We start from the raw sequence: 57,671 nt of genomic DNA on the forward strand, positions 1-57,671 counted from the left end.
ATGTTGCTCAACATCATCCTGGCCTGGAACGAAGCCTTCTGGACCATCCGGCTGACCACCACGAACGCTGCGCCGCTGACCGCCTTCATCAGTTCGTTCTCCAGTCCGCAGGGTCTGTTCTGGGCCAAGCTTTCGGCGGCTTCGACGCTGGCGATCGCGCCGATCCTGATCATGGGCTGGTTCAGCCAGAAACAGCTCGTACGCGGCCTCACCTTCGGGGCGGTCAAATAAAGACGAATTGAACCGGCGTTGCGGGACGCAACGCCGCTTTTGGAGGAAGCGATGGGCAATATCGTTCTGAGAAACGTAACGAAGTCGTTCGGGTCGACGACGATCATACCGAACATCGACCTCGATATCGCCGACGGCGAGTTCGTGGTGTTCGTGGGACCGTCGGGCTGCGGCAAGTCGACCCTGCTCAGGCTGATCGCCGGGCTCGAGGACACCACGGCCGGCTCGATCATCATCGACGGCCGCGACGTCACCGACGAGGCGCCGGCCAAGCGCAAGCTCGCCATGGTCTTCCAGTCCTACGCGCTCTATCCGCACATGACGGTGGCCAAAAACATCGGCTTCCCGCTCAAGATGGCCGGCGAGAAGCCGGAAGTGATCGAAAAGAAGGTGGCCGACGCCGCCCGCGTCCTCAACCTCACCAACTATCTCGAACGTCGCCCCGGCCAGCTTTCCGGCGGCCAGCGCCAGCGCGTCGCCATCGGCCGCGCCATCGTGCGCCAGCCCTCCGCCTTCCTGTTCGACGAGCCACTGTCGAATCTCGACGCGGCGCTGCGCGGCACCATGCGCCTTGAGATCTCCGAACTGCACCATCAGCTGAAGACGACGATGATCTACGTCACCCACGACCAGGTCGAGGCGATGACCATGGCCGACAAGATCGTCGTCCTCAACGCCGGCAACATCGAGCAGGTCGGCTCGCCGATGGAACTCTACAAGACGCCGAAGAACCTGTTCGTCGCAGGCTTCATCGGCTCGCCCAGGATGAACCTCGTCGATGGCGCCGCCGCGGCCAAGTACAAGGCCGACAGGATCGGCGTGCGCCCCGAACATGTCGCCATTTCGACCAAACCCGGCGCCGCTGGCGCCTGGAAGGGCACGGTGGGCGTCGCCGAACATCTCGGCTCCGACACGTTCGTGCATGTCCACACCGAGGGCCAGGGCACCATCAATGTGCGCACCGATGGCGATCTCGCCGTCCACCATGGCGATACCGTCTACCTCACCCCCGACGAAACCCGCCTCCACCGCTTCGGCAAGGATGGCCTGGCGATGTGAATCGACAGACGCGTGGGTCAGGAAGGTTCAATTGCGTTGGAAGGCATGACAATGCGGCTCGCCGGCGAATCGGCTCTCATCACCGGCTCGGCGCGCGGTATAGGCAAGGCTTTCGCCAAGGCCTATCTGCTTGAAGGCGCCACCGTCGCCATAGCCGACATCAATCTGGAGGCCGCCGAGGCGACGGCCACCGAACTCGGCGACAAGGCCTATGCGGTACGGCTCGACGTCACCGACGGCGCTTCGATAGAGGCAGCGGTGAAGGCCGTCGAGCGCAAGGCCGGCGGTCTCGATATCCTCATCAACAACGCCGCCTTGTTCGATCTCGCGCCGATCGTCGAAATCGAACGGGCCAGCTATGACCGGCTGTTTGCTGTCAATGTCGCGGGCACCCTGTTCACGATGCAGGCGGCGGCTCGCTCGATGATCGCCCGGGGCAAGGGCGGCAAGATCATCAACATGGCGAGCCAGGCCGGCCGCAGGGGCGAGGGCCTGGTAGCGGTTTACTGCGCCACCAAGGCGGCGGTGATTTCGCTGACTCAATCGGCCGGCCTCGACCTGATCAAGCACCGCATCAACGTCAACGCGATCGCACCCGGCGTCGTCGACGGCGAGCACTGGGATCATGTCGATGCGCTGTTCGCCAGGCACGAGAACAGGCCGCGCGGCGAAAAGAAGAAGATCGTCGGCGACAGCGTTCCCTATGGCCGCATGGGCAGGGCCGAGGATCTGACCGGCATGGCCGTCTTCCTCGCCAGCGACGACGCCGAATACATCGTTGCCCAAACCTACAATGTCGATGGCGGCCAGTGGATGAGCTGACCATGTCCGGCGCCTTGCCGGCGGGAGAATGGAAATGACCACGAAGCTTTCGGCTGCAACATTAAAAAAACTGCCCGCCAAGGTGGCCAAGCCAAAATATGACCGCCGCGAATTGAAGGCCGGTATCCTGCATTTCGGTGTCGGCAATTTCCACCGCGCGCACCAGGCCGTCTATCTGGACGATCTGTTCAATGCCGGTCTGGGTTGGGATTGGGCGCTGGTCGGCGCCGGCGTGTTCGACGGCGAGAAGACCGGGCGCGCCAAGCTCCAGCAGCAGGACTGGCTGACCACGGTGGTGGAGCAGGATCAGGCTCACAAGAATGCACGCGTCACCGGCGTAATGATCGATTTCCTGATGCCCGGCGATTCCGCTGCGATCGTTGAACGACTGGCCGATCCGGCTATCAGGATCGTCTCGCTCACCATCACGGAGGGCGGCTACTTCATTGATCCCGCATCCGGTATCTTCAATCCCGCTCATCCGGAAATCGCTGCGGACGCCGGCAACCTATCCGCGCCGAAGACCGTGTTCGGGATGATTCTGGCCGGCATCGTCCGCCGGCGGGAAGTCGGCATCGTTCCGTTCACCGTCATGTCCTGCGACAACATTCCTCACAACGGTCATGTCACCTCCGACGCGGTCGTAGGCCTGGCGCGACTCGTGGACGAGGACCTGGCCGAATGGATCGCCGACAACGTCGCCTTTCCCAACGGCATGGTCGACCGCATCACGCCGGCGACCTCGGAGCGTGAACGCGCTCTGCTGGCGCAGGATTTCGGCGTCGAAGACAATTGGCCGGTCTTTTGCGAGCCCTTCCGCCAATGGGTGCTTGAAGACCGCTTCACCAACGGCCGCCCGCCGTTGGAGAAGGTTGGCGTCCAGTTCGTCAAGGATGTCGCGCCCTACGAACTGATGAAAATCCGCATCCTCAATGGCGGCCACGCGACCATCGCTTACCCGGCGGGATTGATGGATATCCATTTCGTCCATGAGGCGATGCAGGAGCCGCTGGTTCGCGGCTTTCTGGCAAAACTGGAGCGCGAGGAGATCATCCCGACCGTACCGCCGGTTCCCGACACCAGCCTCGACGACTACTACAAGCTGATCGACAAGCGCTTCGCCAACCCGAAGATTGGCGACACGGTCAGGCGCCTGTGCCTCGATGGCTCCAACCGTCAGCCCAAGTTCATCATCCCCACCATCGCCGATCGTCTGAAAGCCGGGCAGGGCACGGCAGGGCTTGCGCTGGCCTCTGCCTTGTGGTGCCGCTATTGCTACGGCACCACAGATTCCGGCGCCATAATTGAGCCCAACGATCCGAATTGGGACCGAATGCAGGAAACGGCGAAGGCGGCCAAGGACACCCCTGCGGCATGGCTTGCGATGGAAGACATCTATGGAAAGGTCGGCCGCTCCGAAGCCTTTGCTGCCGATTTCGCCGCTGCCCTGCGGGCGCTGTGGCAGAACGGAACGCGCGAAACGCTGTCTGCCTATCTTGGCGGAAAGGCCTGAGCGACCTGCGTGAAGCCTGAACTCGTCATTTTCGATTGCGACGGCGTGTTGGTGGATAGTGAGGGGCTGTCCATGGCCGCGCTGCTCGACATGGTGGCTCAGGCTGGCGGCGCGATCGGCGAGGAGGTCGCTTATGAGCGGTTCCTCGGCCGCAGCATGGCTTCGGTCCGCGAAATACTGATGCAGGAATTCCGGCTCGCTATCACCGAGACTCACCTCTCCGCAATGCGCGTCGATCTGATGCGCAAATTCCGCGAGGAACTGAAGCCCATTGCGGGCGTCGCAGAATTGTTGGCCGGGATCCCGATCGCATTCTGTGTTGCATCTTCAGGTACCCTCGATCGCATCCGCTACTCGCTGGAAGTGACGGGGCTGCTCGGACTGCTGGAGCCGCACCTCTTCAGCGCGACAATGGTGGCGCGCGGCAAGCCGGCGCCGGACCTCTTTCTGCATGCGGCAGCGTCTATGGAAAAATCGCCCGCCGCATGTCTTGTGATCGAGGACAGCCCCGCCGGCGTCCAGGCTGCCCAGTCCGCCGGCATGCGGGTCGCAGCCTTCGTCGGCGGTTCGCACGCGGCTGGCCCCGGGCTCAAAGCGCGGCTTGCGTCGATGCATCCTGACTTTATATTCGCCGATATGCTGAAACTGCCCGGACTGATCGCGCAAATGGGAGAGGAAGTAGAAACCTCTTGAAGAACAGCTTTGTCTGCGCGGTCGATGTCGGCACCAGCAGCGCCCGTGCAGGCATACTGGACGAGCGCGGCAGGCTGCTCGGCCGGGCGGAAAAGCCGATCCTCATGCACCGGCCGAAAGCCGATCATGCCGAACACGATTCGGAAGACATCTGGTCGGCTGTCTGTGGCGCGGTGCGGCTCGCCCGCGAAAAAGCTGCCGTCGCCGCTGAAGACATCGTCGGCATCTCCTTCGACGCCACCTGTTCATTGGTGGTGCGTGACCGCCAGGGCGATCAACTCAGTATCTCGACAGCGGGTCAGCAGCGCTGGGACACGATCGTCTGGCTCGACCACAGGGCCATTCGTGAAGCCGACGAATGCACCGCAAGCGGGCATCGCGTGCTCGACTACATCGGCGGCGTCATGTCGCCCGAAATGGTCACGCCGAAACTGATGTGGCTGAAACGGCACCTGCCGGAAACCTGGTCGGAGGCAGGATATCTGTTCGACCTGACCGATTTTCTCACCTGGCGGGCTTCAGGGTCGCTCGCCCGGTCGCAATGCACGCTGGCGGCCAAATGGACCTATCTTGCCCATGAGAAAGAGGGTTGGCAGCGCGATTTCTTCGCCGGAATTGGCATTGGTGACCTCTTCGACCATGGCAACTTGCCGGAGAGGGCCTCGCCGGTCGGTGCAAATATCGGCAATCTCACACCTGAGGCCGCCAGGGCGCTGGGCTTAACCACACACTGCCTGGTCGGGGCAGGCGTCATCGATGCATATGCCGGCGCGCTGGGTGTCCTTGGCGGGTTTGCCGGCGACATCGACAATATCGGCCGGCATCTGGCGCTGATTGCCGGCACATCTTCCTGCGTCATGGCCATGTCTGCCGACCCGCAGCCCTTTGCCGGCGTATGGGGGCCTTATTACGAGGCAGCGCTCCCCGGATGCTGGTTGTCCGAGGGTGGCCAGTCCGCCACCGGCGCGCTGCTCGACCACGTCATCCGCTGGCACGGCGCCGGCGGCGAGCCGAACGCGGCCATGCATGCGCGCATCGCCGATCGGATCGGCGAACTGCGCTCCGTCGAAGGAGAGCACCTCGCTGCCCGCCTGCATGTGCTGCCCGATTTCCACGGCAACCGCTCGCCGCTGGCCGACCCGCACGCGGTCGGCGTCATCAGCGGCCTGACGCTCGATTCGTCCTTCGACAGTCTTTGCAAGCTTTACTGGCGCACCGCCATTGCCATCGCGCTTGGCGTGCGCCACATCCTCGATGCGCTGAATGAAAACGGCTACGTCATCGATACCCTGCATGTAACCGGCGGCCACACCAAGAACCCGCTGCTGATGGAGCTTTATGCCGACGCCACCGGCTGCTCCGTCGTTGAGCAGCTCGCTGACGAGGCCGTGCTGCTGGGCGCCGGAATGATCGCCGCCACCGCTGCCGGGCTCTACCCCAATCTCACCGCAGCCTGCATCGCGATGCAGCAGGGCAGCCGGAAACGCGCTTCAAACCCCGCCGCCCGCGGCCGTTTCGACCGGGATTATCGCGTGTTTCTGGAAATGCACCGCCAGAGGCAGGCGCTCGACGCCATTATCTGATAGCGGCTCCTTGGACCGGCCTTCGCGCGCTCTGGCTCAATCTCTTCCTCATCACGCATCTTGTTTTCGGCGGTTCCTTCGTTCAAAAACGGCTCACATCCGGCATTTTTCATGCCGCCTGGAAATGCGGCTTCCGGTCGAGACCGACGTGCCGCAACCTGAAAGAATGGAACATGTCTGCCATCGAAGCCTGCGCCAAAGCGCCGGAAAGTCTCTGGCGCTCCGAAGCAAAGGCGATGCTCTCCCTCGCCTGGCCCATGGTGCTGACCAATCTCGGCCAGACGGCGATGACGGCCACCGACGTGATGATGATGGGCCGGCTGGGACCGAACGCGCTTGCCGCGGGGGCACTCGGCGCCAACCTCTACTTCATGGTGCTGATCTTCGGCATGGGGCTCGTGCTGGCCACCGCGCCGATGGTGGCGACCGAACTCGGCCGCTTCCGCCATTCTGTCCGCGACGTGCGCCGTACGGTGCGGCAGGGCCTGTGGCTTGGTGTCTTCATCACCCTTCCGATCTGGATATTCCTGTGGAACGGCGAACGCATTCTGCTTGCTATGGGACAGGAGCCCGATCTCGCCCGCGAGGCGGGCATCTACCTGCGCTGGATGCAATGGTCGGTGCTGACCTTCTATGGCTACATCATTCTGCGCTCCTTCATCTCGGCGCTGGAGCGGCCGGGCTGGGCGCTGGCCATCATCTTTGCGGCGGTCGGTCTGAACGCAGCCATCAACTGGGTTTTCATGTTCGGCAATCTCGGCGCGCCGCGCATGGGCGTGGCCGGCGCCGGCCTGGGCACGACGCTGTCGTCGCTGTTTTCTTTCGTTGGCCTGGTCGTGGTGGTGCTGCTCGACCGGCGGTTCCGGCGCTACCATCTTTTTGGCCGGTTCTGGCGCTCCGATTGGCCTCGTTTCTGGGCCTTATTGCGCCTCGGCCTGCCCATTGGCGGCATCCTCGCCTTCGAAGTCACGATCTTCAACGCGGCGGCCTTTCTCATGGGCCTGATCGGCGCGGACTCGCTGGCCGCCCATGCCATCGCCCTGCAGATCGCCTCGATCACCTTCATGGTCCCCCTGGGCTTGAACCAGGCTGCCACCGTGCGGGTGGGTCTTGCCCATGGCGCACGCAACGTCGACGGCGTCAGCCGCGCCGGCTGGACCGCTTACATTTTGGGCGTTTCCTTCATGGCGTTGATGGCTATGACGATGATCTTGTTGCCGCGCCTTCTCATCAGCGCCTTTATCGATATCGACGATCCGGACAACCAGCACGTCGTAACGCTGGCCGTATCGTTCCTTGCCTTCGCGGCGCTGTTCCAGATATTTGATGGTGCCCAGGCGGTCGCGTCCGGAATGCTGCGCGGATTGCACGACACCACCGTGCCGATGATCTACGCCGCGCTCGGTTACTGGGGTGTCGGCCTGCCGCTCGGTATAGTGCTGGCCTTCCATTTCGGCTTCGCCGGCAGCGGCATCTGGATTGGGCTTACGGCCGGGCTTGCGGTTGTTGCAGCGTTGCTTCTTGTCCGTTGGCTGGGGCGAGACCGACTGTCGCCTTTCGTCGCAATCGGGCCCTGATCGTCGGACCGCCAGCGCTGCGGCTTTCGGTGTGACGGCCTGGTATTTTCTTTGCGCAAGCGCCCTGGGATAGGCAGCGCGTTTTCCAAATCAGTGCTATGAGGCAGTCGCGTAGGCGAATGCCAGCCGGAGGGTCGGATGCCAAAAACTGATATTGCGCGCAGGGTGTACAATCACACCTGGAAGCTCGATCCGATCGTGCGCAGCCTGCTCGATACCGACTTCTACAAACTGCTGATGCTGCAGATGATCTGGGGCATGTACCCCAAGGTCGACACCACCTTTTCCCTCATTAACCGCACCACCTCCGTTAGATTGGCGGACGAGATCGATGAGGGTGAACTGCGCGATCAGCTGGACCATGCCCGCACCCTGCGCTTCAGCAAGAAGGAGATGATCTGGCTGGGCGGCAACAATTTCTACGGCCGCAAGCAGATATTCGAGCCCGAATTCCTCGCCTGGCTGGAGGGATTCCGGCTGCCGGAATATGAGCTGCGCAAGAAGGACGGCCAGTTCGAACTCACCTTCTCCGGTCCGTGGATGTATACGACGCTGTGGGAAATCCCGGCGCTCGCCATTATCAACGAGCTGCGCTCCCGCTCCGCCATGAAGGCTTTCGGGCCTTTCGCGCTGGACGTGCTCTACGCCCGCGCCAAGGCCAAGATGTGGGCGAAGACCGAGCGCCTGAAGCGCCTGCCGGACATAAAGATTTCCGACTTCGGCACGCGCCGCCGCCATTCCTTTCTGTGGCAGCGGTGGTGCGTGGAGGCGTTGAAGGAAGGTATCGGCGAGGCATTCACAGGCACGTCGAACGTGCTGCTCGCCATGGACAACGATCTGGAAGCGCTCGGCACCAATGCGCACGAACTGCCCATGGTCTTCGCCGCGCTGGCAGAATCCGAGAAGGAGCTGAAGCAGTCGCCCTACCGCGTTCTGCAGGACTGGCAGCGTTACTATGGCGGCAATCTCCTGATCGTGCTGCCGGATGCCTTCGGCACGTCAGCCTTCCTGCGTGACGCACCGGACTGGGTCGCCGACTGGACCGGCTTCAGGCCGGACAGCGCGCCGCCGATCGAAGGCGGCGAGAAGATCATCACCTGGTGGCGCGAGCGGGGCCATGATCCGAAACAGAAGCTGCTCATCTTCTCCGACGGTCTCGAGGTCGAGACGATCGAGGAAACCTACAGGCACTTCCAGGGCAAGGTGCGCATGGCCTTCGGCTGGGGCACCAATTTGACCAATGATTTCGAGGACTGCGCGCCGACGCCGACTGACAGGCTCAACGCCATATCGCTGGTCTGCAAGGTCACCGAGGCCAATGGCCGTCCGGCCGTCAAGCTTTCGGACAATCCCGAAAAGGCCACCGGCGACAAGGACGAGATCGCGCGATATTTGCGGGTTTTCGGCGAGAAGGACCGGGTAAAGCAGCTGGTCAAGGTGTGATGCCTGTAGTTGGCGGGCCACAATGACCGTCACATCCTGCGGAGGATTGGCTCGCATCCGGGTGCCAATCCTCTGTGCGCTTGCAGTATTTGCCACATCTCCCGCCCTTGCCCATGCATCCGACCGCGGCCATGTGCTGCTTCTGCCCACGGGCTATTATCTGGTGGGGGGCGCATTCGCCGTCGCCATCTCCTTTATGGCGCTGGCGCTGCTGCCGCAGGGCTGCCTCGATCGGGTTTGGGGCCGTTCGCTCCAGCTGTTTACCCTGCCGGATACGCTTCGTCCCTATATAAGCCTGGTTTCATTTGCCGGCTTTGCGGTTCTGATTGCCGCTGGCTTTTTTGGCAGCCGCGATCCGCTGTCGAATCCGTTGCCGCTGTCCGTCTGGACACTGCTTTGGGTGGGGTTTGTCCTGCTGCAGGGCGTCGCTGGCGACCTGTGGTCGTGGTTGAACCCGTGGTACGGACCGTGGCGGATTGCGTCGTGGGTGACAGGCGGCCGAACGCCTTTGCGCTTGCCGGTCTGGCTCGGCTACTGGCCGGCGTTCATCCTGTTTGCCGCCTTTGCCTGGTTCGAACTGATTTATCCGGCCCCCGACGACCCCGAACGCCTGGCATGGACTGCCGGACTCTATTGGCTTTTCACCTTCGTCGCCATGCTACTCTTCGGCTGGCCGGAATGGAGCCGGCGCGGTGAATTCCTGACGGTCTTCTTGTCGCTGATTGCCCGTTTCGCCGTGCTGCGGCGCGACGGCCCGAACCTCTCGCTTTGCTGGCCGGGCGCGAAAATTCTGCACGTCCCCCCACTGCCCTTGAGCGGCACGGCATTCGTCCTGCTGGCGCTTTCGTCGGTGTCTTTCGACGGTCTGTCGAAGACGTTCTTCTGGCTCGGCCTGTTCGGCGTGAACCCGCTGGAATATCCCGGTCGCACCGCGTTGATGGGCGTCGGCACGCTCGGTCTCGCCTTGACCTTCCTTTTGCTCGCGGGGTTATTCCAGATCGCCATATTTCTCGGCCAGCGTCTCGCGGCTCCAGATTCGGCCGGGCTTGTCGAGGTGGCCGGCCTTCTGGTCTGGTCGATCATGCCGATCGCGCTTGCCTATCATGCCGCGCATTATTTGACGTTGCTGCTGGTCGACGGCCAATATGCACTGGCCGCGATTTCAGACCCGTTCGGGCTCGGATGGGATTTGTTCGGCACGGCGCAGATGCAGATAGAAGCCGGCATCGTTGCCGGCGCCGACTCCGCCTGGTGGCTGTGGAACATCCAGGCCGGCGTCGTCATCGCCGGACACCTGCTTGCCGTCCTTGTCGCGCATGCGCTGGCCGAGCGCCTTCATCCGGTAGCCTCGCGCGCAGTTCTCAGCCAGTTGCCGCTTACGCTGCTGATGATAGCTTATACGGTCTTCGGCCTGTGGCTGCTTGCCGCGCCCGCGGCCGGCTAGGTTGAGCGACGCAATGTTTCTTGTCAGCCATCGGCTTTGATGATTTGTAGAGCCGGTGAATTGAGCTCTCCGCGACAGGGCAATTCTCCCTGACGCTAGTCAAAGTCGAGAAGAGGGACCGCCGTGACCGACAGCAAGGGCTATTTCGATCTTTCCAAGAACCGGCTGAGCCGCCGCACCGCGCTCAAGGGTTTGGCGGCTGGCGCCAGCCTGGCCGCGGCGCCCGGTTTCGTCCGCTACGCGCAGGCGCAAAGCTCGGCTCCCATCAAGATCGGTTTCCAGTCGCATCGTACCGGCATCGGCGCCGCCTACGGCCGCTGGTACGAAAAGACGACAGCGGCGGCGGTCAAGGCCATCAACGCCGCTGGCGGCATCAATGGCAGGCCGGTCGAAGTCGTCATCGAGGACGACGGCACCGACCCCGGCCGCGGCGCCGAGGTGGTGGCCAAATTCGCCAACCAGCATAAGACGGACATCGTCTTTGGCACCTTGTTCTCGCATGTCGTCATCGGCTCGGCCCCGGCGGCAGGAGAGAACAAGATTCCCTATTTCGTCGTCAGCGAAGGTCACCATGTCGCCTCGACCAAGCTGAATCGCTACGTCTTTCAGCCCGGCATCACCGACGTCAAAAGCCAGATCCAGGCGATGGCGCCATGGATCGCTTCCAATGCAGGTAAAAAAGTCTGCCAGATATTCCCGGATTTCGCTTTCGGTTACGATCATCGTGACTATCTGCCTCCGGCGCTCAAGGCGCAGGGCGGCGAGGTGATCGCCCAGATCGCCATTCCGCCAACAGAGTCCTCCTTCACCAAATACCTGCCGCAGATTCCGGCTGAAACCGAAGTCATCTATCACGTGATGGTTGGGCCGGCGGTGCTCACCTTCGTCAAGGAACTGGGCGAATTCTACGGATCGAACCGCCCGCAGCTGTTCGGCTTCATCGATTCGCTCGAAGCCGTAGACATCAACAGCCCGGGCCTGGAGTTCCTCGATGGTAGCCACTTCTGGGAAGGCTCGCCTCGTTATGCGCAGGCGGACGATTCCGAAGCGCAGAAGGCCTATCGCGCCGCCGTCGGCATCGACGACAACGGTGCCGCTGTCGGCGATCCCAAGGATGTCTCGACCGCGGCCCACATGTTCGGCTGCTGGGAGACGCTCTACGTGGTCAAGAAGGCGATGGAAGACGCCGGCTACAAAGGGCCGGAGGACCGCGCCAAGCTGGTTGAAGCCACTGAGGCGCTGACCGAATTCGCGGAAGGTCCCGAACATCCGCAGGGAAAGAAGATCTTCAACGGCAAGATTCACCAGTGCTTCGGCATCCAGAACATCTCCAAGGTCGAGGGCGGCAAGCTCAAGGTCGTCCACAAGACCAGCATCGAAGATGGGTTGTACGAACCGGAAGGGGACTACACGACGCAGGCCTTATAGGCTCCGTCTCCTTCACCGATGGCCTTCGGACCGCACCTCCTCCTTGCCTCGCTGGAAGGGCTTGTCACCGCGGCGGTGCTGGCGCTGACAGCGCTCGGCCTGTCGCTGGTGTTCGGCGTCATGCGCATCGTCAATGTAGCGCATGGCGAGTTCTTCATGTTGGGCGCAGTGCTGGCCTGGGCCATCACCACGGCGATCACCGGGCATCCCGCGCTAGGCTTTCTCGCCGCGCTGGTGATCGCGCCGCTGCTTGTCGGCGCCGTGGCTCTTGTCGCAGAACGGGTGGTGCTTCGGAGGCTGAACTACAATCCCGAAGCCACCATCGTCGCCACCATCGGCCTGCTCTACATAATTCAGCAGCTTGCCCTGACCTTCTATGGGCCGGAGGCGCGGCCGGTCGAGCCGCCGTTCAACTATCGCATCCTTCTGCCCTGGTTCGGCTATTCGGGATACAAGCTCTCGGTCGTGGCGGCTTCGGCACTGTTGCTGGTGGCGACATGGCTGGTGCTGACCCGCACGAAGATCGGCATGGTCATGCGCGCCACGCAGTACGACCGGGAAACCGCGCAGGCTTTCGGCATTCCGGTCGAGCGCGTCTATGCCGGGGTCTTCGCCCTCGGCGCCATGCTGGCGGCGGTGGCGGCTGTGCTGATCGTGCCGATCAGCCAGGCGCATTATCTGATGGGGCAGGACCCGCTGCTCCTGTCCTTCATCGTCGTCATCATCGGAGGGCTCGGCTCGCTGCGCGGCACGGTGGTCGCGGCGCTCATCATCGGCCTTTCCGACGGCATCATTTCGGTGTTCTTCTCGCCGACGCTGGCCAAGATCATCGCGACGTTCCTCGTCGCCATGGTGCTGGTGTTCCGGCCGCAGGGCCTGTTTGGAACGACGGCACGATGAAGGGAGAGGCTTCAGCCCTGAAGGCCTATGGCCTCCATGTCGCGGTCATCGGCCTTCTGTTCGCTCTGAGCTTTGTTCTTCCGCCCTATCACCACGGTCTCGTCGCCCGCATCATGGTGCTGGCGACATTCGCGATGGGCTACAATCTGCTGTTCGGCTATGTCGGGCTGCTCAGCCTCGGCCATGCCATGTTCTTCGCCGCCGGCCTCTATGGCGCGGGTCTCTCCGTTTATCATCTGGGCTGGAGCGTTCCGCTCGCCTTCGCCGGCGGCATCGGTTGTGGTGCTGTGCTGGCGCTGGTGATCGGGCTGCTCGCGCTGCGCACCAGCGGCGTCGCCTTCATGATCGTCACCATGATGTTCGCGCAGGTCTTCTACCTGACAATCCTCTATTTCGCCCGCTGGACAGGCGGCGATCAGGGACTGGTCGTTCCGCAAGGGTCGAGAGTGATGTACCTCGGTGGCGCATCCTTCGATCTCACCAACCCTGCCGTTCGCTACAGGGTGGCGCTAGCGCTATTTGCCATCGTGCTGGCGGTGGTGCTTGTGCTTGTGCGCTCAGGCTTCGGACGGGTGCTGGTCGCCATCCGCGAAAACGAGGAGCGCACGAAGATGCTGGGCTTCGACACCTTCGCCAACAAGCTGGCGGCGGTGATTGTTTCTGGCACGATATGCGCCGCTGCCGGCGCGGCCTATGCGCTGCTGTTCGGTTATGTCGGGTCGAGCTTTGCCTCGGTGCAGTATTCGATCCTGCCGCTGCTCTGGGTGTTGCTCGGAGGGGCCGCCACGGCGCTCGGCCCGCTGGTCGGCACCCTGGCCATGTACTATGTCACCGATATCGCCAGCAGCTACACCTCCGCCTGGCTGCTGATCGTCGGCGTCATGCTGATCGTCGGCGTCTTGTTCTTTCCCAAGGGCGTACTGGGAACGATCCGGCAGCGCTGGCTGAGATGGCTGCCGTGACGCCGCTTCTGACCACCAGCAAGCTGTCGCGCAATTTCGGCGGTCTGCGCGCCGTGCAGGACGTCGACTTCAGCCTGTTGCCGGGCGAAATCCGCGCCGTCATCGGCCCCAACGGCGCCGGCAAGACCACTTTCGTGAGCCTGATCTGCGGGCGCATTCCGCCATCCTCGGGCCGCATCCTGTTCGATGGCGCCGACATCACCTCCCTGCCGGCGCATCGCCGGGTGCGCATGGGCATTGCCTACACGTTCCAGATCACCAGTATCTTCGCGAATTTGAGCGCCTATGACAATGTGGCGCTTCCGGTGCAGCGGACGCTGGCCGACGGCCGCTCGAGGCGAACGGTCCATGCCAGTGTGATGGAGGCTCTCGACCGCACCGGTCTGGCCGGACGAGCGCACACGCTGGCCGGTTCGCTCTCCTACGGTCACCAGCGTCTTCTCGAAGTGGCGATGGGTCTGGCGCTGAAGCCGCGCCTGCTCATTCTGGATGAGCCGACGCAAGGGCTCGCCGATAGCGAGATCGAGAACTTCATCGGCCTCGTCCGCGATATCGCCAAGGACGGAACGGTGCTTTTGATCGAACACAATATGCCCGTGGTCATGGAACTTGCAGGGCGCATCACCGTGATGAATGCAGGGCGGGTGCTGGCGGAGGGCTCGCCCGAAGAGGTGCGTGCCGATGCCCGCGTGCAGGAAGCCTATCTCGGGGTGGCGGCGCATGTCTGACATCCTAACCATCTCCGAGCTCGATTGCTTTTATGGCGAAGTTCAGGTGCTGCACGGCCTGAACTTGACATTGGCCAAAGGCGAGGTGCTGTGCCTGCTCGGCCGCAACGGCGCCGGCAAGACGACGACGCTGAAGGCGATCATGGGACTCGTGCCGGTGGCCGCCGGGTCGATCAGGCTCGGAGATCGGGAACTGACCGGTTTGCCGGCTCATGAAATTCCGAAAACCGGCATCGCCTATGTGCCGCAGGGCAGGCGTCTCTTTGCCGAGATGACGGTGGCCGAGAACATCGAGATCGGCCTGATGACGCGCGGCAAAGGCAAGGCGGTTCGCGAGGCCGTGCTGGACCTCTTCCCGGTGCTGCGCGAACGGCTGAAGCAACGTTCGGGCACGCTGTCTGGCGGCGAGCAGCAGCAGTTGGCAATGGCGCGGGCGCTTTGTGTCGAACCGCAGGTGCTGCTTCTGGATGAGCCGACGGAAGGACTGATGCCGTCGATGATCCAGAAGATACGCGAGACGGTGGCGCAACTGCGCGGCCGTGGCGTTTCCACCATTCTGGTCGAGCAGCGCGTCGATGCTGTCCTATCGGTCGCCGACCGCGTCGCCTTCATCGAGAACGGTCGCAACCGTGAGACAATGCCGGTCGAGGCCCTGCGCGCCGACCCTTCCGCTGTCCGCCGTTACGTCGGAGTCGGCTGATCTCAGCGGAAGAAAAGCAGGCTCGCCAGTATGAAGATCGGGATCAGCACCGCTCCCGACCAAAGCATGTAGCCGAAGAATCCCGGCATCTTCACCCCTTGATGGCGGGCGATGGCATAGACCATGAAGTTCGGGGCGTTGCCGACATAGGTGTTGGCCCCCATGAACACTGCGCCGGCCGAAATAGCCGCCAGCGTCGAGGCGAGGTCCGTCATCAACTTTTGGGCGTCGCCGCCAGCAAGCTCGAAGAACACCAGATAGGTCGGCGCATTGTCGAGAAAGGAAGACAGAGCGCCGGTCAGCCAGAAATAGGCGAGATCGTTCGGCTGGCCGTCGGCCCCGGTGACCAGCGCCACGAGCGGAGCTAGCGCTCCCGACGGTCCGGCGCGCAGGATGGCGATCACCGGCACGATGCAGATGAAGATGCCGGCGAACAATTTTGCCACCTCGGCGATCGGCCCCCAGGTGAAGCCGTTGGCGGCGCGGTATTCCTTGCGCGATATCGCCAGCGAAACCAGCGCCAGAGCGAGGATGACGATGTCGCGCGCGAGGTTCTGTATCTCGATCTCCACGCCCATGATGGAGAAGGCGGCGCCGGGTTTCCATGCGGCCGACATCAGGATCGCGGCGATGACGCCGGCCAGCAAAACAATGTTCGGCAGGCCGCGGATTCGAATCTTGGAATCCGGCGTCGGGTCCTTGATCTTCGGCGCGCCTTCCTCCCGCCCGTGGAAGTAGAAATCCATCGCCAGGAAGACGGCCAGCACCAGTCCGCCGACGAACAGCGTGTCCGGCAGGATGTGGATTGTGGTCCAGAAGAACTCGACGCCGCGCAGGAAGCCGACGAACAGCGGCGGATCGCCAAGCGGGGTCAGCGAGCCGCCAATGTTGGAGACGAGGAAGATGAAGAAGATGACGACATGGGCGTTGAAAGGCCGGTTGTCGTTGGCGCGAATGATGGGGCGGATCATGATCATCGACGCTCCGGTGGTACCGACCACGGAGGCGAGCATCGCGCCGATCAGCAGCAGCCCGGCATTCATCAACGGCGTGCCGTGAATGTTGCCCGCCACAAGTATGCCGCCGGAAATGGTGAACAGGGCAAACAGCAGGATGATGAAGGACATGTACTCGAGCAGAACCGCGTGCAGCACGGATTCGGTTGCCGCACTTGCCCCATAGGCCCAGGCCATCGGGGCGATTGCCAGCAAAGCCCAGCCCATGGTGATCTTTCCGTAGTGATGCTCCCAGACATGCGGGAAAAGCAGCGGCCCGGTAGCGATCGACAGCAGCAGACCGGCAAACGGAACTGCCCACCACAGCGACATCACGTCGCCGGGAAGAGCGTGGCTCTCCGCTGCAAAAGCCGTGACGGAAAAAAGCGTGGCAAAGGCCAGAGTGGCCAGCCCGGCCGCCAGCGTTAAAAATCGCACGTCGCCCAATCCCCGGTTACAATCCTCGACCCCGTTGAAAAACCTTGGATCGAATAATCCCTGGGGCGTTTGACAGGCAAAATCACGCCAGCGCAACCCCCGCTTCCCGGATTCGCGCCAGCATCGCGTCGAGCGAGCCGTTCAGGTCGATGGCGCGGCAGGCGTCGAGTTTGACGGTGACGCGAAAGCCTTGGCGGATCGCGTCGAGGGCCGAATAGGCGACGCAGAAATCGGTTGCCAGCCCGACCAGCGTGACTGCCGATATGCCACGTTCGCGTAAATAACCTGTCAGCCCCGTCGGCGTCTTGTGGTCATTCTCGAAAAATGCCGAATAGCTGTCGATGTTGGGCCGAAAACCCTTGCGCAGGACCAGTTCCGCCTTCCCCCAGGCAAGCCCGGAATGGAACCGCGACCCTGTGCTGCCCTGGATGCAATGATCCGGCCACAGGGTTTGCGGACCATAGTCCATCTCGATTGCCTCGAACGGTTTCCTGCCGGGATGGCTGGAAGCGAAGCTGGAGTGACCGGCAGGGTGCCAATCCTGCGTCATGACGACATGATCGGCATGACGGATCAGATCGTTGACGAGCGGAACGATCTCGTCGCCGCCGGCAACCGCCAGCGCCCCGCCGGGGCAAAAATCGTTCTGCATGTCGATGACGATCAAAGCTTCGTTGGACAAGAAAGCCTCCTCGCGAACGGAAGGCAGAAACTCGGCCAGATGGCCGCTTGCGTCAACCGCGAACCGTCCGTCGCCGCCTGCGAAACTCGGCTTTGACAATATGACGCGGCTTGATATCATTTGCATACGAATGAATTGGCCGGCACACCGGCTGGTCTTGGGGAAGGCCGCTCCTCGCGAAGTTTATGTCTGCGGTGAAATGGAAGGCAGGCGTGACTCGTTACGCAAAGCCCACCGAACTTGAACAGGCGCTCGCCCTGCTTGGCGAAGGATCCTGGCGAATACTTGCCGGCGGCACGGATTTCTATCCGGCCTTGGGCAACCGGCCATTGCGGGAAAATGTGCTCGACATAAACGGCCTCTCGGCGCTGCGCGGCATCGCCGAGAGGGACAACCATTGGTCTATCGGTTCGCGCACCGCCTGGACCGATCTCATCGGGCATGAGTTGCCGCCGGCCTTTGATGCCCTGAAGCAGGCCGCGCGTGAGGTCGGTTCGCAACAGATCCAGAATGTCGCGTCCATTGCCGGCAATCTCTGCAACGCTTCTCCGGCCGCCGACGGTGCTCCGGCGCTGATGGTGCTGGGCAGCGAGGTCGAACTGCGTTCTGCGGCGTCGACGCGATACCTCCCGCTCGAAGCCTTTATTCTCGGCAACCGGCGCACCGCCTTGCAGCCCAACGAGATGGTAACGGCCATTCGCGTTCCGAAGGCCGCCGCCACCGGCCGCTCGGCCTTCGTCAAGCTTGGCGCACGGCGCTACCTGGTGATTTCGATCGCCATGGCCGCCGCCCGGTTCGTCATCGAGAACGGAATAGTTGCGGAGGCTTCGATTGCCGTCGGTTCCTGCTCGGCGGTTGCTGTCCGCTTGGCGGGGCTGGAATCCCTGTTGCTGGGGAAATCGGTCAGGGAATTGCCGGACATCGTGCGCGATGCATCGATTGATGAACTCTCGCCCATCGATGATGTGCGTGGCACCGCCCTCTATAGGCGAGACGCAGCGCGGGAAATCGTCAGCCGCGCCATGCTCTCCGCCACCGGACTTGATTCCGCTGAAATAGCGGCCGGGATGGTTGCATGAGCATCGACGGCGTTGACATCGAGTTCGCGGTGAACGGAACGGCAGTTTCGGTCCGAACCCTGCCTGTTCGCCGCCTTTCGGCGCTGCTGCGCGATGATTTGCGGATGACGGGAACGAAGGTGGGCTGCGATGCCGGCGATTGCGGCGCCTGTACCGTGCTGGTCGAAGGGGCGCCAGTCTGCGCCTGCCTGGTGCCGGCTGCATCCGTGGCCGGGTGCTCCGTTACCACAGTAGAAGGGCTTGCCGCCTGCAATCTGTCGGCGCTGCAGGCATCCTTTCTAAAGCACGGCGCGGCCCAGTGCGGCATTTGCACGCCAGGCCTTCTCGTCGCGGCAACAGCCTTGCTGGAACGGAATGCCTCTCCAACCGAGGCGGAGGTGCAGGACGCGCTGGGCGGGATACTGTGCCGCTGCACCGGCTACCGCAAGATCGTCGCGGCAGTGATGGACGTCTCGTCGAATGCGCTCGGATTGGATCGCCGATGGCCGAGGGTGGGGCAGGCTGTGGGAGCGTCGCCGGTCCGGCTGGATGGTGTGCCGAAAGTGACGGGGGCTGAAAAGTTCGGCGCCGATTCCTTCCCGACGGACGCTTTGGCTGTGGCTGTGATCCGGTCGCCTTATTTCCATGCGGATTTCAGCTTTGGCGATCTTGCTGGATGGGCTGAGGGCCGGCCGGGCATCGTCGCTATCTTCACGGCGGCCGACATTTCCGGGCGCAATTGTTTCGGCGTCATCACGCCCTTTGCCGATCAGCCGGCGCTGGCCGAGGAAACGGCTAGGTTCCGCGGCGAGGCGGTGGCGCTGGTCGCGGGCGAGCGGGAAGCGATGCTCGCTCTCGACCTCACGGATTTTCCCGTGGAATGGCGCGAGCGGCCCAACATGCTGGAAGCGGCCGCTGCAACCGCCGAAGGCGCGTACCGCATTCATTCTGGCCGTGAGGGAAACCTGCTGACCAGCGGCTTTGTCGAACGCGGCGATCCTGACGAAGCGCTTGCCTGCGCGGCCTTCATCGTGTCCGGCGCCATCAGCACCTCCTATGTCGAACACGCCTATATCGAGCCGGAGGCAGGCCATGCCTATATGGACGGCGACACGCTGGTGATCGTCGCCTGTACCCAGGCGCCCTACATGGACCGCGACGAGACGGCCAAGGTGTTGGGACTCGCGCCTGAAAAGGTCCGCATCGTGCCGACCGCCACAGGTGGAGGTTTTGGCTCCAAGCTGGACATCTCGTTGCAGCCGCTGATCGGGCTCGTGGCATTGAAAACAGGCCGACCCGCCGCCCTTGCCTACACACGCGGCGAATCCATGATGTCGACGACCAAGCGTCATCCGGCACAGATGCAGGCGCGCATCGGCGCCGACGCCGAAGGCCGCATTGTCGGCATGACTTTCGCGGGCGAGTTCAACACCGGCGCCTATGCGAGCTGGGGGCCGACCGTCGCCAACCGCGTGCCGGTTCATGCCAGCGGCCCTTACCTCACGCCGAACTATCGCGCCTGGGGGCGGGCGATCCATACCAACGGCCCGATCTCAGGGGCCTTTCGCGGCTTTGGGGTGCCGCAGGCGACGCTCATGCAGGAAACCTTGTATGATGAGCTTGCCGCAAAGCTGAACATTGATCGGTTAGAGTTCCGGCTGCGCAATTGCCTTCGTAACGGTGCCGAAACGGTTACCGGACAATGGCTGGAAAGCGGCGTCGGCATTGCCGATTGCCTGGACGCGTTGAAGCCGCACTGGCGGCGTGCCCTGGCCGAGGCCGAAGCCTTCAATACATCGGACAGCGGCCTGAAACGTGGCGTTGGCATAGCCTCGTGCTGGTATGGTTGCGGCAACACGTCTTTGCCAAACCCGTCCACCATCAAGGTCGGCCTCTCGCAAAGAGGCGAGGTGGTGCTGCATCAGGGCGCGGTCGACATCGGCCAGGGTTCGAACACAGTCATCGCGCAGATTTGCGCAGACGCGCTTGGCGTGCCGCTGCAGTCGCTGCGCCTCAGGGGCGCCGACACCGCGATAACTCCCGACGCAGGCAAGACCTCGGCCTCGCGCCAGACTTTCATCACCGGCAAGGCCGCTCAAAAAGCCGGTCAGGCGCTGCGCGACGCGGTCCTGCGCTTTGCCAACGTTTCGGCGCAGGCCGAGCTCGATCTTGACGGATCGGTCGTGGTGATCCGCGAGGGCGAGGCCGTCCGGCGCATCGATCTGGCGTCGATGCCCGCGGATGCCGATGGCTTCGTCTTTGTGGCTGAGGAGACCTACGATCCGCCGGTGACGGCCATGGATGCCAAGGGCCAGGGTAAGCCTTATGCCGTCTACGGCTACGGCGCGCAGATCGCTGAACTCGAGGTCGATATGAAGCTCGGCACGGTGAAGCTCATCAAGATCACCGCGGCACACGACGTCGGCAAGGCGATCAATCCGATACTGGCGGAAGGCCAGATCGAAGGCGGTATCGCCCAGGGCATAGGCATGGCGCTGATGGAGGAATACATCCCCGGCCGCACCGAGAATTTGCATGATTATCTCATTCCGACAATCGGCGACGTGCCGCCGATTGAAACGATCCTTGTCGAGGTGCCCGATCCCGAAGGTCCGTTCGGCGCCAAGGGGCTGGGCGAGCATGTGCTGATCCCGACGGCACCGGCCATCCTGAACGCGATTCGCCATGCCACCGGCATTCTCGTCACCAAGGTTCCCGCCACCCCGTCACGGGTGCTGGCGGCGATCCAGGCAGGAAAGGACGCCGCATGAGCGAGCTTTCCGAACGGTTTGAAACCCACGATCCCGGTCAGAAGCAGATAGCCGAAAAGGTTCGCTGCGACGCCTGTCCCGTCATGTGCTACATCGCCGATGGCCGCACCGGAGCTTGCGATCGTTACGGCAACATAGACGGCCGCATCGTTCGCATGGACCCGCTGACGATCCTCGATCATGCGGCCGATGCCGGCGGCGCAGTCGTTCCCTTTGCCGTGGGGGACCGGGAGTGGAACGGCGATCTTGTCAGCACTGCGCGCCCGTTCGTCACCGCCATCGGCGCCGGCACGACCTATCCCGACTACAAGCCAGCGCCCTTCATCGTCAGCCAGGAGGTCGAGGGTGTCGATCTCGTGACGGTCGTCACCGAAGGCATCTTCTCCTATTGCGGCGTCAAGGTGAAGATAGATACGGACCGTCACCTCGGTCCCGAAACGGCGATGGTGCGAGCGCAGGGCGAGGCGGTCGGCCACGTGACAACAGGTGAATACGGCTCGCAGATGCTGTCGCTCGGCGGCGTGCAGCATCTGACCGGCGGCTCGAAGCAGGAAGGCCGCGTCACCTGCGACACACTGCTCGACCTTTGCAACCGCAAGCCCGTCGAACTGGCCATCGAGGGCGGTTCGACAGTCATTGTCGAAGCCGGCAAGCCGCCCGTTATCGACGGCAAGGCAGAGAGCCGCATGCGCGTCGGCTGCGGCTCCGCCACCATCGGCATGTTCGCCTCGCAATGGCGCGGGCTGGTCGACGAGGTCGTCGTGGTCGACGATCACATCACCGGTGTCGTGTCCGAGCATCAGGCCGGCAAGGTGCTGGGCTGGGAAGACACCGGCATCAGGATCGTCGGTCGCCGCTCAACCCCTGGCCGCTATTTCAAGGTGTCGGAACCAGGCATCGGCTGGGGCGGCACGAGCATTTCCGACCCGCTGTCGATTCTTGGCGACTGGAATGAGAAAAAAGGCGCTCGCCCCGGCCTGTCGCTGCTCATGGTGTCGACCACTGGCGAGCAGTTTGCCTACTACGAACTGGACGCGGCGTTGAAGCCGGTCGAAAAGCCGTTCCCTGAACGGCTGCGCAAATCGGTGGGCCTGATCGAGGACAATTGCGAGCCGGCGCTGTGCACGGTGCTGTTCATTGGCGGCGCGGGCGGTTCGCTGCGGGCCGGCGTCACCGAAAATCCGGTCAATCTCACCCGTTCCGTCCAGGGGATGAAAACCTATGTCACAGTTGGCGGCGCGCCGGTCTATGTCTGGCCCGGCGGTGGCATCACCCTGATGGTGGATGTCACCCGCGTGCCCGAAAACGCCTTCGGCTATGTGCCGACCCCGGCGCTGGTGGCGCCGATAGAGTTCACGCTGAGACGGGATGACTACATAAGGCTTGGTGGCTACGCGGACGAAATCCGCAGCGTCGAAGACGTCAAAGCGCGCGGCGGCGAATATCTCAATGCCCGGCGCGACAGGGACGCTCCACCCAGCAATCCGTGGCCACCGCTGGCGCAATTACACAGAGGTGGCGAGGGTGGCCGATCATGAACGGCCCGCAGGCGCACTGGCTGGAAGACGGCAGGCGGCTTCATCTCAATCACGGACCTATCGATCTTGTCATCGAGGTTTTCGGACCGCCGACCGAACGCCGGTTGGCTTACGAGCAAGCAATCGCCCGCTTCGAGACAGTGCTCGGCGAACTGGTGGAGGAACTGGCCGAACTTCGCCGGCCGGCCACTCCTGGGCCCCGGCCTTTCTGGCGCACAACTGCTCGCCGTATGGAGCAGGCGGTTTCGCCACTCGCCCATACCTTCATCACGCCGATGGCGGCCGTGGCCGGCTCGGTCGCGGATGAAGTGCTGGCGGCTCTGGTGGCGGGCCGTACGCTCGACAAGGCCTATGTCAACAATGGCGGCGACATCGCTTTGCATCTGGCCCCGGGCCAGACGATGACGTTGGCGATCGGCGGAACCGGCCATGGCCTCTCGGACCGTATCGCTATCAGCGCCGACAACCCGGTGCGCGGCATCGCCACCAGCGGCTGGCGTGGGCGGTCTTTCTCGCTTGGCATTGCTGATGCCGTCACGGTGCTGGCCCGCAATGGCGCTGCTGCCGACGCCGCCGCAACGCTGATCGCCAACGCGGTCGATCTGCCGGGCCACCCCGCGGTGGCGTGTCAGGCGGCGTGCGAACTGGCACCGGACAGTGATCTCGGCGATCGGCTGGTGACGACTGGCGTGGGATATTTGTCCGAGCAGGATATTGAAACGGCATTGTCCGCCGGCCTTGGGGTGGCGGAGGATTTTCGCCGGCGCGGCCTGATCGAGGCGTCGGCATTGTTCCTTGCAGGCAGATGTGTGATGACGGGCCCATTCCCGTCGAAGAGTTCTCTTTCGCCGCCGGCTGGAACCATCGACCAGTCATTCGCCAGGGGTCCTGCCCATGCCTGACTTTCCCGTCCGCAAGATCGCCGTCATTACCGAGGAAATCCTTCATGAAGGTGGTCCGGCTCCCGCGATGCCGCGTCGCCGCGCCGCCGCGTGGGCAATCGTGCAAAACCCGTTTGCCGGCAAATATGCCGCCGATCTGCAGCCGGCGATGGATGATCTGAAGCCGCTTGGCCTTGACCTTACCGACCGATTGATCGCTGCGCTGGGCGGCGATGTCGTGCAGATTGACGGCTACGGGAAGGGCGCCATTGTCGGCAGCGCAGGCGAGATCGAACATGGCGCGCTTTGGCATGTGCCGGGCGGTTATGCGATGCGGGAGCGCCTCGGTCAGGCCAAGGCGATTGTGCCCTCGGCGATGAAGGTCGGCGGCATTGGCGCGACACTGGACGTGCCGCTCGGACACATCAACGCCGCCTATGTGCGCAGCCATTTCGACGCCTTCGAGGTGCGCGCCGGCGACGGCCCCCGCGCGGACGAAATCCTGTTTTGCCTCGCCATGGCCTGTGGCCCGCGTATCCACAGTCGTATGGGTGGGTTGGAAGCCAAGGACATCAAGTTGTGGGACGGCCAGCGATGACCGGCGAAAGCAGTCTCCTCAAGATCGTCGAGGCCGATGCCGCCACGGACGAGGCCTATCACCTGCAGGAGCAGGTGGGCTTTATCCTGCGCAAGGCGCACCAGCGCCATGTCTCGATTTTCGCCGCTCATATCGCCGACCTGACGCCGCCACAGTTTGCGGCGTTGGCGAAGCTTCACGACGTCGGCGAGACCTCGCAGAACCAGCTTGGCACGCTTGTCGCCATGGACGCAGCCACGATCAAGGGTGTCATCGACCGGCTGAAGGCGCGAGGATTGGTCGATCTTTCCAGGCATGATGCCGACAAGCGCAGGCTGATGGTGAGCCTGACCGCCGAGGGAAGATCGACCATCGAGCGGCTCATCCCGCTGGCGCAGCAGGCCACACAGGAGACGCTGGCGCCGCTGACGGACAAGGAAATCGCCATTTTCCTGAAGCTTCTGGCAAAGCTTGCCTGAGCCCCGCATTCATGAGGAGGCGCGGGTGACTGATCCGGTGGACAAGCCCCGAAACGCCCTCTGGCGCTGTCTCTATACGCAGGGCCATGACGCCGCACTGCTCACGACTGTCTCCAACGGCTGGAAGCTGACCGGGACAGCCGTGTTCCGGGGCGACAACGGGCCGATGTCAGCCGGTTACTCGGTCGAAATGGACGAGGCCTGGGTAGCGTTTCGAGGCGCCGTCGCGGGCTTTTCCGGCGGACGGCATTTTCGACACGAAATTGAAAAGACGGCGGAGGGCTGGATGCTCGACGGCAGGCCTAACGGGCTGGTGGAACTGACCGATCTCGATTTCGGCTTCACGCCCGCAACCAATTTCCAGCAGTTGCGGCGTGCAAACTTGCATATTGGCGAAAGGGCTGAATTCTCCGTCGTCTGGTTCGACATAGGCAGGGAGCGCTTGCTTGATTTGCCGCAGATATACGAACGGCGCGACGACACCCACTATTGGTATGAGTCGCCCACGAGCGGATATCGGGCCACGCTCGAGATCGACAGCAGCGGTTTCGTTCGGCTCTATCCGGAACTGTGGCAGATGGAGGATCGGACAGCTTCAGCGGTATGAGGTTCCGAACAGCCGCTCCGCCTGCTCCGGCGTATAGTAACCCATCTCCACATCGCGGCGGATCAGCTCGGGGCTGCGCTCCGCCGGATCGCCATAGCCACCGCCGCCTGGCGTCGCCACCCGTACACGGTCGCCGGCCTTGAGAGGAATGTCCTGTTCCTTGGAAAGATGCGGCGGCACATGTGCCTCACCATCCCGGAAAACCGTTACCTCGTTCACTGCGCCGTCCCCGCCACCCAGAACGCCCTGCGGTCCGAAGCGGCCGTGGTCCATGACGAAGGAGGCCCGCGCCTCGCCGCGCAAAATCTCCACCTCATAGGCGAGACCGAAGCCGCCGCGATGCTTGCCGGCGCCGCCGGACCCTTCACGCAAGGCATAGTGGCGGTAGAGCACGGGGAATGCCTGCTCCATGATCTCGACCGGCGGGGACTTCGAAATGCCGATGGTCGAGCAGCCGTTGGAGAGGCCGTCATGGCCGGCATTGCCGCCATAGCCGCCGCCGGAAATCTGGTACATGACATAGTCACGCCCGCGCAGCGGATCGCTGCCGCCAAGCGCGAAATTGCCGCTCGATCCGGCCGGGGCCGCCGTCACTTTTTCCGGCAATGCCTGAACCATCGCCGCGAATACGGCTTCGGCGATGCGCTGCGAAACCTCAGCCGCGCAGCCCGAGACGGGGCGTGGATAATGCGCATCGAGGAAGGTGTCCTCCGGCGTATTGACGACAAGCGGCTCGAAGGCGCCGGCGCTGATCGGAACGTCGGGAAAGATGTGGCGCATGGCGAGATAGACAGACGACAGCGTCGTCGCCAGAACGCTGTTCATCGGCCCGGCGCAGGGTTTCGACGATCCTGTAAAGTCGAACGTCAGCCTGTCGGTCGTCTTCTCGATAGCCAAAGCGATGGTCAGCGGTTCGTTCACGACGCCGTCTGAGTCCACGAACGCCTTGGAGCGATAAGTGCCATCCGGGATGGCGGCGATATGCGCGCGCATCTGGTCGGCGGCGCGGCGGCGCAGTTCCGCAATGGCCTCGGAGACTGTTTCGTCGCCGTAACGGTCCAGGATTTCGTTCACCCGGTCTTGCCCGACCAGCAAGGCGGCTGCCTGCGCCTTGATGTCGCCGATGCGCTGGTCCGCGACCCGGATGTTGGATGAAATGATGGCATGGATCTCGCGGTCGAGCACGCCTTTCTTGAACAGCTTAACCGGTGGCAGCCGCAGGCCTTCCTGCTCGACGGCTGTTGCGGAAGCCGAGAAGCCGCCCGGTACCGAGCCGCCAATGTCGGGCCAATGACCGGTGTTGGACAGCCAGCAGAAGATGCGGCCCGCCCGGTAAAGCGGCATGACAAAGCGGACATCCATCAGATGCGTGCCCCCGAGATAGGGGTCGTTGACGATGTAGATGTCGCCTTCCTCGGGCGGCAGGCAGCGCCCGTCGGCGATCATCTCGATAACAGTTCTCGTCGAATACTGCATGACGCCGACGAACACCGGCAGGCCCTGGCTGCCCTGTGCGATCAGCGAACCGTCAGCTGCCGAATAAATGCCGTCCGAGCGGTCGTTGGCTTCCGCGATGACGGGCGAAAAGGCGGCGCGCGAAAATGTCAGGTCCATCTCGTCGCAGGCCTGCTGCAGCGCCGCCTGGATGACGGAAAGAGTGATGGCGTCGAGGGTGGTCATCGTCCCACCTCGACGACCAGATTCCCATCCGCGTCGCTCTGCGCCCGGTCGCCCGGCTCCATCACCGTGGTGCAGTCCATCTGCTCGAGGATCGCAGGACCCTCGATCGCGGCATCGAGCGGCAGCTTTTCGCGATCGTAAACCGGCGTATCGTGCCATGTCCCGCCGTACCAGACAGGCCGGACCTCGCGCAGCGCGGCATCAAGGCTGGAAGCTCGCCCGGCCGGATCGATCAGCCGGCTAAGATCGAGCGGCGTCCGCACGCCGGTGACGGATGTGTTGAGATTGACCAGTACGGCGCGGATTTCCGGCAGTTCGACCCTGAAACGGGCGAAATAGGCACGCTCGAACAAATCTTGCAGCACCGCCCGTTCGATGTGGGGCGAGGGGAGCGGCACGTTGATGATATGCGTCTGGCCGATGAACTGCATGTCCGCCGAATGGGTGACGCGAATCGTTTCAGGCGTCACCGCTTCCTTGGCGATCAGCGCGGCGCCTTCTGACCTGTGGCGCGCCAGAATGCCCGCCGCCTGTGCTACATCGAGGCCGCCGACCGGCTGGTTGATCGTGTTGACGAAATCGTGGCGCATGTCGGCCACCACGCAGCCCAATGCATTGGTGATGCCCGGCCGCGCGGGCACCAGTACGCGCGGCAGGCCGAGCTCTCGCGCCAGCGCCGAGGCGTGCAGCGGTCCCGCGCCGCCGAAGGCGAACAGGGAAAAGTCGCGCGGGTCATGCCCCCGTGCAACCGAGACCATGCGGATCGCCCCCGCCATCTTGATGTTGCCGAGGCGCAGAACGGCGCCTGCGGCGTCAACGCCCGACAGTCCGGTCGCCCGGCCGATCTTGTCTTCGAATATTCGCGTGACGCTCTCCATCGAAATCGGATGATCGACCGCCAAAAGCTTTTTCGGCGCCAATCGGCCAAGCACCAGGTTGGCGTCGGTCACGGTGGGCTCGCTGCCGCCGCGGCCATAGCAGATCGGGCCAGGGTTGGCGCCCGCGCTTTCCGGTCCAAGCTGGATGAGACCTGCCGCATCGACGCGCGCGATCGACCCGCCGCCGGCACCCACCGTATGCACCGCGACCATCGGCACATGGATCGGCATCCCATATTCGATTTCGATTTCGTTGGAGACGGCCGGTTCGGCGTTGCGGATCAACGCCACATCGGTCGAGGTGCCGCCCATGTCGTATGTGACGAGATTGGGGAACCCGGCGCGCTTGCCGGTATAGGCGGCGGCGATGACGCCGGAGGCGGGTCCCGACATCACGGTCTTTGCCGACTCTGCGGTGACGAAACGGGCCGAGATCATGCCGCCATTGCCGTTCATGATCAGGAAGTCGCGCGCATAGCCCTGCGCGGCCAGTTCCTTGCGCAGCCTGGCGACATACCGTTCCAGTATGGGCTGGACGGAGGCGTTGACGGCGGCGGTGACGCCGCGCTCGAACTCGCGCGCTTCCGACAGAAGCGCATGGCCGGCGGTGATGTGGCCGTTGGTCCAGATCTCAGCGGCGATCTCGGCCGCGCGCCGCTCGTGCGTGGGATTGGCGTAGGAATGGAGGAAGTGGATGACGAGGGATTCGCAGCCGGCTTCGACAAGGCGCTGCACGGCCTCGCGCACTTCTTGCTCGTCGAGCGCGACACGGATCGCGCCGCCGGCTTCGACGCGCTCCGTCACCTCCAGCCGCAGATTGCGAGGAATGACGGGCACGAATGTTCCGGTCATCCCGTAGGCCTGTGGCCGGGTGCGCCGGCCGAGCTCGATCACGTCGCGGAACCCCCGCGTGGTGATCATGCCGGTTTTCGCCAGACGCCGCTCGAGCACGGCATTGGTGGTGGTCGTCGTGCCGTGGACGATGAGGTCGATGTCGGAGACTGGGAATTGCGTGGCGCCAAGCGCCGAAACCACGCCGAAGGCCTGGTTCTCCACGGTGGTGGGTATCTTGGCGATGTGGACGCTTCCGCCGTCGCGCGCGTCGATCAAAAGCAGGTCTGTGAAGGTGCCGCCGACATCGATGCCCGCGACGACGCTGCCGGCCGCGGCCGAAACTTTCTCATTCATTCCCGAAACCCGAAATGCTCGAACTACGGATATGTATCAGTTTGGAAAGGCGTTTCTCTCACTTATCTTGACTCGAAGATCGTTTGTATACTAATAGTTTTACGAAACAAGGGCTTACGTCATTTCGGCCCGGCAGCGCTTCTGCGGCTCGGGCGCGTCGTGTCGTCGCCCTTTTTGCCCTACAAGCGCCAGGTAACGAGCGCCAGGCAGAGGTTGGTTTTGCAATGAACACCATTCCCGCGTTGAACGACGCAGGCGCGAAGGCGCAATTTCCGATACCTGCCAATGTTTTCGCCGAGACGGTGGTATCGGTGAAGCATTATACCGACCGTCTGTTTGCGTTCCGCATCACCCGTCCGCAATCGTTCCGATTCCGCTCGGGCGAGTTTGTCATGATCGGCCTGCCCAATGCCGAAAAGCCGGTCTTCCGCGCTTATTCGGTCGCCAGCCCGGCCTGGGACGACGAACTGGAATTCTTCTCGATCAAGGTGCCGGACGGCCCGCTGACCTCGCACCTGCAGAAGATCCAGGTCGGTGATACTGTCATCATGCGGCAGAAGCCGACCGGCACGCTGGTGCTGGATGCGCTGACGCCGGGCAAGCGGCTGTTCATGATCTCCACCGGCACGGGCATCGCGCCTTTCGCCAGCCTGCTGCGCGATCCCGATACCTATGAGAAGTTCGAGCAGGTCTATCTGACCCACACCTGCCGCGACATTGCCGAGCTGACCTATGGCCAGGAGCTGGTTTCGGCTCTGGAGAACGACCCGCTGATCGGCGAACTGACCGGTGGCCGGGTCACGCTCTACAACTCCACCACGCGCGAGGCTTCGGCCTGCATGGGCCGCATCACCGCGCTGATCGGTTCCGGCAAGTTCTATTCCGACCTCGGCATCGAACCGCTGGATCCGCAAACCGATCGCGTGATGATCTGCGGCTCCATGCACATGCTGAAGGACGTCAAGGAAATGGCCGAGGGGCTCGGCTTCGTCGAGGGCTCGCTGAGCCAGCCCGACAGTTTCGTCGTCGAGCGCGCCTTCGTCGGCTGATCGCCGGGACGCCAGCTGGACTGGCGGTTCGTTAGCCATCCCATGTCTACGGATCGCAGGATGCGGAGATCGGCATGGACGTTAGCAGGACGATCTGTCAGGCCATAAGCGGGTGGCGCCGGCTCCGCTTCACTTACAAGGACTGCGTCCGGATCGTCGATCCCTATATTCTCGGCTATGGCGAGAATGGCGCTCTCATTCTCTCGGCCGTGCAGGTGTCGGGCGGCAGCGGCCGAGGTTTTCGCAGTTTCGCCGTGCAGGACCTGGAAGCGCTTGCCGTCATCGCCGAAAAATTCTTCGGCAACCATCCGGACTACAACCCGCGCGACAGGTTTTTTCGGCGGATAGTCTGCCAGATCTGATTCCGCAAGACTGGTCCTTGACGTCTCAAGTTTTGTTCTTTACCGAGAAAAAACATTTGGAATGCGGCGCCGGTCGTTTCGGGTTTGGCGTGACGAAATGACCGCAGCGGGAGGACGATCATGATAACGAAACTCGCTGGCAAGACGGTGGTCATCACGGCTGCAGCGCAAGGCATCGGCCGGGCCAGCGCGCTTGCCTTCGCGGCTGTGGGTGCGAAGGTGCATGCCACAGACATCAACGAAACGGCACTGTCGGAGCTCACCGGAAAGTCCGGCATTTCAACCCGTCGGCTGGACGTGCTCAATAGCGCCGCGGTCGAAGCCGCCTTCGCCGAAATCGGCCCGGTCGACGTGCTGTTCAACTGCGCCGGCTTCGTCCATGCAGGCTCCATTCTGGAGATGAAGGAAGGCGATCTCGATTTCGCCTTCGACTTGAACGTCCGCGCCATGGTCCGCACCATCCGCGCTGCGCTGCCCGGCATGCTGGAGCGCGGCGATGGCGCGATCATTAACATGGCCTCCGTTGCCGGCGCGCCAAAGGGCGTGCCGAACCGCTTCGTCTATGGCGTCACCAAGGCGGCGGTTATCGGACTGACCAAGGCGGTGGCGGCGGACTATGTCGGCAAAGGCATCCGCTGCAACGCCATCTGCCCGGGCACGGTCGAAAGCCCGTCGCTGGAAGGCCGCATGCGCGCGGGTGGAGACTATGACGCGGCCCGCGCCGCCTTCATCGCCCGCCAGCCCATGGGCCGGCTGGGCACGCCTGAGGAAATCGCCCACCTCGCCGTCTATCTCGCCGGTGCTACCTATACGAGCGGGCAGGCGTATAACATCGATGGCGGCTGGTCGATCTGAGAGACCCTCCGCCGGGCGCGCGACGCGACTGTCCGCGCATCCCGTGCTCACATACTTAAAGTACGCTCCGCTCCGGTTCTCGAAAAGCCACGCCGTGCACCTAGGCGGACAGAGTTTTCAAACGGCTTCTCGGCCGTAATCAGGGAGACAAAATATGAAACTTCTGCGCTACGGCGAACCCGGTTCGGAAAAACCCGGCCTCCTGGATGCCGAGGGGTCGATCCGCGACCTGTCCGGCAAAGTGGCTGACATCGGCGGCGCGGGCATCTCACCTGAGGGCCTGGCGCAACTGGCGGCGCTCGATTCCGCCTCGCTGCCGAAGGTCGAGGGCCAGCCGCGTCTCGGTCCTTGTGTGGCGGGTACGGGAAAATTCATCTGCATCGGGTTGAACTATTCAGACCATGCCGCCGAGACCGGCGCCACCGTGCCGTCCGAGCCGATCATCTTCATGAAGGCGACTTCGGCCATCGTCGGCCCCGACGACGACGTGCTGATCCCGCGCGGTTCGGTCAAGACCGACTGGGAGGTCGAACTCGGCGTCGTCATCGGCAAGACGGCGAAGTACGTTTCCGAAGCCGAGGCGCTGGACTATGTCGCCGGCTACTGCGTTGCCCACGACGTGTCGGAGCGCGCCTTCCAGGCCGAGCGGCAGGGGCAGTGGACCAAGGGGAAGAGCTGCGACACGTTCGGTCCGACCGGTCCATGGCTGGTGACCAAGGACGAGGTCGCCGACCCGCAGAACCTTGCCATGTGGTTGAAGGTCAATGGCGAGACCATGCAGAACGGCTCGACGAAGACCATGGTCTACGGCGTGGCGCATCTCGTCTCCTATCTCAGCCAGTTCATGAGCCTGCAGCCCGGCGACATCATCTCGACCGGAACGCCGCCCGGCGTCGGGTTGGGCATGAAGCCGCAACGCTTCCTCAAGGCCGGCGATGTCGTCGAACTCGGCATCGAGGGACTGGGCACGCAGAAACAGAACATCAGGGCGGACGGGTAGGCGCTCTCTCCGCTCGCACGGGTGCGCCAAGCTTACTTGATAGCCTTCCTATCCGCATCGAACCGATAAGTCTTCGTCGGGTCCGGCGTTGCATAAAGCGTCGCGCCGGGCTCTGCATCGTAGACGCCGAAAATGCGCACCGTGATCAACCCGGTCTTTTCGCAGTCGAGATAGAGGTTGGTGTCGGCGCCGAGATGTTCGGCATGCACCACCGTGCCCTTCCAACTGCCCTTCTTCGGGTCTACCGTGATGTGCTCCGGACGGACGCCGATCGTTTTCGCCGTCTCGCCCAGCCGCCCGCCGTCGATGAAATTCATCTTCGGCGAGCCGATGAAACCGGCGACGAATTCGTTTGCCGGTGCATTGTAGAGCTCCATCGGCTTTCCGACCTGCTCGATGCGTCCGGCGTTGAGCACCACGATCTTGTCGGCCAGCGTCATCGCCTCGACCTGATCGTGGGTGACATAGATCATCGTCGCCTTCAGCCGCCGATGCAGTTGGGCGATTTCCAGCCGCGTGTTGACCCTGAGAGCCGCGTCGAGGTTCGACAGCGGTTCATCGAACAGGAACAGCTTCGGCTCGCGCACGACTGCGCGGCCAATGGCGACGCGCTGGCGCTGGCCGCCTGACAGTTCCGCCGGCCGGCGCTTGAGGTAGGGCTCCAGCGACAGCATCGACGACGCAATGCCGATGCGTCGGTCGATCTCGCTCGCCGCTTCGCCGGCCTGCTTGAGGCCGAGGCCCATATTGTCGCGCACGGTCAGGTGCGGGTAGAGCGCATAGGTCTGGAACACCATCGCGATGCCGCGCTTGGCCGGCGGCGTGGCGCTGACATCGCCGCCGTCGATCAGCACGCGACCCGAGGACGAATCCTCCAGACCGGCGATAACCCTGAGCAGCGTGGACTTGCCGCAGCCGGACGGCCCGACGAAGACGACGAACTCGCCATCCTCGACCGTCAGGTCGATGCCTTTCAGCACATCCACCTTGCCGAAGGATTTTTGCACATTCTCGATTGTCAGCGAGCCCAAGGCATTCCCCTTTGTTGAAGCCGGGGGTTGGAACGAAACATCCGGCTCGATAACAATCTCACAGCCGCACCGCCTTGCCGGTTCGCACGCTCTCGTCCGCCGCCAGGCAAACGGCCAGCGACTTCACCGCGTCGTCCATATGGCGGGTCAGGTCGATATCCTCGCGGATAGCCTTGAGCAGGAAGGCCTGTTCGGCGTCGCACAGTTCCTGATGGCCGGGTTCGCCTTGCATGGACAGAAGCTCGTCCGGATTGGCGAATTTCCCATCCGGTCCGGTCGTCGCGCTGTGCAGCCTTATGGTCGAGGTTTTCGTATGTGTATCGATGTCGTCGGATTTCACGCCTTCCGCCATGACGATCGATACGCAGCCGTTCGGCGAGATCACGTCCTTCACGAAGAAGGCGGTTTCCGAAATCATCGGACCCCAGCCGGCCTCGTACCAGCCGACCGAGCCGTCCTCGAACAGCACTTGCAGATGGCCGTAATTGTACATGTCCGACGCGATCTCGTCGGACAGCCGCACGCCCATGCCACGCACTTCCACCGGCCGGGTATCGGTGATCTGCAGCATGACATCGAGATAATGCACGCCGCAGTCGACGATCGGCGAGGTCGTCTGCATCAGTTGCTTGTGCGTGCCCCATGTTGCGCCAGAGGATTGCTGGTTCAAATTCATGCGGAAGACATAGGGGCCGCCGAGTTTGCGGGCCTCCGCGATCAGCCGCATCCATGATGGGTGATGGCGCAATATGTAGCCGACGACCAGCTTCTTGCCGTTAGCCTTCGCTGCATCGACGACGCGTTGCGCATCGGCGATCGTCGTGGCCAGCGGCTTTTCGACGAAGACATGACAGCCGGCTTCCAGCGCCCTCACGGCGTAGTCCGCATGGCTGTCCGAATAGGTGGCGATGGCGACGACATCCGGTCTCTCGGTGGCAATCGCCTCGTCGAAGGAACGGCGGATTTCCTGGCCGGACAGACCGCCCGGCAACGGCACGTCCGAACGGTTCACCAGCGCGGCGATCTCGAAGCCCGGATTCTGGTGATAGGCCAGCGCATGGCTGCGGCCCATATTGCCGAGCCCGGCAATGACGACACGCAGGGGGTTCAGCGACATGCTCATTTCACCGCTCCTGACGTGATGCCCCGGATCAGTTGCCGCGAGAAGATGACGTAAAGAACGAGCACCGGCAGGATGGCAAGCGACAGCGCCGCCAGCACGGCGTTCCAGTTGGTGACGAACTGGCCGAGGAAAAGCTGCGCGCCCAGCGTCACAGTCTTGGTGCTTTCCGACGGCGCCAGGATGAGCGGGAACCAGAGATCGTTCCAGATCGGGATCATGGTGAAGACGGCGACGGTCGCCATGGATGGCCGCACCAGCGGCAGCACGAGGCGGAAGAAGATCGTGTATTCGGACAGGCCGTCGATGCGGCCGGCGTTCTTGAGGTCGTCGGAGACGCCGCGCATGAACTCCGACAGGATGAACACGGCGAGCGGCAGCCCCTGCGCCGTATAGACCAGGATCAGCGCCGTCAGTGTGTTGACCAGCCCGCCGGCGACCATCATCTGCAGGATCGCCACGGTGCCCAGCCGGATCGGGATCATGATGCCGAGCGCCAGATAGAGCCCCATCAACGTGTTGCCGCGAAAGCGGTATTCCGACAAGGCGAAGGCCGCCATGGCGCCGAACAGGAGCACGAAGAACAGCGACGCGACCGTGACGACGATGCTGTTCTGGAAATAGAGAAGGAAGTCGCCCTGGTTCACCACCGTGGCGTAGCCGACGAGGTCGAACGTCGTGCCTGTCGGCGGCATCAGCGGCGTGCGGAAGATGGCGGCGCGCGACTTGAACGAATTGACGATGATCAGCACGACCGGAAACAGCGCGATGATCGTGTAGACGATCAGGATCGCATGTGCAGCAACCGAGCGTGGAAGGGAAGAAGTGGCGCGGCTCATCCTACCCCCTCAGAACTGGTAGCGACGCAGGCGCGTCTGGATGAGGAACAGATAGATGCACACGCCGGCCAGGATGATCAGGAACATCATCGTCGCGATTGCCGCACCCATATTGGGATTACCGACCTGGAGCTGGAAACCGAAGAAGGCGCGGTAGAGGAAGGTGCCAAGAATATCGGTCGAGTAGTTGGGGCCGGCAAGCGCGCCTTGCGCCGAGTAGATCAGGTCGAAGGCGTTGAAATTGCCGACGAAGGTGAGCACCGAAATAATGCCGATGGCCGGCAGGATTAGCGGCAGCTTTATCTTCCAGAATTGCGACCAGCCAGTCACGCCGTCGCATTCGGCCGCCTCGATCACTTCATCCGGGATCGACAAAAGGGCTGCATAAATCAGCATCATCGGGATGCCGACGAATTGCCATACGGAAATCAGGGCCAGCGTGGTCAGCGCATAGGCTTCCTTGCCGAGCCACGGCGTGAACAGGCTCTTCAGGCCGATCAGGTCGAGCAGGTTTGGCGCCACGCCCCAGAGCGGCGACAGGATGAGCTTCCAGGCAAAGCCGACAACGACAAAGGAAAGCACAGTCGGTACGAAAATGGCCGTGCGGTAGAAGGTGGAGAAACGCAGGCGAGGGCTGGACAGAAGCGCCGCCAGCAGGATGCCGATCGGGTTTTGCACGAGCATATGGACGATGAAGAACCATACATTGTTGCGCAGCGCGTTCCAGAAGCCAGCTGACCAATTCGGATCGCCGAACAGGGTGCGGAAATTCTGCAGGCCGACGAAGGTCTGGCTCCGCTCGATGTTGCGGAATAGGGAAAGCTGCAGCGTGCCGGCCAGCGGTAGGATCATGATCGCGGTATAGACCAGCACCGCCGGCGCCAGGAACACGAGGATGTGCCAGCGGAACGGTTTTTTCGGTGATGCTGTTGCGGCCATGGATGCGAGCCTGTTGAGAAGTTGGAGATTAGCCGCGCCCGCTGGGCCGGCACACCCTCCCCCTTGAGGGGAGGGCGGCGAGCAATCGTAGCGGAGCGAAGATTGAGAGCAGGGCTGGGGGTAGGTCAGCGTGGAGCGCTGCCTCGATCACCCCCGCCCGCGTCAAAAACCTCGCAAGCTCGGTCCTCCCCAAAAGGGGGGAGGGTAAAGTGCTCTTACTTAGCCGGCTTGTACCAGGCGTCGAGACCGTCCTGCAGTTTCTTGGCCGCGGCTTCCGGCGTATCGGTGCCATTGATCACATTGGCCGATTCCACCCAGGTCTCGTTCTCGAGGTTCGGGGTGCCGCGCGACAGGATCTGGTAGGTTGAGCGGATCGTCGGCTTGCACTTCTCGCGCCACGAGACGAACTCCTGCGCCAGCGGGTCTTCCATCTTCACTGGCGAGGAGTTCAGGCTGAAGAAGCCGGGCAGCGCGTTGGCATAGATGGTGGCGAATTCCGGCGAGGCGACCCAGGTGAGGAATTTCTTCGCCGCGTCAGCGTTCTTGGAGGCGGCGTTCAAACCCATGCCGATGTCGTTGTGGTCGGAGATGTAGCAGGTGTCGCCGGCCTTTTCGACCGGCGGCGGGAAGGCGCCCATCTTGAACTGCGCCTGCGTGTTGAACACCGAGATTTCCCATGAGCCGGACGGATAGATGGCGGCGCGCCCGAGCGTGAACAGGTTCTGGCTGTCGGGATAGGTTTGTGCCTCGAAGCCGTCGCCCAGATAGGGCTTCCATTTCGCCAGTTCGGCATAGGGAGCGACCCAGTCGGCGTCAGTCAGTTTCTGCTCGCCCTTGATAAGCGCCAGACGGCCTTCCTCGCCCTTCCAGTAGTTTGGACCGATGTTCTGATAGCCCATGGTCGCGGCTTCCCAGAGGTCCTTGGTGCCCATCGCCATCGGCACGTAGGTGCCGTCGGCCTTGATCTTGTCGAGCGCTGCGAAGAACTCGTCACGCGTCTGCGGCACCTTGATGCCGAGCTTGTCGAAAGCGTCCTTGTTGTAGATGAAGCCATGGATGACCGAGGCCATCGGCACGCAGAAATTCGCCTTGCCGTCGTCCGTGGTCCAAGCCGCCTTGGCGACATCGGAGAAGTTCTCCATGCCGGGCAGGGTGGTCAGGTCGGCGAGGTTCTTCTTGTTGTAGAGGTCGAGCGACTTGTCGAACGGGCGGCAGGTGATCAGGTCGCCGGCCGAACCTGCCTGAAGCTTGGCGCCGAGCGCGGCATCATACTCGGTTGGGGCCGACGGCGAGAACACGACCTTGATGCCGGGATTCTTGGCTTCGAACGCCGGGATCAGCTTCTCCTGCCAGATGGCGAGATCGTCGTTGCGCCAGCTTTCGATGTTCAGCGTCACGTCCTGGGCATGAGCGGTGCCGGCAGCGCCAAGCACGCTCGAACCCAGAAGAAGGGCGGTAAAGAGCTTCGTCTTCATTTTCAGTCTCCCAATTGACCTTTTTCAGGTTCGGCTTTGAAACGGTTGTGGGTGGTTTGCATCCTCCCCTCGATTGCGGACAGGGCCGGCCTGAGCTTCTGGCCGCTTTGGTCCAGCATTTTGTGTGCCGTATCGGCATCGGTCGCACCCGCTGCCAAAAGGATGGCGGCCTTGACGGAGCCACCGCTTTTCTCAAGCAGGCGAGAAGCCTCGCCATGGCTGCGGCCAGTGACCGCCGCGACGATGCGTGTGGCGCGGTCGCGCAGCTTGATGTTGTCTGCGGTCAAATTGACCATGTAGCCGTCATGCACATGTCCGAGATGGATGGCGGCCAGCGTCGACAGCATGTTGAGCGCGATCTTCTGCGCCGTGCCGGCGCCCATGCGGGTCGAGCCGGCGATGACTTCCGGCGGGGTCTTCAGGAGAATGGCGACGTCGGCTTGCTTGAACAGCGCTGCATCGGCGTTGTTGGCGATGGCGATGGTGGCCGCACCGCGCCTCCGGGCTTCTTCAAGCGCCCGCAAGGCGTAAGGCGTCGAGCCGCTGGCGGAGACGGCGATCAGGCAATCGCCCGCGCCGATCGACGCCGATGCAACAGCCTCCGTCGCTTCTTCCGTGTCGTCCTCGGCGGCCCCTGCAAGGGTGCGGAGCGCCTCGTCGCCGCCGGCCAGCAATATCGAGATGCGCTCGCGCTCGAGGCCGAACGTGCCGGGTAATTCCAGCGCATCGGCCAGCGCCATCAGCCCCGAGCTTCCGGCTGCCGCATAGGCGAGCCTGCCGCCGGCGCCAAGGCAATTGGCAACCAGGACGGCGGCTTGTGCGATGGCGGGAATGGCGTCGCGCACGGTGGCGGCGGCTTCAATCTGCGCGTCGGCCAGCGACCGCAGGATGGCGTCGGGAGCCTGGGCGTCGAGCCCGGGAGCATTCCTGTGCTGCGCCTCTGTGCGCGGTTCCGCCATCTGTTTCCTCCGAATGAAAGACAATACCAAAAAAATACCACTTGTCCACACGCATTAACGAGTTTTCAAACAGCCAAGGATGAAAGTGAGAAAAAATGATGATTTTCAATGAGATAAATCTTAACCGTTTGTCAGTGGAAATTAATCCTTGGTCAATTGGTATTTTATTGGTATGGTCAAATCGAGGAGACTCCAATTTGGATTTCGTGCTCGGCATCGACGGCGGCGGCACCAGTTGCAGGGCGGCTCTGGCCACTCCTGACGGCCGGATTCTGGCCCGCGCCAAGAGCGGGGCCGCCAATATACGCACCGATCTCACCGGCGCGCGAGACAACATCGTCGAGGCGGCGCGGCAGGCATTTCTTGCCGCCGGCCACACGCCGGAATTGATCGAAGCGACGCCGGCCGTTCTGGGGCTCGCCGGGGCCAATGTCGGCACCTATCGCCAGCAGTTGGAGACGATACTGCCTTTCAGCAAAAGCCGGGTCGAGACCGACGCCGAGATTGCCCTGGAAGGCGCCGTCGGCGGCGGCGATGGTGCAATGGCCATTCTCGGCACCGGCACGGCCTATATGGCGCGCAAGAATGGCAGTTCACGTGCCATAGGCGGCTGGGGCTTTCAGGTCGGCGATCAGGGCAGCGGCGCCCGCATCGGCCGCGATCTTCTCGAACAGACGCTGCTGGCCCATGATGGCATTCGCGCTGCCTCGCCGCTGACGGACGAGATGCTGGCAGTGTTCCGCGGCAATCCCGAGGATCTGGTCGAGTTTACCACCAACGCCAAACCAGGCGATTTCGGCGGCTTCGCGCCCAAGGTTTTTGAGCGCGCGGCGGCAGGCGATGCGGTGGCGAACTGGATCGTAGGCAAGGCGGTAGACGATGTCGAGGCGGCGCTCGGCGTGCTCAATCTGCGTGACGGCGATCCCTTGTGCTTGCTCGGCGGGCTGGCTCCGCTTTACGCCTTGCGCCTTTCGCCGCGTTATCAGGCATTGCTGAAGCCACCGCTGGACGATGCGCTGGGCGGCGCGGTGCGCATGGCTGTGCGCTTGTTTACCGATGCGGCGGAGGTCGCTCCATGAGCGAAGCTGCCGATAGCATCTTCTCAGGTTTGAAGCAGTCGCAGCAGGGCGGCGCGCCACTCTATTTGCAATTGCGGCGGAGCATCGAGGACGCCGTGAACCGCGGCGTGATCGGACCTGGCGATGCCCTCCCTTCCGAACGCGATATCGCCAGCAAGGCGGATATATCCCGCGTCACCGTGCGCAAGGCTGTCCAGGACCTGGTCAAGGGCGGCATCCTGGTGCAACGGCACGGTTCCGGCACCTTCGTTGCGCCGCGCATGGAGCGTGTCGAACAGTCGCTGTCGCGGCTGACCTCCTTCACCGAGGACATGGCGCGCCGCGGCATGGCGGTGCGGTCGCAGTGGCTGGACCGCGGCCTCTATGCGCCGTCGCCGGAAGAGATGATGGTTCTCGGCCTTGCATCGAGCGAACTGGTCGCGCGCGTCGCGCGCCTGCGCATCGCCAACGATACGCCGCTCGCTATCGAGCGTGCCTCCATTTCGGCCAGCGTGCTGCCTGATCCCGGCGCCATCGCGACCTCGCTCTATGCGGTGCTTGAGACCACCGGTAACCGGCCGGTCAGGGCGGTGCAGCGCATATCCGCCGCCAATCTCGGCGAAAGCGATGCGCAATTGCTCGAAGTGCCGGCAGGCTCGGCCACTTTGCGCATCGAGCGCATCTCCTATCTCGGCAGCGGCAAGGTGATCGAGTTCACCCGCTCCATCTATCGCGGCGATGCCTATGACTTCGTCGCCGAACTGCGCCTCGGTGTTGCAAGCGACGGCAATGGGGAGCGCTCATGACGGCCAAGACCCATATGCGGCGCGAGATCGAGGAAATTCCGCAAGCAGCGGCTCGCCTTCTCGACGGTTCAGGACCGGCGCTGACCGCCGCCGGCCGCGATATCCGCGCCCGCGATCCGAACTTCATCATCAGCGTGGCGCGCGGTTCGTCCGACCACGCCGCTACCTTCATCAAATACGCCGTCGAGCTGACTGCCGGGCTGGCTGTCGCCTCGGTGGGACCGTCGATCGCTTCCATCTACGGCGCGAAGCTGAGGCTGAACGGTTCGGCCTGCCTTGCGATATCGCAATCCGGAAAAAGTCCTGACATCGTCGCCATGGCTGAAAGCGCGCGCTCCCGCGGGGCGCTGACCGTCGCGCTGACCAACACAGCCGGGTCGCCGCTGGCCTCGGCCTGCGACCATGCCATCGACATTCTCGCCGGCCCGGAGCGCAGCGTCGCCGCGACCAAGACATTCGTCAACTCGGCGCTGGCAGGGCTCGCCTTGATGGCGCATTGCACGCAAGACACCAGCCTGTTGACGGCGCTCAGGCAACTGCCACAGCATTTCGAAAAGGCCATCGACTGCGACTGGATGGCGCTGGCCGGCGCGCTGGCGAACCACGGCTCGCTGTTCGTGCTCGGTCGGGGTCCGTCCTACGCCATCGCCAGCGAAGCGGCGCTAAAGTTCAAGGAAACCTGCGCCATGCATGCCGAGGCCTATAGCGCCGCCGAGGTGATGCACGGGCCGCTGGCTCTGGTCGGGCCGGGCTTTCCCGTGCTGACGCTGGCGGCGCGGGACGCATCGCACCGGTCGGTCGCCGAAGCGGCGGATGACCTCGCCGGCAAGGGTGCGGCCTCATTCATCACCAGCGACGGCGCGAAGAAGGCCATTTCGCTTCCGTTCGTCGCCACCGGTCACCCGCTGACCGACCCGTTGCCGCTCGTTGTGTCCTTCTATGCCTTCATCGAAGCCTTTGCCCGCCATCGAGGCCTCGATCCGGATACTCCGCCCAATCTGCGGAAGGTGACGGAGACGATATGAGAGCGCCCTTCGCCTTGACCGGCGCCCGGATTTTCGACGGCGATGATTGGCACGAAGGCGCTGCGCTGGTCATGCGCGACGGCCTGATCGAGGCCATCCTGCCGGAAGCGGCCGTGCAGCCGGACGTCGAACGCCTTGAGATCGGCGGGATCCTGGCGCCGGGTTTCGTCGATCTTCAGGTCAATGGCGGCGGCGGCGTCATGTTGAACGACCACCCGTCGGTTGAAGGCATCGGGACGATCTGCAGCGCGCACGCACCGTTCGGCACGACGTCGCTGCTGCCGACGCTGATCACCGATACGCCGGAGATCACGGCCAGCGCCGTCGCAGCCGGCGCTGAAGCTGCGCGACAGAAGGTGCCGGGCTTTCTTGGCCTGCATCTGGAGGGGCCGCACCTTTCGATCGGCCGCAAGGGCGCGCACGATCCCAAATTGATTCGACCGATGACCGCCGCCGATCAAGCCGCACTGATCGCGGCGCGGGAACAACTGCCGGTATTGCTCACCACCGTCGCGCCGGAATCCGCGACCGTCGAACAGGTTGCCGCATTGGCGCAGGCGGGAATCGTGGTCAGTCTCGGCCATTCGGACGTCAGCTACAAGACCGCTGTCATCTACGCAGCCGCCGGTTCATCGATGGTGACGCATCTGTTCAACGCCATGAGCCAGATCGGCAACCGCGAGCCGGGCCTTGCCGGCGCGGCGATTGACGATGGGCGTCTTTCGGCTGGCCTGATCGCGGATGGCATCCATGTCAATCTTTCCACGATAGAGATTGCCATGCGCGCCAAAATCGGTCCGGGCAAAATTTTCCTCGTCACCGACGCCATGGCCACCATCGGCACCGACATGACCTCGTTCACGCTTAACGGCCGCACCATCCACCGCAAGGACGGGCGCCTGACGCTGGCCGACGGCACGTTGGCTGGGGCCGACCTCGACATGATCTCCGCCGTGCGCTTCATCACACGGCTGCAGGGCAAGGATTTGACGGATGCCTTGCGCATGGCCTCGCTCTATCCAGCCGAAGCGGTGGGCCAGTCGCACCGGATCGGCCGGTTCGCGAACGGCACGGCGGCCGACGTCGTCGCCCTGTCGGACGATCTGGAGGTCAAGGGCGTCTGGATCGGTGGTGAAAGGGTCGTCGGCTGAAACCTTACGTTCCCAACAATGGAGGGCTCTAGACCGCTGCCCTGTCCGCCGCCGACCGGATAGCCTCGATGTTTTTCCGATAAGACTCGACGCTGTCGCCCTTGAAGATCGCCGCGCCTGCCACCAGCACGTCAGCTCCGGCTGCTGTCACCAGCGGCGCCGTCTCGGCCGTGATGCCGCCATCGATCTCGATGCGGATCGGCCGCGCGCCGATCATCGCCTTCACCCGCTTCACCTTATCGACGATGGAGGGAATGAAGGCCTGGCCGCCGAAACCGGGATTCACCGTCATGATCAGCACGAGATCGAGCCGGTCCAGCACATATTCGATTGCCGATTCAGGCGTCGCTGGATTGAGCGATACGCCGGCTTTCTTTCCGAGGTTCCTGATGCTCTGCAGCGAGCGGTCGAGATGCGGCCCGGCCTCGGCATGCACCGTCATGCCGTCGCAGCCGGCCTCGGCGAAGGCGGCCAGATAAGGATCCGCCGGCGCGATCATCAGATGGCAGTCGAAGAACTTGTCGGTGCGGCTGCGGATCGCCTTGATGACCGGCGGGCCGAAGGTGATGTTCGGCACGAAATGCCCGTCCATGACGTCGAGGTGGATCCAGTCGGCGCCCGCGACCGCGATTGCCTCGACCTCGTCTCCCAGCTTCGAGAAATCCGACGCCAGGACGGATGGCGCAATCAGTGTCTTGCCGGTCATGCCGATGCCTCTTTCTACAGGCCTCCGGCCTAGCTGGAGGAACGCCGGTTGTCGACCGGAATTTCTTCGCCTCCCGGGAGAGGAGAGGCGAAGGTCCTGGGTTCGACTATCTCTGGAAATTGTCGCTCCGGCCTGGGCGGCGGCGTATGTCACCGCCGCGCGGGATGAAAGGTTCGATCATGCGTGGCTCGAACTCGAAAATCGGCCGCCGCGGCTCGAAGCAGTCCGGATATTCGCCGATCATGCCGCGCGGGCAGTCCCGTTGCCTGAGCAGGATGCAGCGACCGCCCCGGGCGACGGTTCCTTCCGGGCATTCGAGCTGCCGGGCAGGCCGGCATGAGCCGCGGACCACTTCCATGCCGCGTGGGCAGACGCAGGATCCTCGTTTGGTGCGGATCTGCCCACGGATGTCGCATTCCAGCACCGGCTTCTTGGCCGACACGCAGCGCTTGCCATTGAACTCGCTGCCGCGCGGGCAGACGCAGTCACCGGCCTGGGTCCTGATCTGGCCCGGCAGCAGCTTGCATTGGCGCACAGGCGGCTTTTCCGGTGTCTTTTTTTCCGGCGTACGGCAAGCGCCTTTCAGCAACTGCGTGCCGCGCGGACAGACGCATTCGCCTGCACCGGTGCGTATTTGGCCTTTCAGCAGCACGCATTGTTCGGGTTGCGGGTCGATAGGCTTAGGCCTTTCCGGCCTGGGCTGTTCAGGCTGCGGTTGATCGACAGGACCGCCGGAGCATTGTCCGTTGCGGAAGGTCGCGCCGGTCGGGCACGTGCAGGTGCCCGAAGGGCTCATCACGAATGTTGCCGGGCAGGCGTCGTCGCCCGGAGGCGTGCGTGGCGGTTCAGGTTTCTTGCTGTCCTTGACGATGGTGAAGCCATGGCAGGCAGAGGCCTTGCCGCTGCCGTCCGCGCCGCGGCCGAGCACCACACCGCCGCGCACCGGCGTCTCCGGCGAGACGACGCCGACACAATTCTGCGCCGGTATCCGGCCTTCCATCGCCGTCAGCGGGCCGGCATCCGGAATAACGACGGTGACGGAGTGCGAGTGGCTCTGGCCGGGATCGAGCGAGAGGTTGGCAATGCAGGAGAGCGGCAGCGTGGTCGGTTCGGCGTCGCAGCCGAAGGGAGGCGAGATGGATTTCACCGTTACGCCCTCCAGCCGGTCGGCGCCATTGATGCCGATGGCATCGCCGACCCGCATCGGCGCGGAGAAAGCGCTGTCGCCATCGTTGGCGATGGTGATGCGGAAGCTGCAGGGTTGGCCGACGCGGCATTCGGCGTCGCCGGTCTTTTCGACGCGTATCGGCGCTTGCCGAACACCGCCGCCCTTGGCGCAGGCTTTGCCGATTGGGTAGACGATGTCGTCTCCCGGCGCTGGGCCTTGGGTGGCCCGCGCGCAGTTCTCGAATTCGGCGAGGCCTGCGACCGTGACGTCGAAATGACGGCTGGCCCCGGGTGTCAGCACCTCGCCGGGAATTTTGCACGACAGGTTGGCCGACGGCACACCGCCGCATGACCATTCTACGCCGTCCGGTGTGACGTTCTGGATCTGGACCGGATTGCCGGAGCCGATCAGGGTCGCGGCATCGTCCACGCGAATGGAGCCGGCAGGCGTGACCGTGCCGGCATTCACGACAGTAATTCGGCACGATACCGCCGCGCCGCCATTCGCTGCGTTGTTGCACTGCTTGGTGATGCGCAGCGCCGGCTTTTCGCCGTTCGGGCGGCGGAAGCGCGCCGTGGCGCATGCCTTGTTGTTGGTGAGGTCGGTCTCGCCGCCAAGGGGTTTCACCTCGGCGCAGTTCTGCACGATGTCGCGCTGGTAGCCAGCCGGCATGATGGCCTTGACGCCGATCGATGTGGAAGCACCCGGAGGCAGTACAATGCCCGGGTGGTCGCAACGGAACTGGCTAGGCCCGTTGGGTCCGCAGGTCCAGGGCGGCGTCGGCCCGAAAGTCGAAGACGAAGGCGCGCCGGTGGGGTAGGAATCGGCCACCGTTAGCGGTCCGCTATAGGTTGTCGAGCCGTTGTTGATGACGTCGATGAGGAAGGTGCAAACGCCTTCCGCCGTGCAGACAGGACTGCGGGCGCGCTTCTTCAGGATCAGGTCGGCCTTCTTCTCCGGTGGCGGGCGGCAGCTCTTGTCGCGGTCGCCGCGCTGGCAAAGCGGAATACGGGCGCAGGCGCGGTCGTTTTCCGTGCGGCCGAAATAGGTCTTGTTGCTGCCCCGATAGTCGAAGCGCGCGCAGTTGGCGAAAGTGCGTCCCTGCCAGCCGGCTGCCGGCTTGAAGCTCAGGCTGAGATCGACGGACTGGCCCGGATTGAGCGTCGTTTCCGGATGCGTGCAACTCATCGGGCTTGTCGCGGGCGCACAGGTCCACGGCGGATTCGGTCCGGCATCGATCGTCGAGCCGGCCGGCAGGGTCACCTCGTCGAGCACGATCGGCCCATGATAGGGCGCCTCGCCGACATTCGTGACAGTGATCGTGAAGGCGCAGCCGCCGGCGATCGTGCAGCGCCTCACATCGGCGCGCTTTTCTATCTTCAGGTCCGGTTCACGCTGGCGGCAGTCCACCTGCCGGTCGCGTCCCGGTTCGCCTTGCGTCGGCACGGCATGCGTCTGTGGCCGCTTTGTCTCGGGGCGCCGCGGGTCGGGCCCCTTGTGGCCGGGTTCGCAAAACGGCAGGTCGATGCCGGGTGGTATGTAATGCGGGTAGAAGGGCAGGAAGCCTTCCAGCGTTTCGTCATAGACGTCGCCGCTGCCCTGGCACGGGCGCCAGACCTCGACGTCGCCAACCTGGCCTTCCATCTGTGGGTCTTCGAAATAACCGTCGAAATCGACGAACCATGAGGCGAAGGGCGGTTCGTTGGCAGGGCGGACATTCTCGGTTCCGGTGATCTGGACGCCATGCACCGCCAGCGGCCCGCCTGCCGCGAGCCGTTCTGCGTAGGCCGGATTGTCGCGCAGCTTGTCGCCGGTTGCCAACAGCGTGGCGGCGCAGGCATTGGTGTCGAGATTACCGTCGCGGTCATAGCCATATTGCAGGTCGAGCCCGCCGGCGGCCTGTCGGTGGCCTTCCGGAAAACCGATGGCGTAGCTCTGCGGGCTTTCGACCCAGGCGCTTTCGGTGGCCGGATCGTCCGGCGTTTCGCGGACATAGCGCTGCACCTCCCCCTTCCCGGAATCGGCGAACTGGCTGTAGTCGTAGCGGTTCTCGAGAGGGCCGCGCTGCGCCAGATAGAGCGCGCCGTCGCTGCCGAAGGCGATGTCGGTGACGGCCTGGTCGCGCTCAGCCTTCACCGTGAGTTCACGGCGCGGATCGGTGCCGAAGCCGCCGTTCTCGGTGATGCCGACCGACCAGATTTCGGCCTCTTCGCCGACGGAATAATAGAGCCGGCCGGAACGGTAGGCGACGGCCCACACACGCCGCTGGTCCTGTGTATAGCCCCAGCTTTCCGGGTCCTCGCTGTCGAAGACGGGATTGCGAATATCCATCACAGCGCCGTCGTCGGCGACGGCCTCGAGGTCTTCCCCCTGCCGTCCGGCGACGCCATGATCGAATGTGTCGAGGAGATTGCCGTCGGCGCCGATGCGGTGGATCAGGCCATTGTCGAGGTCGGATGCGAAGAACTGGCGATGTTTTCCGTCGAACGTGACATCGCCGATGCCCGGTCCGCTGTTGCCGTCGATGTCGGCGAGTTTGCTGACCGTACCGCTGATGCCGTCGATCTTCCAGATTGTGCCAGGGCCGCCGCCATTCTCCTCGCCGAACTGTCCGTCCATGAAGACGGCGTCCGCCGCGCCGCGCCGCTGCCGCTCTGGCCGGCCGTCTCCGTCGGCGTCCGGGGTGACGATGCGCAAACCGTGCAGCGACGTAGCACCGGCGTAGAGATTGGGAACGTCTGACGGCAGGCCGTCGCGCATGCCGTCGTCATAAGTGAGGCCGAACACTTGCCCGATCTGTCCGGCTGTAACCTCAAAGGGCGGTGGCGTGCTGACGAGTTGGCCTGACGCCGGACCGCCGAGACTGGATGGGTCGAAGACGCGCAATGTCGCAAGGCCGGTGTCGATGAATGTCTCGTCGACGGGATCGACGCCGGGCGGCAGGCCGTTTTCGATGCCGGGAATGGTCGTCCCGGCAAAGCCGGTCACAGCCATGGAGCCGGGGTAGATGATCTGTGTCTGCGCGTCCTGCGCTTGAGCGGGCGAGAACCAGAGGCCGGCCGTCAGAGCCGCCAAGCCTGCGGCAAACCGGAAGCTCTGGCGAATGCGCGCCAGGCGGGCTGGGAGGTGTGGGATCGGGCGTTCGCCGTCACAAGGCACGGGACATCTTCCGTTGTCTGTGGGATCAACTGCCGGGATGGACGCACCGCAGGAAACCAGCCGCGCTGTTCCGGCACTCTCTCCCGTATTCAAACCGCAAATGTCCCTCGGCCTCACGATACGCCGGGCGTTGGAGCCGGTCAACGGAACCAGCGGAAAGCCGAACGCGTCGTGATTGTCGCCAAGGTTGTGCCATGTGGCCCAAGGCCGTTTGGTGAGCTGTCCGCGTTCCATCGTCCTGTTCATGTCCCGCTCCTCCCGCTGAAACGCCTGATGGCTTCAGACAGTCAGTCGTGGCGGGTGGATGGAAGGTTCACGGAAATATATTCGGGGCCGAACCTTCGGATCAGTAACCGGCTTCGCGGTTGACGAGGTGCTGCAACGGCTCGCCGCGTTCGAAGGCGGCCATCTGGCGCAGCATGATCGGCGCCAGATGCGAAGGATCCGAGGTTGCCGCCGCGTGCGGCGTCACGAACACTTTCGGATGGCTCCACAGCGGGCTGGTTTTGGGCAGCGGTTCGACCTCGAAGACATCGAGGCTGGCTTCCTTCAACGTGCCGTCATCCAGCGCCCGCAAGATGTCGGCATCCTTCTGCAGCCGGCCGCGGCCGGCGTTGATCAGCACCGCGCCGCCAAGGCCGTTACGCCTGCGCAACTGCTTGAGCAGGCCGTAATTGACGATGCCTTGCGTCGCCGAGGTCAACGGTAGGAGGACGACAAGAATATCGGTGGCATTGAGGAAGGGGAAAAGTCCAGCCTCGCCTGCGAACGTCGAGACGCCCGGCAGCGGGCGGTCAGTGCGCGACCAGCCATTCACGGTGAAGCCGAGCGGAAGCAAGGCCGATGCACAGGCCCGCCCAAGCGTTCCCAGTCCCATGATGCCGACCGAAATATCCTGCGCCGACCGCTGGGGCGGTTCATGCCAGGTCTTCTTCGGCTGCTGCGCCCTGTAGAGCATGCCCTGGCGGTGGTGGTCGAGAACGCGCCAAACCACATATTCCGCCATGTGTTGGCTCAAATTGTCGGCGACGATCTTGACGATGGGTACGTCCGGCACAGTCGGATCGGCGAAGATGTGGTCGACGCCCGCGCCGATCGAGAAGATGACGCGCAGATTGGGCAGTGACGAGAGCACGTTCGGCCGCTGCTTCCACACCACGGCATAGTGAATGGAGGGATCGGCTGGTCCGTCCGGTTCCGTCACCACCTCGCGCTCGGCCGACAGCAGATCATGCCAGCGCTGCGGATGGAAACCGGTGACCGACAAAAGCACGCGGCCGCGCTCAATTGGTGGCCGGCTATCTTCCGAGCTGTCCGCGGCTGGCATGTGCCTGGTCTCCTCCTGCATCGGAATGCTACTGGCTGACCACGTCTACAGGCGCGGTTTCGATGCGGAACGCAGCCGAGATCAGCGCCCTTGTATAGTCGGTTTGCGGATTGCCAAAAATATCCTCGGAGGCTCCCGCCTCGACGATCTTGCCATTGCGCATGACGATGACATGGTTGGCCAGCGCGCGCACCACCTTCAAATCGTGGCTGATGAACAGGTAGGCGAGGTTGTGTTTGGCCTGCAAATTGCGCAGCAGGTCGACCACTTGCGCCTGAACGCTCATGTCAAGGGCCGAGGTCGGTTCGTCCAGCATGACGAAGCGCGGATTGAGCACCATTGCCCGTGCGATGGCGACGCGCTGGCGTTGCCCGCCGGAAAACTCATGCGGGTAACGGAAACGCGTTGCCGGATCGAGGCCTACCTCATTGAGCACATCGACGACGCGGTGGTCTCGTGCCTGTGCCGACAGTTTCGGCTCGTGGATTTTCAGGCCTTCCTCGATGATCTCGGCCACCGACATGCGCGGGCTGAGCGAACCATAAGGGTCCTGGAAAACGATCTGCAGTTCACGCCGCAATGGCCGCATGGCGTTGAAGGACAGTTCGTTGATGTCGCGGCCGTTAAAGCGGATTTCGCCCTCTGACGAAATCATCCGCGACAGCGCCAGGCCGAGCGTCGTTTTGCCGGAACCGGATTCGCCGACGACGCCGACTGTCTGGCCGGCGCGCACGGTGATGTCGATGCCGTCCACGGCCTTCACATGATCGACAGTGCGGCGGAAGAAGCCCTGTTTGATCGGGAACCAGACCTTGATGTCCTCGCCCGTCATCACCGGCTTCGCCGTCTCGTCGGCTGTCGGTGGTTTGCCTTTCGGCTCGGCGGCCAGCAGATGGCGGGTGTATTCATGCTGCGGGTTGGCGAAGATTTCCTTGGTGATGCCGGTTTCGACGATCTTGCCCTTGGTCATGACGCAGACGCGATCGGCGATCTTGCGCACGATGCCCAGGTCGTGAGTGATGAACAGCATCGACATGCCGTTTTTCTTCTTGAGATTGGCCAGCAGCTCGAGAATCTGCGCCTGCACGGTGACGTCGAGCGCCGTCGTCGGCTCGTCGGCGATCAGCAGTTCCGGCTCGTTGGCGAGCGCCATGGCGATCATCACGCGCTGGCGCTGGCCGCCGGAAAGCTGATGCGGGTAAGCTGAAAGCCTTTTTTCCGGGTCGCGGATGCCGACCTCGTTGAGAAGCTCCAGCGTGCGCGCCTTCGCTTGCCGGTCGCCCATGCCGCGATGCAGTTTCAGCACCTCGACGACCTGCTGCTCGATTGTATGCAACGGGTTCAGCGAGGTCATCGGCTCCTGGAAGATCATGGTGATCTTGTTGCCGCGGACCTTGCGCAGTTCCTTTTCATTCAGGGAAAGAAGGTCCTTGCCGTCGAAGACGATCCTGCCGGACGGATGGCTGGCGGTTGGGTAGGGCAAAAGCTTCAGCACCGAAAGCGCCGAAACCGATTTCCCCGAACCGGATTCGCCCACCAGCGCCAGCGTTTCTCCCTTGGCGATGTCGAAGGATATCCGGTCGACCGCAAGCGAAGCCTTGCCGCCTTGTTCGAAGGCGACGGACAGGTCCTGGACAGAGAGGAGGGGAGCTTCGCTCACTTGAACGTTTTCCTTGGATCGAAAGCGTCGCGCGTCGCTTCGCCGACGAAGATCAGCAGCGACAGCATGAGCGAGATGACGAGGAAGCCGGAGAAGCCGAGCCACGGCGCGTTGAGGTTGCGCTGGCCCTGCTTCAGCAATTCGCCCAGCGAGGCGGACCCTGGTGGCAGGCCGTAGCCGAGGAAGTCGAGCGAGGTCAGCGTCGAGATCGAGCCGTTGAGGATGAATGGCAGGAAGGTCAGCGTCGCCACCATGGCGTTCGGCAGGAGATGCCGGAAGATGATGGTGCGGTTGGGCACGCCGAGCGCCCGCGCCGCGTTGACATATTCGAAGTTGCGGGCGCGCAGGAATTCGGCCCGCACGACGCCAACGAAGGCGACCCAGGAAAACAGCAGCATCAGCCCCAACAATATCCAGAAACCGGGCGGCAGGATCGCGGCGACGATGAGCAGCAGGTAGAGCACCGGGATCGCCGACCAGATCTCGATGAAGCGCTGGAAGATCAAATCGGTCCAGCCGCCGAAATAGCCCTGGATCGCGCCGGCGGACACGCCGATCAGGGCAGAACCTGCCGTCAGGATCAGGCCGAACAGCACCGAGATGCGGAAACCGTAGATGACGCGCGCCAAGACGTCGCGCGCCTGGTCGTCGGTGCCGAGCCAGTTCCAGTTGCCGACCACGCATTCAGGGTCGGCGGCCTTCTGCGGATACTGGGCGCAGCGCTTGTCCTTGTCATAGAGCCAGGAGGGCTTTGCCGGCGCCGCTTCGGGAACGGCGTTGTTGACCGTCCGGTAGGAATAGCGGATCGGCGGCCAGATCATCCAGCCATTGGCCTCGATCTCGTCGCGGATCACCGGATCGCGGTAGTCCGCGACAGCGTAGAAGCCGCCGAATTTTTCTTCCGGATAGGCGACCAGAACCGGAAACAGGATTTCGCCCTTGTAATAGGCGAGGATCGGCTTGTCGTTGGCAATGAACTCCGAGAACAGCGTCAGCACGAACAGGATGAGGAAAATCCACAGCGACCAGTAGCCTCGCCGGTTGGCCTTGAAATTGGCCCAGCGGCGCTGGTTGAGCGGCGAAAGCCAGGCCCTTTTCGTTTCGCGGCCGATTTCCTCGCGCTCCGTCTCGACCGCCGCTTTCATCTGGATGTCCGACATCACACTTCCCGGCGTTCGAAATCGATGCGCGGATCGATCCAGGTGTAGGTGAGGTCGGAGACGAGGCTGACGAACAGGCCGATCAGCGAAAAGATGTAAAGGTTGGCGAACACCACCGGATAATCGCGGGCGACGATGGACTTGTAACCGAGCAGGCCGAGGCCATCGAGCGAGAAGATGTTTTCGATCAGCAGCGAGCCGGTGAAGAAGGCCGAGATGAACGCGCCCGGGAAACCGGCGATGACGATCAGCATGGCGTTACGGAAGACGTGTCCGTAAAGCACCCGACCTTCCGAAAGGCCCTTGGCCCGCGCCGTGACGACATATTGCTTGCGGATCTCCTCGAGAAAGGAATTCTTGGTCAAAAGCGTCGTGGTGGCAAAGGCGGACAGCACCATCGCCGTCAGCGGCAGCGTCAGGTGCCAGAAATAGTCGAGGATGCGCGCCGGCCAGGAAAGCTGGTCCCAATTGTCCGAGGTGAGGCCGCGCAGCGGAAACCAGTCGTAGAACGAGCCGCCGGCGAACAGGATCATCAGCAGGATGGCGAACAGGAAGCCAGGGATGGCGTAGGCGACGATGACGATGCCGCTGGTCCAGACGTCGAAGCCGGAGCCGTCGCGCACCGCCTTGCGGATGCCGAGGGGAATCGAGATCAGATAGGAGATCAGCGTGATCCACAGACCGAGCGAGATCGAGACCGGCATCTTTTCGAGAATGAGGTCGACCACCGAAACATCGCGGAAATAGCTGTCGCCGAAATCGAAGCGCAGATAGTTCCACAGCATCATGCCGAAGCGTTCGAGCGGCGGCTTGTCGAAGCCGAACTGCTTTTCCAGCTTGGCGATGAATTCCGGGTCAAGACCCTGCGCGCCGCGGTATTTGCTGTTGGCGTCGCCGCCCGAGGCATCGAAGCCGCCGCCGGCAAGGTCGCCACCGCCTCCGCCGCCAAGCCGGTCGCCGCTGTCGCCGCCCTGGTTGGTCAGATTGGCGATGACCTGCTCGACCGGTCCGCCGGGCGCGAACTGGATGACGGCGAAGGAGATCGCCATGATGCCGAACAGCGTCGGGATCATCAGGAGAATGCGGCGCAGTATATAGGCGCCCATCAGGAAGCAGCCCCTGTTCGAACCGGAATATCAGGCCTTGCCAATCTTCGCCGCCTTGTCCTTGTCGAACCACCACAGTGCTTCCATCGCGAAGCCATAGTCCGGTTTCGGTTCCTTGAAGCCGAACATGTCCCAGAAGGCCACGCGGTGATTCGCCGAATACCAACTTGGAATCCAGTCCAGGCGCGCGCGCAAGACCCTATCGAGCGCGCGCAGCACCGTTATAAGAGCGGCGCGGTCCTGGACTTTGTCTATTGCCTCTACCAGCGCGTCGACCGCAGGATCCGCTATGCCGGGCAGGTTGCGCGACCCCTGCAGACTGGCCGAGCGCGAATGGAAGACGCCGTCCATGCCCTCCCGTGTGGGGGTCGGCGAGAACAGCAATGCCATGGCGATCATGTCGAAATCGAAACTGGCCTGTCTTTCCTGATACTGCGCCGATTCGACGAGACGAATCGAGGCGTCGAAGCCGACGGCCTTCAAGTTCTCCACCCAGGGAGCGTAAATGCGCGTAAGGTCGTCATCGTGAACAAGGACTTCCGCCTTGAAAGTTTCGCCGGCTGCATTCTGGAAGAACGGGCCGGATCGCTTCCAGCCCGCCTCGATCATCAGCCTTTGCGATTCACGCAGCAGTTTCCGGTCGCGGCCGCTGCCGTCCGAGGCGGGTAAGATATTGACTTCGCCAAAGACTTCAGACGGCAGTTTGTCGCGCAGCGGTTTCAGCAATGCCAACTCCTCTGGCGAGGGGACGCCTGTCGCCTTGAAGTCCGACTTCTCGAAGTTGGACTGGGCGCGGTCGTAGAGGCCGTAGAACAGCGATTTGTTGGTCCATTCGAAATCGAAGCAGAGCGAAATCGCGCGCCGCACGCGCACGTCTTTGAACCGTTCGCGCCGCTGGTTCATGGCGGTGCCATACAGGAGAGGGCGTTTTTCCGAGGGAAATTCGCGTTTCACCACCTTGCCGGCGGTGAGCGCCGGAAAATCGTATCCATTCGCCCAGACCCGGGACGTCGCTTCCTCGCGGAAATGTACCTGACCCTTTTTGAACGCCTCGAAAGCCGCTTGCCGGTCGCCGTAGAATTCGATGCGCAGCTTGTCGAAATTATTGGCGCCGCGATTGACCGGCAAATCCTTGCCCCAGTAATCGGCCACCCGGTCCAGCTCGATCGTCTGCCCAGGCCGCACCAGCCCGACCTTGTAGGGACCGGAGCCGAGCGGCGCTTCCATGCGCGAGCCGTCGAAGGGGACCTTGGCGAAATAGGCTTTCGACAGGATCGGAAAAATTGCGACATCCAGTATGGTGCGATCGGACTGCTTTCCGGAAAAACTCAGCCGCAATGTTGTCTTGTCTACCGCGACGGCCTTGGTCAGCTCCTTGAGCGGCAGCGAGAGGTCGGGGTGCCCCTGATCCTTGAAAAGATTGAACGTGAAGGCGGCATCTTCGGCCGTCAGCGGCGAACCGTCATGCCAGCGCGCCTCGGGCCGCAGCGCGAACACGAAGCTGTTGCGATCCGGCGAAATCGTCACCGCTTCCGCTACCAGCCCGTAGATGGAGTCCGGTTCGTCCAGGGCGCTGACCATCAAGCTGTCGAAGCACATTTCCATGCGCGGCGGGGCGTCGCCCTTGGGCACGAAGCTGTTTAGCGTGTTGAACGTGTTGGGGTTCTGGTTGAACACCCATTGCGACGGACCGAAATTGAAGGTCCCACCCTTGGGCGCATCGACGTTCACATAGTCGAATTGCTGGAAATCGACCGGATATTTGAGCTCGCCGAACGCCGACAGGCCATGCAGCCTAGCACCGGCCGGGCTGCTGGCGAAGAGCCTGCCCGGCAGGAATGCGGCCGTCGCCGCCGCCCCACCAAGCGCGATGACGTTCCTGCGGGACAGCCGCGCCAAACCAACCATCAATTGCCGCTCTTGTACTTGGCCGCGAGCGCCTTTTCTTTCTCCGGATCGATCCACCAGGATTCGATGTCGGGACCGACATAGGTCGGCTGCTTGTCCGGCACGCCGAACTTGTTCCACGAGGCGAGCCAGACGTCGGGCCGGGTCAGTTGCGGCACGACGTAAAAATTCCACAGCAAAACGCGGTCGAGGGCATACGTCGCCGTCACCAGGTCGTCCCGGTTCGTCGCGAAGATCACACGCTCCACCAGCGCGTCGATAACCGGATCCTTGATCCCCTCATAGTTGCGCGACCCTGGCGAATCCGCAGCTTTGGACGACCAGAAGTCGCGCTGCTCGTTGCCCGGCGAATCCGACTGGGCCAGCACGACCGTCGTCATGTCGAAGTCGAAGTCGCTAAGACGATTCACATATTGGGACGGATCGACAAAACGCAGCGTCGCCTCGATGCCGATCTTGCGAAGCATCTGGATGTAGGGCGTCAGCGACGATTCCGCGCCTTGCCGCGAATCCAGGACCTCGAATCGGAATGGCGCGCCGCTCTGCGCATTCACCATCCTGCCGTCCTTGATGTTCCAGCCCGCGGCGGCCAGAAGGTCCACCGCCTGCTTGAGAACCTTGCGCTCGTCCTGCGAGTTGTCGAAGGCCGGCAGCTTCCATTCCTGCGTGAACAGTTCCGGCGGCAGCTTGTCCTTGTACTGGTTCAATATTTCCAGCTCCTTGCCCTGCGGAAGGCCGCTGGAAGCAAGTTCGCTGCCGATGAAGTAGCTGGTAATGCGCGTATTCAGCCCGAACGACATCGTGCGGTTCATCGTGTCGAATGGGTAGAGAAGAGAAAGCGCCTGGCGCACGCGCCGGTCCTGGAACAGCGGGCGACGCGTATTCATTGCGAAACCCTGCATGCGGGCCAGTGCGTTCGCCTTGAATTCCTTCTTCGTCACGTCACCGGCTTTCAGGGCTGGAAAAGTATACTTGGTCATCCAGTCGCGGGCGCTGTTTTCGGAATTGATGTCCTGCAGGCCGCCCTTGGTGAAGGCCAGCCATTCCGCGGTTTCATCGAGGAAGTAGGTGTAGCGGCGGGTGTCGAAATTCTCGCGCCCCAATTTCACCGGCAGCCTGGCGGCCCAGTAGTCCGGCACGCGCTCCCAGACGATCTCCGCGCCGGGCTTGAAGCTCTTGATCTTATAGGCGGCGGAGCCGAGCGGGACTTCCAGCGTCGGCTTGGTGATGTCGCGCTTCTTGCCACTGGCGTCCGTGCCTTCCCACCAGTGCTTCGGCAGTAGCACGAGGTCGCCGATGATCTTCGGCAGTTCGCGATTGCCCTTCTGGTCGAACTTGAACTGGACCTCGCGGTCGGAAAGGGCGACCGCTTCCGTGACGTTCTCGAAATAGCGGTTGTACATCGGGCTGTTGGCTTTCAGCACGTTGAAGGACCAGACGACATCATCGACCGTAATCGGCTTGCCGTCATGCCATCGGGCGCGGGGATCGAGCCGGTAAGTCGCAGACGAATAATCGTCTGGATATTTATAGGCGTCGGCGACGAGCGGATGGCTGACGCTGCCTTCGTCGGTCGCCTGTTCCATCAATGTATCGTAGAGCAGCCCGCCTCCAAACCCGACGAGGCCCGCGGCCGGCGAACCCTGCACGATGTAGGGGTTGAAGCTGTCGAACGTTCCGGTGACCGTCGAATTCAGCGTCCCGCCCTTCGGCGCATCCGGGTTCACATAATCGTAGCGTTGGAAGTCCTGGCCATATTTCGAGTCGCCGATCAGGGAGGAAGATGTGTGCCATTCCTGGGCGTGGACCGCACCAGCGGCCAACAGGGCAGCGGCAACGACCGTTCCAAGAATGCTTCGCTTGCGGCAACCCGTCATCCGTCTTCCTCTGCAGTAAGCTTCGGCGCGCAATCTAGACCATTAACCGCCACAAGAAACCGCCTCGGCGCGCTTTCTGACGGCGGTTCGCCCGTTTCATAACAAAAAAGCCGGGGCGAACCCGGCTTTTTCATGGATATGGCGATTACAATTTCGTCATTTGGCGGGAGCGGCGCCCTCGGCGGGCTTTTCCGCCGGTGACGCTCCGTCCGCAGGTTTGGCATCGGCTGGCGCTGTACCTTCGGAAGGCTTTTCCGTTGGCGCGGCGCCCTCGGTGGGTTTGGCCTCGGCAGGTGCCGCGCCGCCCTCGGCCGGCTTGGCATCGGCAGCTGGCGCCGCAGCTTCAGGCAAAGGCTTCGGGCTGTCGGACAGCGTGCGCAGATAGGCGATGACGTTGGCGCGCTCGTCGTCCTTCTTCAGGCCGGCAAAGCCCATGGCCGTACCCTTGACGAAATTTTTGGGCGAGGTGAGGAAATGGTTGAGGTTGTCGTAGGTCCAATGTTCCTCGCCACCCTTGGCGAATTCCTTCATGCCGGACGAATAAGCAAAGCCCTCATGATGGGCGACGGGACGGTCGACGATGTCCCACAGGTCCGGACCGACCTTGTTCGGGCCGCCCTTCTCGCCGGAATGGCAGGCCTGGCATTTCTTGAAGACGGTGGCGCCGGCTTCCGCATTGGCGGTGGCGAGCAGTTCCGCGATCGGCTTGGCGGCTTCTGCCGGGCCTGCTGCGCCAGCCTCGGGCTCGACCGCCTCGATGGCGAAGCCGGGTTTTTCGGGCGCGGGCGAGGCAAACAGCGCATCGGACACGAGGCCGACCGAGAACACCACGAAAACGGTTCCGAGAAGTCCGCCGATCACCTTGTTAAGTTCGAACGAGTCCATGCACCCCAACTCCCTTTTCCGGCGGACCGTTTCGTCCATCCGTCCGTCGGTATGGCGACACACCTTGGGAAGGCGGTCAAATCGGGCGGAAACTAGGTCTTTTGCTCTGGCGTTGCAACACCTATAAGGGCGCTTCCAGTGAGACCTTTTGCCACTTTTTTCGCAATCCTTTTCATCTGCCGCAGAGCCCG

The 57,671-nt window shown here is 63.1% G+C and carries 48 protein-coding genes (1 of these 48 running past the window's edge); 29 read left to right on the forward strand and 19 right to left on the reverse strand.

Translation table 11 applies throughout. The features are described from left to right. The 14 genes from ASD44_RS15950 to ASD44_RS16015 form a co-directional block, all read left to right on the forward strand. A protein-coding gene (locus tag ASD44_RS15950; RefSeq protein ID WP_056114115.1) for a carbohydrate ABC transporter permease crosses the window boundary here: on the forward strand, positions 1–231 show its end. The gene continues 594 nt to the left of window position 1, outside the view; only the last 231 of its 825 coding nucleotides appear in the window; its start codon lies beyond the left edge, outside the window; its stop codon occupies positions 229–231. Between the two features lie 51 nt (positions 232–282). Beyond that, the gene (locus ASD44_RS15955) at positions 283–1,290 is read left to right on the forward strand and encodes an ABC transporter ATP-binding protein (protein WP_056116343.1); all 1,008 of its coding nucleotides are present in this window, start codon (positions 283–285) and stop codon (positions 1,288–1,290) included. A 51-nt stretch (positions 1,291–1,341) separates the two neighbouring features. Next, positions 1,342–2,112, forward strand: a complete 771-nt coding sequence (locus tag ASD44_RS15960; protein WP_056116346.1) for an L-iditol 2-dehydrogenase — start codon at positions 1,342–1,344, stop codon at positions 2,110–2,112. A 34-nt stretch (positions 2,113–2,146) separates the two neighbouring features. Further along, positions 2,147–3,625 carry a mannitol dehydrogenase family protein gene (locus ASD44_RS15965; protein WP_056116349.1) on the forward strand — a complete coding sequence of 493 codons (1,479 nt, stop codon included), beginning with the start codon at positions 2,147–2,149 and terminating at the stop codon, positions 3,623–3,625. A 9-nt stretch (positions 3,626–3,634) separates the two neighbouring features. Next, positions 3,635–4,318 carry an HAD family hydrolase gene (locus ASD44_RS15970; protein ID WP_056114118.1) on the forward strand — a complete coding sequence of 228 codons (684 nt, stop codon included), beginning with the start codon at positions 3,635–3,637 and terminating at the stop codon, positions 4,316–4,318. Next, complete coding sequence (locus ASD44_RS15975; protein ID WP_056114122.1) at positions 4,315–5,901, forward strand: FGGY-family carbohydrate kinase; 1,587 nt, start codon at positions 4,315–4,317, stop codon at positions 5,899–5,901. Before ASD44_RS15970 ends, ASD44_RS15975 begins: the two co-directional genes overlap by 4 nt. A gap of 173 nt (positions 5,902–6,074) precedes the next feature. Continuing rightward, positions 6,075–7,478 carry an MATE family efflux transporter gene (locus ASD44_RS15980; protein WP_056114125.1) on the forward strand — a complete coding sequence of 468 codons (1,404 nt, stop codon included), beginning with the start codon at positions 6,075–6,077 and terminating at the stop codon, positions 7,476–7,478. Positions 7,479–7,616: 138 nt separating this feature from the next. Next, on the forward strand, positions 7,617–8,921 hold the full coding sequence (pncB, locus tag ASD44_RS15985) for a nicotinate phosphoribosyltransferase (RefSeq protein WP_056114128.1): 1,305 nt from the start codon (positions 7,617–7,619) through the stop codon (positions 8,919–8,921). A 22-nt stretch (positions 8,922–8,943) separates the two neighbouring features. After that, positions 8,944–10,365: a hypothetical protein gene (locus tag ASD44_RS15990; RefSeq protein WP_056114131.1), complete on the forward strand. Its 1,422-nt coding sequence runs from the start codon at positions 8,944–8,946 to the stop codon at positions 10,363–10,365. A gap of 123 nt (positions 10,366–10,488) precedes the next feature. After that, positions 10,489–11,793 (forward strand): ABC transporter substrate-binding protein, encoded by a 1,305-nt coding sequence (locus ASD44_RS15995; RefSeq protein WP_056114134.1) that lies wholly within the window; start codon positions 10,489–10,491, stop codon positions 11,791–11,793. Positions 11,794–11,811: 18 nt separating this feature from the next. Next, the gene (locus ASD44_RS16000) at positions 11,812–12,693 is read left to right on the forward strand and encodes a branched-chain amino acid ABC transporter permease (RefSeq protein WP_056114138.1); all 882 of its coding nucleotides are present in this window, start codon (positions 11,812–11,814) and stop codon (positions 12,691–12,693) included. Beyond that, positions 12,690–13,655 (forward strand): branched-chain amino acid ABC transporter permease, encoded by a 966-nt coding sequence (locus ASD44_RS16005; protein ID WP_056114143.1) that lies wholly within the window; start codon positions 12,690–12,692, stop codon positions 13,653–13,655. The genes ASD44_RS16000 and ASD44_RS16005 overlap by 4 nt, the downstream gene beginning before the upstream one ends. After that, positions 13,652–14,383: an ABC transporter ATP-binding protein gene (locus ASD44_RS16010; protein WP_056116360.1), complete on the forward strand. Its 732-nt coding sequence runs from the start codon at positions 13,652–13,654 to the stop codon at positions 14,381–14,383. The genes ASD44_RS16005 and ASD44_RS16010 overlap by 4 nt, the downstream gene beginning before the upstream one ends. Further along, positions 14,376–15,083, forward strand: a complete 708-nt coding sequence (locus ASD44_RS16015) for an ABC transporter ATP-binding protein (RefSeq protein WP_056114145.1) — start codon at positions 14,376–14,378, stop codon at positions 15,081–15,083. The genes ASD44_RS16010 and ASD44_RS16015 overlap by 8 nt, the downstream gene beginning before the upstream one ends. Positions 15,084–15,085: 2 nt before the next feature. Here ASD44_RS16015 and ASD44_RS16020 read toward each other — a convergent pair whose 3' ends face one another. Together ASD44_RS16020 and pncA are read right to left on the reverse strand one after the other, a co-directional pair. Continuing rightward, entirely contained in the window at positions 15,086–16,501 is a 1,416-nt protein-coding gene (locus ASD44_RS16020; RefSeq protein WP_056116363.1) for a sodium:proton antiporter, read from the reverse strand. Between the two features lie 97 nt (positions 16,502–16,598). Further along, entirely contained in the window at positions 16,599–17,198 is a 600-nt protein-coding gene (pncA, locus tag ASD44_RS16025; protein WP_056116365.1) for a bifunctional nicotinamidase/pyrazinamidase, read from the reverse strand. Positions 17,199–17,410: 212 nt separating this feature from the next. Here pncA and ASD44_RS16030 point away from each other — a divergent pair, with 212 nt between their 5' ends. The 7 genes from ASD44_RS16030 to ASD44_RS16060 are packed head-to-tail and all read left to right on the forward strand — an operon-like array spanning position 17,411 to position 25,109. Then, positions 17,411–18,277, forward strand: a complete 867-nt coding sequence (locus ASD44_RS16030; protein WP_056116368.1) for a xanthine dehydrogenase family protein subunit M — start codon at positions 17,411–17,413, stop codon at positions 18,275–18,277. Continuing rightward, entirely contained in the window at positions 18,274–21,027 is a 2,754-nt protein-coding gene (locus ASD44_RS16035; RefSeq protein ID WP_056114149.1) for a molybdopterin-dependent oxidoreductase, read from the forward strand. Before ASD44_RS16030 ends, ASD44_RS16035 begins: the two co-directional genes overlap by 4 nt. Next, a complete protein-coding gene (locus tag ASD44_RS16040; RefSeq protein ID WP_056114151.1) occupies positions 21,024–22,565 on the forward strand; it encodes a hypothetical protein in 1,542 nt (513 codons plus the stop codon). The genes ASD44_RS16035 and ASD44_RS16040 overlap by 4 nt, the downstream gene beginning before the upstream one ends. Next, positions 22,562–23,467, forward strand: a complete 906-nt coding sequence (locus ASD44_RS16045; protein ID WP_056114154.1) for a UPF0280 family protein — start codon at positions 22,562–22,564, stop codon at positions 23,465–23,467. Before ASD44_RS16040 ends, ASD44_RS16045 begins: the two co-directional genes overlap by 4 nt. Continuing rightward, positions 23,460–24,044: an amino acid synthesis family protein gene (locus ASD44_RS16050; protein ID WP_056114157.1), complete on the forward strand. Its 585-nt coding sequence runs from the start codon at positions 23,460–23,462 to the stop codon at positions 24,042–24,044. The genes ASD44_RS16045 and ASD44_RS16050 overlap by 8 nt, the downstream gene beginning before the upstream one ends. Beyond that, positions 24,041–24,502, forward strand: coding sequence for a MarR family transcriptional regulator (locus tag ASD44_RS16055; protein ID WP_056114162.1), 462 nt, complete (start codon positions 24,041–24,043; stop codon positions 24,500–24,502). Before ASD44_RS16050 ends, ASD44_RS16055 begins: the two co-directional genes overlap by 4 nt. A gap of 25 nt (positions 24,503–24,527) precedes the next feature. Next, complete coding sequence (locus ASD44_RS16060; RefSeq protein WP_056206848.1) at positions 24,528–25,109, forward strand: putative glycolipid-binding domain-containing protein; 582 nt, start codon at positions 24,528–24,530, stop codon at positions 25,107–25,109. Here the strand turns inward: ASD44_RS16060 and ASD44_RS16065 are convergent. Both ASD44_RS16065 and ASD44_RS16070 read right to left on the reverse strand, forming a co-directional pair. After that, positions 25,098–26,789 (reverse strand): hydantoinase B/oxoprolinase family protein, encoded by a 1,692-nt coding sequence (locus ASD44_RS16065; protein ID WP_056114167.1) that lies wholly within the window; start codon positions 26,787–26,789, stop codon positions 25,098–25,100. The two genes, ASD44_RS16060 and ASD44_RS16065, sit on opposite strands and share 12 nt — an antisense overlap. Next, entirely contained in the window at positions 26,786–28,855 is a 2,070-nt protein-coding gene (locus tag ASD44_RS16070) for a hydantoinase/oxoprolinase family protein (protein WP_056114170.1), read from the reverse strand. The genes ASD44_RS16065 and ASD44_RS16070 overlap by 4 nt, the downstream gene beginning before the upstream one ends. A gap of 224 nt (positions 28,856–29,079) precedes the next feature. Between ASD44_RS16070 and ASD44_RS16075 the strand changes: the two genes are divergently transcribed. The 4 genes from ASD44_RS16075 (at position 29,080) to ASD44_RS16090 (ending at position 32,121) form a co-directional block, all read left to right on the forward strand. Further along, the gene (locus tag ASD44_RS16075) at positions 29,080–29,904 is read left to right on the forward strand and encodes a ferredoxin--NADP reductase (protein ID WP_056114173.1); all 825 of its coding nucleotides are present in this window, start codon (positions 29,080–29,082) and stop codon (positions 29,902–29,904) included. Positions 29,905–29,978: 74 nt separating this feature from the next. Further along, positions 29,979–30,266: a hypothetical protein gene (locus ASD44_RS16080; RefSeq protein WP_056114176.1), complete on the forward strand. Its 288-nt coding sequence runs from the start codon at positions 29,979–29,981 to the stop codon at positions 30,264–30,266. A 120-nt stretch (positions 30,267–30,386) separates the two neighbouring features. Beyond that, positions 30,387–31,121: an SDR family oxidoreductase gene (locus ASD44_RS16085; RefSeq protein ID WP_056114179.1), complete on the forward strand. Its 735-nt coding sequence runs from the start codon at positions 30,387–30,389 to the stop codon at positions 31,119–31,121. A 154-nt stretch (positions 31,122–31,275) separates the two neighbouring features. After that, the gene (locus tag ASD44_RS16090) at positions 31,276–32,121 is read left to right on the forward strand and encodes a fumarylacetoacetate hydrolase family protein (protein ID WP_056114181.1); all 846 of its coding nucleotides are present in this window, start codon (positions 31,276–31,278) and stop codon (positions 32,119–32,121) included. Positions 32,122–32,153: 32 nt separating this feature from the next. Here ASD44_RS16090 and ASD44_RS16095 read toward each other — a convergent pair whose 3' ends face one another. The 6 genes from ASD44_RS16095 to ASD44_RS16120 form a co-directional block, all read right to left on the reverse strand. Then, positions 32,154–33,152: an ABC transporter ATP-binding protein gene (locus ASD44_RS16095; protein WP_056114183.1), complete on the reverse strand. Its 999-nt coding sequence runs from the start codon at positions 33,150–33,152 to the stop codon at positions 32,154–32,156. A gap of 58 nt (positions 33,153–33,210) precedes the next feature. After that, the gene (locus tag ASD44_RS16100; protein WP_056114186.1) at positions 33,211–34,275 is read right to left on the reverse strand and encodes a Gfo/Idh/MocA family oxidoreductase; all 1,065 of its coding nucleotides are present in this window, start codon (positions 34,273–34,275) and stop codon (positions 33,211–33,213) included. After that, positions 34,272–35,111: a carbohydrate ABC transporter permease gene (locus ASD44_RS16105; RefSeq protein WP_056114188.1), complete on the reverse strand. Its 840-nt coding sequence runs from the start codon at positions 35,109–35,111 to the stop codon at positions 34,272–34,274. Before ASD44_RS16105 ends, ASD44_RS16100 begins: the two co-directional genes overlap by 4 nt. Before the next feature lie 9 nt (positions 35,112–35,120). Continuing rightward, positions 35,121–36,050 (reverse strand): sugar ABC transporter permease, encoded by a 930-nt coding sequence (locus ASD44_RS16110; RefSeq protein WP_056114191.1) that lies wholly within the window; start codon positions 36,048–36,050, stop codon positions 35,121–35,123. 215 nt (positions 36,051–36,265) lie between these two features. After that, entirely contained in the window at positions 36,266–37,525 is a 1,260-nt protein-coding gene (locus ASD44_RS16115) for an ABC transporter substrate-binding protein (protein WP_056114194.1), read from the reverse strand. Between the two features lie 2 nt (positions 37,526–37,527). Beyond that, positions 37,528–38,484, reverse strand: a complete 957-nt coding sequence (locus ASD44_RS16120) for an N-acetylmuramic acid 6-phosphate etherase (protein ID WP_056114197.1) — start codon at positions 38,482–38,484, stop codon at positions 37,528–37,530. 197 nt (positions 38,485–38,681) lie between these two features. Between ASD44_RS16120 and ASD44_RS16125 the strand changes: the two genes are divergently transcribed. Genes ASD44_RS16125 through nagA form a run of 4 tightly spaced genes read left to right on the forward strand, consistent with a single transcriptional unit; the run spans position 38,682 to position 42,524 of the window. After that, the gene (locus ASD44_RS16125) at positions 38,682–39,563 is read left to right on the forward strand and encodes an N-acetylglucosamine kinase (RefSeq protein WP_056114200.1); all 882 of its coding nucleotides are present in this window, start codon (positions 38,682–38,684) and stop codon (positions 39,561–39,563) included. Next, complete coding sequence (locus ASD44_RS16130; RefSeq protein ID WP_056114204.1) at positions 39,560–40,348, forward strand: GntR family transcriptional regulator; 789 nt, start codon at positions 39,560–39,562, stop codon at positions 40,346–40,348. Before ASD44_RS16125 ends, ASD44_RS16130 begins: the two co-directional genes overlap by 4 nt. Then, the gene (locus ASD44_RS16135; RefSeq protein WP_056114207.1) at positions 40,345–41,373 is read left to right on the forward strand and encodes an SIS domain-containing protein; all 1,029 of its coding nucleotides are present in this window, start codon (positions 40,345–40,347) and stop codon (positions 41,371–41,373) included. Before ASD44_RS16130 ends, ASD44_RS16135 begins: the two co-directional genes overlap by 4 nt. After that, positions 41,370–42,524, forward strand: coding sequence for an N-acetylglucosamine-6-phosphate deacetylase (gene nagA / locus ASD44_RS16140; protein ID WP_056114210.1), 1,155 nt, complete (start codon positions 41,370–41,372; stop codon positions 42,522–42,524). Before ASD44_RS16135 ends, nagA begins: the two co-directional genes overlap by 4 nt. Before the next feature lie 28 nt (positions 42,525–42,552). Here the strand turns inward: nagA and rpe are convergent, their stop codons facing one another. The 9 genes from rpe to ASD44_RS16185 all read right to left on the reverse strand — a co-directional run bounded on the left by rpe (position 42,553) and on the right by ASD44_RS16185 (position 57,480). Continuing rightward, positions 42,553–43,230 carry a ribulose-phosphate 3-epimerase gene (gene rpe, locus ASD44_RS16145; protein WP_056114215.1) on the reverse strand — a complete coding sequence of 226 codons (678 nt, stop codon included), beginning with the start codon at positions 43,228–43,230 and terminating at the stop codon, positions 42,553–42,555. Positions 43,231–43,336: 106 nt separating this feature from the next. After that, positions 43,337–47,473, reverse strand: a complete 4,137-nt coding sequence (locus ASD44_RS18805) for a DUF11 domain-containing protein (protein WP_244478785.1) — start codon at positions 47,471–47,473, stop codon at positions 43,337–43,339. A gap of 430 nt (positions 47,474–47,903) precedes the next feature. Further along, a complete protein-coding gene (locus ASD44_RS16155) occupies positions 47,904–48,845 on the reverse strand; it encodes a glyoxylate/hydroxypyruvate reductase A (protein WP_056116373.1) in 942 nt (313 codons plus the stop codon). A gap of 67 nt (positions 48,846–48,912) precedes the next feature. Continuing rightward, positions 48,913–50,544: an ABC transporter ATP-binding protein gene (locus ASD44_RS16160; RefSeq protein WP_056114220.1), complete on the reverse strand. Its 1,632-nt coding sequence runs from the start codon at positions 50,542–50,544 to the stop codon at positions 48,913–48,915. Continuing rightward, positions 50,541–51,689, reverse strand: a complete 1,149-nt coding sequence (locus ASD44_RS16165) for an ABC transporter permease (RefSeq protein WP_156459934.1) — start codon at positions 51,687–51,689, stop codon at positions 50,541–50,543. Before ASD44_RS16165 ends, ASD44_RS16160 begins: the two co-directional genes overlap by 4 nt. A 14-nt stretch (positions 51,690–51,703) precedes the next feature. Next, a complete protein-coding gene (locus ASD44_RS16170; protein ID WP_056114228.1) occupies positions 51,704–52,810 on the reverse strand; it encodes a microcin C ABC transporter permease YejB in 1,107 nt (368 codons plus the stop codon). A gap of 30 nt (positions 52,811–52,840) precedes the next feature. Next, positions 52,841–54,709: an extracellular solute-binding protein gene (locus ASD44_RS16175; RefSeq protein WP_056116375.1), complete on the reverse strand. Its 1,869-nt coding sequence runs from the start codon at positions 54,707–54,709 to the stop codon at positions 52,841–52,843. Between the two features lie 8 nt (positions 54,710–54,717). Continuing rightward, positions 54,718–56,595 (reverse strand): extracellular solute-binding protein, encoded by a 1,878-nt coding sequence (locus ASD44_RS16180; RefSeq protein ID WP_056114231.1) that lies wholly within the window; start codon positions 56,593–56,595, stop codon positions 54,718–54,720. 156 nt (positions 56,596–56,751) lie between these two features. Then, on the reverse strand, positions 56,752–57,480 hold the full coding sequence (locus tag ASD44_RS16185) for a cytochrome c family protein (protein WP_056116379.1): 729 nt from the start codon (positions 57,478–57,480) through the stop codon (positions 56,752–56,754). Positions 57,481–57,671: the final 191 nt, after the last annotated feature.

It is taken from the genome of Mesorhizobium sp. Root554 (assembly GCF_001427025.1).
Lineage (GTDB): Bacteria > Pseudomonadota > Alphaproteobacteria > Rhizobiales > Rhizobiaceae > Mesorhizobium.

Coding starts and splice junctions, on each gene's coding strand:
- ASD44_RS16130 (WP_056114204.1), top strand. CDS start 39,560: ATGAGCGAAGCTGCCGATAGCATCTTCTCAGGTTTGAAGCAGTCGCAG.
- ASD44_RS16135 (WP_056114207.1), top strand. CDS start 40,345: ATGACGGCCAAGACCCATATGCGGCGCGAGATCGAGGAAATTCCGCAA.
- nagA (WP_056114210.1), top strand. CDS start 41,370: ATGAGAGCGCCCTTCGCCTTGACCGGCGCCCGGATTTTCGACGGCGAT.
- rpe (WP_056114215.1), bottom strand. CDS start 43,230: ATGACCGGCAAGACACTGATTGCGCCATCCGTCCTGGCGTCGGATTTC.
- ASD44_RS16075 (WP_056114173.1), top strand. CDS start 29,080: ATGAACACCATTCCCGCGTTGAACGACGCAGGCGCGAAGGCGCAATTT.
- ASD44_RS16035 (WP_056114149.1), top strand. CDS start 18,274: ATGAGCATCGACGGCGTTGACATCGAGTTCGCGGTGAACGGAACGGCA.
- ASD44_RS16110 (WP_056114191.1), bottom strand. CDS start 36,050: ATGGCCGCAACAGCATCACCGAAAAAACCGTTCCGCTGGCACATCCTC.
- ASD44_RS16100 (WP_056114186.1), bottom strand. CDS start 34,275: ATGAGCATGTCGCTGAACCCCCTGCGTGTCGTCATTGCCGGGCTCGGC.
- ASD44_RS15980 (WP_056114125.1), top strand. CDS start 6,075: ATGTCTGCCATCGAAGCCTGCGCCAAAGCGCCGGAAAGTCTCTGGCGC.
- ASD44_RS16105 (WP_056114188.1), bottom strand. CDS start 35,111: ATGAGCCGCGCCACTTCTTCCCTTCCACGCTCGGTTGCTGCACATGCG.
- ASD44_RS16115 (WP_056114194.1), bottom strand. CDS start 37,525: ATGAAGACGAAGCTCTTTACCGCCCTTCTTCTGGGTTCGAGCGTGCTT.
- ASD44_RS16120 (WP_056114197.1), bottom strand. CDS start 38,484: ATGGCGGAACCGCGCACAGAGGCGCAGCACAGGAATGCTCCCGGGCTC.
- ASD44_RS16050 (WP_056114157.1), top strand. CDS start 23,460: ATGCCTGACTTTCCCGTCCGCAAGATCGCCGTCATTACCGAGGAAATC.
- ASD44_RS16005 (WP_056114143.1), top strand. CDS start 12,690: ATGAAGGGAGAGGCTTCAGCCCTGAAGGCCTATGGCCTCCATGTCGCG.
- ASD44_RS15965 (WP_056116349.1), top strand. CDS start 2,147: ATGACCACGAAGCTTTCGGCTGCAACATTAAAAAAACTGCCCGCCAAG.
- ASD44_RS16080 (WP_056114176.1), top strand. CDS start 29,979: ATGGACGTTAGCAGGACGATCTGTCAGGCCATAAGCGGGTGGCGCCGG.
- ASD44_RS16000 (WP_056114138.1), top strand. CDS start 11,812: ATGGCCTTCGGACCGCACCTCCTCCTTGCCTCGCTGGAAGGGCTTGTC.
- ASD44_RS16055 (WP_056114162.1), top strand. CDS start 24,041: ATGACCGGCGAAAGCAGTCTCCTCAAGATCGTCGAGGCCGATGCCGCC.
- ASD44_RS16040 (WP_056114151.1), top strand. CDS start 21,024: ATGAGCGAGCTTTCCGAACGGTTTGAAACCCACGATCCCGGTCAGAAG.
- ASD44_RS16015 (WP_056114145.1), top strand. CDS start 14,376: ATGTCTGACATCCTAACCATCTCCGAGCTCGATTGCTTTTATGGCGAA.
- pncB (WP_056114128.1), top strand. CDS start 7,617: ATGCCAAAAACTGATATTGCGCGCAGGGTGTACAATCACACCTGGAAG.
- ASD44_RS15960 (WP_056116346.1), top strand. CDS start 1,342: ATGCGGCTCGCCGGCGAATCGGCTCTCATCACCGGCTCGGCGCGCGGT.
- ASD44_RS15955 (WP_056116343.1), top strand. CDS start 283: ATGGGCAATATCGTTCTGAGAAACGTAACGAAGTCGTTCGGGTCGACG.
- ASD44_RS16170 (WP_056114228.1), bottom strand. CDS start 52,810: ATGGGCGCCTATATACTGCGCCGCATTCTCCTGATGATCCCGACGCTG.
- ASD44_RS16180 (WP_056114231.1), bottom strand. CDS start 56,595: ATGACGGGTTGCCGCAAGCGAAGCATTCTTGGAACGGTCGTTGCCGCT.
- ASD44_RS16070 (WP_056114170.1), bottom strand. CDS start 28,855: ATGAATGAGAAAGTTTCGGCCGCGGCCGGCAGCGTCGTCGCGGGCATC.
- ASD44_RS15990 (WP_056114131.1), top strand. CDS start 8,944: ATGACCGTCACATCCTGCGGAGGATTGGCTCGCATCCGGGTGCCAATC.
- ASD44_RS16065 (WP_056114167.1), bottom strand. CDS start 26,789: ATGACCACCCTCGACGCCATCACTCTTTCCGTCATCCAGGCGGCGCTG.
- ASD44_RS16045 (WP_056114154.1), top strand. CDS start 22,562: ATGAACGGCCCGCAGGCGCACTGGCTGGAAGACGGCAGGCGGCTTCAT.
- ASD44_RS16090 (WP_056114181.1), top strand. CDS start 31,276: ATGAAACTTCTGCGCTACGGCGAACCCGGTTCGGAAAAACCCGGCCTC.
- ASD44_RS16085 (WP_056114179.1), top strand. CDS start 30,387: ATGATAACGAAACTCGCTGGCAAGACGGTGGTCATCACGGCTGCAGCG.
- ASD44_RS16165 (WP_156459934.1), bottom strand. CDS start 51,689: ATGAAAGCGGCGGTCGAGACGGAGCGCGAGGAAATCGGCCGCGAAACG.
- ASD44_RS16185 (WP_056116379.1), bottom strand. CDS start 57,480: ATGGACTCGTTCGAACTTAACAAGGTGATCGGCGGACTTCTCGGAACC.